47 protein-coding genes, 2 tRNA genes and 1 pseudogene are annotated in these 49,528 nt (G+C 61.7%); 22 read left to right on the top strand and 28 right to left on the bottom strand.

The window, feature by feature from the left end; genetic code table 11:
• The 6 genes and pseudogenes from ABWU19_RS04920 to ABWU19_RS04895 all read right to left on the bottom strand — a co-directional run.
• A pseudogene (locus tag ABWU19_RS04920) lies at nucleotides 1-235 on the bottom strand (IS701 family transposase); the annotation flags it as partial.
• A gap of 121 nt (nucleotides 236-356) precedes the next feature.
• Nucleotides 357-1,523: an SIS domain-containing protein gene (locus tag ABWU19_RS04915; protein WP_435900647.1), complete on the bottom strand. Its 1,167-nt coding sequence runs from the start codon at nucleotides 1,521-1,523 to the stop codon at nucleotides 357-359.
• A gap of 62 nt (nucleotides 1,524-1,585) precedes the next feature.
• Complete coding sequence (gene hypE / locus ABWU19_RS04910) at nucleotides 1,586-2,614, bottom strand: hydrogenase expression/formation protein HypE (protein ID WP_435900646.1); 1,029 nt, start codon at nucleotides 2,612-2,614, stop codon at nucleotides 1,586-1,588.
• A gap of 158 nt (nucleotides 2,615-2,772) precedes the next feature.
• Nucleotides 2,773-3,888 carry a hydrogenase formation protein HypD gene (gene hypD / locus ABWU19_RS04905; protein ID WP_435900645.1) on the bottom strand — a complete coding sequence of 372 codons (1,116 nt, stop codon included), beginning with the start codon at nucleotides 3,886-3,888 and terminating at the stop codon, nucleotides 2,773-2,775.
• On the bottom strand, nucleotides 3,885-4,127 hold the full coding sequence (locus ABWU19_RS04900) for a HypC/HybG/HupF family hydrogenase formation chaperone (RefSeq protein WP_435900644.1): 243 nt from the start codon (nucleotides 4,125-4,127) through the stop codon (nucleotides 3,885-3,887). The genes hypD and ABWU19_RS04900 overlap by 4 nt, the downstream gene beginning before the upstream one ends.
• Nucleotides 4,114-4,428: a HypC/HybG/HupF family hydrogenase formation chaperone gene (locus ABWU19_RS04895; protein ID WP_435900643.1), complete on the bottom strand. Its 315-nt coding sequence runs from the start codon at nucleotides 4,426-4,428 to the stop codon at nucleotides 4,114-4,116. The genes ABWU19_RS04900 and ABWU19_RS04895 overlap by 14 nt, the downstream gene beginning before the upstream one ends.
• A gap of 176 nt (nucleotides 4,429-4,604) precedes the next feature.
• On the opposite strand from ABWU19_RS04895, the gene ABWU19_RS04890 reads away from it, so the two are divergent.
• Nucleotides 4,605-5,135 (top strand): YdcF family protein, encoded by a 531-nt coding sequence (locus ABWU19_RS04890; RefSeq protein ID WP_435900642.1) that lies wholly within the window; start codon nucleotides 4,605-4,607, stop codon nucleotides 5,133-5,135.
• A gap of 147 nt (nucleotides 5,136-5,282) precedes the next feature.
• Here ABWU19_RS04890 and ABWU19_RS04885 read toward each other — a convergent pair whose 3' ends face one another.
• The 6 genes from ABWU19_RS04885 to ABWU19_RS04860 all read right to left on the bottom strand — a co-directional run bounded on the left by ABWU19_RS04885 (nucleotide 5,283) and on the right by ABWU19_RS04860 (nucleotide 8,960).
• Nucleotides 5,283-5,738 carry a DivIVA domain-containing protein gene (locus ABWU19_RS04885; protein WP_435900649.1) on the bottom strand — a complete coding sequence of 152 codons (456 nt, stop codon included), beginning with the start codon at nucleotides 5,736-5,738 and terminating at the stop codon, nucleotides 5,283-5,285.
• A gap of 236 nt (nucleotides 5,739-5,974) precedes the next feature.
• Nucleotides 5,975-6,613, bottom strand: coding sequence for a YggS family pyridoxal phosphate-dependent enzyme (locus ABWU19_RS04880; RefSeq protein ID WP_435900641.1), 639 nt, complete (start codon nucleotides 6,611-6,613; stop codon nucleotides 5,975-5,977).
• Between the two features lie 36 nt (nucleotides 6,614-6,649).
• Entirely contained in the window at nucleotides 6,650-7,471 is an 822-nt protein-coding gene (locus tag ABWU19_RS04875; protein WP_435900640.1) for a purine-nucleoside phosphorylase, read from the bottom strand.
• Nucleotides 7,472-7,613: 142 nt separating this feature from the next.
• Nucleotides 7,614-7,690 (bottom strand) — tRNA-Met (locus ABWU19_RS04870).
• Between the two features lies 1 nt (nucleotide 7,691).
• Nucleotides 7,692-7,768: transfer RNA gene (locus ABWU19_RS04865), tRNA-Met, on the bottom strand.
• A 103-nt stretch (nucleotides 7,769-7,871) separates the two neighbouring features.
• Nucleotides 7,872-8,960, bottom strand: coding sequence for an XdhC family protein (locus ABWU19_RS04860; RefSeq protein ID WP_435900639.1), 1,089 nt, complete (start codon nucleotides 8,958-8,960; stop codon nucleotides 7,872-7,874).
• 468 nt (nucleotides 8,961-9,428) lie between these two features.
• Here ABWU19_RS04860 and ABWU19_RS04855 point away from each other — a divergent pair, with 468 nt between their 5' ends.
• The 5 genes from ABWU19_RS04855 (at nucleotide 9,429) to ABWU19_RS04835 (ending at nucleotide 15,446) form a co-directional block, all read left to right on the top strand.
• A complete protein-coding gene (locus ABWU19_RS04855; RefSeq protein WP_435900638.1) occupies nucleotides 9,429-9,929 on the top strand; it encodes a (2Fe-2S)-binding protein in 501 nt (166 codons plus the stop codon).
• A 63-nt stretch (nucleotides 9,930-9,992) separates the two neighbouring features.
• Nucleotides 9,993-12,359, top strand: a complete 2,367-nt coding sequence (locus tag ABWU19_RS04850) for a xanthine dehydrogenase family protein molybdopterin-binding subunit (protein WP_435900637.1) — start codon at nucleotides 9,993-9,995, stop codon at nucleotides 12,357-12,359.
• A gap of 110 nt (nucleotides 12,360-12,469) precedes the next feature.
• Nucleotides 12,470-13,306, top strand: a complete 837-nt coding sequence (locus ABWU19_RS04845; protein WP_435900636.1) for an FAD binding domain-containing protein — start codon at nucleotides 12,470-12,472, stop codon at nucleotides 13,304-13,306.
• A gap of 68 nt (nucleotides 13,307-13,374) precedes the next feature.
• Nucleotides 13,375-14,268 carry an AAA family ATPase gene (locus ABWU19_RS04840; RefSeq protein WP_435900635.1) on the top strand — a complete coding sequence of 298 codons (894 nt, stop codon included), beginning with the start codon at nucleotides 13,375-13,377 and terminating at the stop codon, nucleotides 14,266-14,268.
• The gene (locus ABWU19_RS04835) at nucleotides 14,265-15,446 is read left to right on the top strand and encodes a vWA domain-containing protein (RefSeq protein ID WP_435900634.1); all 1,182 of its coding nucleotides are present in this window, start codon (nucleotides 14,265-14,267) and stop codon (nucleotides 15,444-15,446) included. The genes ABWU19_RS04840 and ABWU19_RS04835 overlap by 4 nt, the downstream gene beginning before the upstream one ends.
• 171 nt (nucleotides 15,447-15,617) lie before the next feature.
• On the opposite strand, the gene ABWU19_RS04830 is transcribed toward ABWU19_RS04835, so the two are convergent.
• On the bottom strand, nucleotides 15,618-16,829 hold the full coding sequence (locus tag ABWU19_RS04830; protein WP_435900633.1) for a S8 family peptidase: 1,212 nt from the start codon (nucleotides 16,827-16,829) through the stop codon (nucleotides 15,618-15,620).
• A gap of 116 nt (nucleotides 16,830-16,945) precedes the next feature.
• Nucleotides 16,946-18,607 (bottom strand): acyl-CoA carboxylase subunit beta, encoded by a 1,662-nt coding sequence (locus ABWU19_RS04825; RefSeq protein ID WP_435900632.1) that lies wholly within the window; start codon nucleotides 18,605-18,607, stop codon nucleotides 16,946-16,948.
• Nucleotides 18,608-18,729: 122 nt separating this feature from the next.
• Here ABWU19_RS04825 and tpiA point away from each other — a divergent pair, with 122 nt between their 5' ends.
• The 7 genes from tpiA (at nucleotide 18,730) to paaZ (ending at nucleotide 26,103) form a co-directional block, all read left to right on the top strand.
• Complete coding sequence (gene tpiA / locus ABWU19_RS04820) at nucleotides 18,730-19,476, top strand: triose-phosphate isomerase (protein ID WP_435900631.1); 747 nt, start codon at nucleotides 18,730-18,732, stop codon at nucleotides 19,474-19,476.
• A gap of 12 nt (nucleotides 19,477-19,488) precedes the next feature.
• Entirely contained in the window at nucleotides 19,489-19,824 is a 336-nt protein-coding gene (locus ABWU19_RS04815) for an MliC family protein (protein ID WP_435900630.1), read from the top strand.
• Between the two features lie 68 nt (nucleotides 19,825-19,892).
• Complete coding sequence (locus ABWU19_RS04810; protein ID WP_435900629.1) at nucleotides 19,893-21,017, top strand: pyridoxal phosphate-dependent aminotransferase; 1,125 nt, start codon at nucleotides 19,893-19,895, stop codon at nucleotides 21,015-21,017.
• A 197-nt stretch (nucleotides 21,018-21,214) separates the two neighbouring features.
• The gene (gene pdhA, locus ABWU19_RS04805) at nucleotides 21,215-22,249 is read left to right on the top strand and encodes a pyruvate dehydrogenase (acetyl-transferring) E1 component subunit alpha (RefSeq protein WP_435900628.1); all 1,035 of its coding nucleotides are present in this window, start codon (nucleotides 21,215-21,217) and stop codon (nucleotides 22,247-22,249) included.
• Nucleotides 22,246-23,244 carry an alpha-ketoacid dehydrogenase subunit beta gene (locus tag ABWU19_RS04800; protein WP_435900627.1) on the top strand — a complete coding sequence of 333 codons (999 nt, stop codon included), beginning with the start codon at nucleotides 22,246-22,248 and terminating at the stop codon, nucleotides 23,242-23,244. Before pdhA ends, ABWU19_RS04800 begins: the two co-directional genes overlap by 4 nt.
• Nucleotides 23,245-23,342: 98 nt before the next feature.
• Complete coding sequence (locus tag ABWU19_RS04795; RefSeq protein ID WP_435900626.1) at nucleotides 23,343-23,876, top strand: DMT family transporter; 534 nt, start codon at nucleotides 23,343-23,345, stop codon at nucleotides 23,874-23,876.
• Nucleotides 23,877-24,042: 166 nt separating this feature from the next.
• On the top strand, nucleotides 24,043-26,103 hold the full coding sequence (gene paaZ, locus ABWU19_RS04790; protein WP_435900625.1) for a phenylacetic acid degradation bifunctional protein PaaZ: 2,061 nt from the start codon (nucleotides 24,043-24,045) through the stop codon (nucleotides 26,101-26,103).
• Here paaZ and ABWU19_RS04785 read toward each other — a convergent pair.
• Genes ABWU19_RS04785 through trpB form a run of 4 tightly spaced genes read right to left on the bottom strand, consistent with a single transcriptional unit; the run spans nucleotide 26,079 to nucleotide 29,775 of the window.
• Nucleotides 26,079-26,927, bottom strand: a complete 849-nt coding sequence (locus tag ABWU19_RS04785; protein ID WP_435900624.1) for an MBL fold metallo-hydrolase — start codon at nucleotides 26,925-26,927, stop codon at nucleotides 26,079-26,081. The two genes, paaZ and ABWU19_RS04785, sit on opposite strands and share 25 nt — an antisense overlap.
• Nucleotides 26,896-27,756 (bottom strand): DNA-methyltransferase, encoded by an 861-nt coding sequence (locus tag ABWU19_RS04780; protein ID WP_435900623.1) that lies wholly within the window; start codon nucleotides 27,754-27,756, stop codon nucleotides 26,896-26,898. The genes ABWU19_RS04785 and ABWU19_RS04780 overlap by 32 nt, the downstream gene beginning before the upstream one ends.
• Nucleotides 27,757-27,766: 10 nt before the next feature.
• The gene (gene trpA, locus ABWU19_RS04775) at nucleotides 27,767-28,558 is read right to left on the bottom strand and encodes a tryptophan synthase subunit alpha (protein ID WP_435900622.1); all 792 of its coding nucleotides are present in this window, start codon (nucleotides 28,556-28,558) and stop codon (nucleotides 27,767-27,769) included.
• Nucleotides 28,555-29,775 carry a tryptophan synthase subunit beta gene (gene trpB / locus ABWU19_RS04770; protein ID WP_435900621.1) on the bottom strand — a complete coding sequence of 407 codons (1,221 nt, stop codon included), beginning with the start codon at nucleotides 29,773-29,775 and terminating at the stop codon, nucleotides 28,555-28,557. Before trpB ends, trpA begins: the two co-directional genes overlap by 4 nt.
• Before the next feature lie 255 nt (nucleotides 29,776-30,030).
• Between trpB and ABWU19_RS04765 the strand changes: the two genes are divergently transcribed.
• Complete coding sequence (locus tag ABWU19_RS04765; protein WP_435900620.1) at nucleotides 30,031-31,260, top strand: aminopeptidase; 1,230 nt, start codon at nucleotides 30,031-30,033, stop codon at nucleotides 31,258-31,260.
• Nucleotides 31,261-31,389: 129 nt separating this feature from the next.
• Here the strand turns inward: ABWU19_RS04765 and recX are convergent, their stop codons facing one another.
• Nucleotides 31,390-31,842 (bottom strand): recombination regulator RecX, encoded by a 453-nt coding sequence (gene recX / locus ABWU19_RS04760; RefSeq protein WP_435900619.1) that lies wholly within the window; start codon nucleotides 31,840-31,842, stop codon nucleotides 31,390-31,392.
• A 135-nt stretch (nucleotides 31,843-31,977) separates the two neighbouring features.
• Here recX and ABWU19_RS04755 point away from each other — a divergent pair, with 135 nt between their 5' ends.
• The 6 genes from ABWU19_RS04755 (at nucleotide 31,978) to ABWU19_RS04730 (ending at nucleotide 35,927) form a co-directional block, all read left to right on the top strand.
• Nucleotides 31,978-32,715, top strand: coding sequence for a metallophosphoesterase (locus tag ABWU19_RS04755; protein ID WP_435900618.1), 738 nt, complete (start codon nucleotides 31,978-31,980; stop codon nucleotides 32,713-32,715).
• Between the two features lie 134 nt (nucleotides 32,716-32,849).
• Nucleotides 32,850-33,134, top strand: coding sequence for an Lrp/AsnC ligand binding domain-containing protein (locus ABWU19_RS04750; RefSeq protein ID WP_435900617.1), 285 nt, complete (start codon nucleotides 32,850-32,852; stop codon nucleotides 33,132-33,134).
• Between the two features lie 7 nt (nucleotides 33,135-33,141).
• Complete coding sequence (locus tag ABWU19_RS04745; protein WP_435900616.1) at nucleotides 33,142-33,702, top strand: CPBP family intramembrane glutamic endopeptidase; 561 nt, start codon at nucleotides 33,142-33,144, stop codon at nucleotides 33,700-33,702.
• A 62-nt stretch (nucleotides 33,703-33,764) separates the two neighbouring features.
• Nucleotides 33,765-35,039, top strand: a complete 1,275-nt coding sequence (gene icd / locus ABWU19_RS04740) for an NADP-dependent isocitrate dehydrogenase (RefSeq protein WP_435900615.1) — start codon at nucleotides 33,765-33,767, stop codon at nucleotides 35,037-35,039.
• Nucleotides 35,040-35,178: 139 nt separating this feature from the next.
• A complete protein-coding gene (locus ABWU19_RS04735; protein WP_435900614.1) occupies nucleotides 35,179-35,469 on the top strand; it encodes a hypothetical protein in 291 nt (96 codons plus the stop codon).
• Nucleotides 35,469-35,927 (top strand): hypothetical protein, encoded by a 459-nt coding sequence (locus ABWU19_RS04730; RefSeq protein ID WP_435900613.1) that lies wholly within the window; start codon nucleotides 35,469-35,471, stop codon nucleotides 35,925-35,927. The genes ABWU19_RS04735 and ABWU19_RS04730 overlap by 1 nt, the downstream gene beginning before the upstream one ends.
• A 59-nt stretch (nucleotides 35,928-35,986) precedes the next feature.
• On the opposite strand, the gene ABWU19_RS04725 is transcribed toward ABWU19_RS04730, so the two are convergent.
• From ABWU19_RS04725 to ABWU19_RS04685, 9 genes are all read right to left on the bottom strand, one after another.
• Nucleotides 35,987-37,063 (bottom strand): hypothetical protein, encoded by a 1,077-nt coding sequence (locus ABWU19_RS04725; protein ID WP_435900612.1) that lies wholly within the window; start codon nucleotides 37,061-37,063, stop codon nucleotides 35,987-35,989.
• A 55-nt stretch (nucleotides 37,064-37,118) separates the two neighbouring features.
• Entirely contained in the window at nucleotides 37,119-37,892 is a 774-nt protein-coding gene (locus tag ABWU19_RS04720; RefSeq protein WP_435900611.1) for a 3'-5' exonuclease, read from the bottom strand.
• Between the two features lie 261 nt (nucleotides 37,893-38,153).
• Nucleotides 38,154-39,587, bottom strand: coding sequence for an Asp-tRNA(Asn)/Glu-tRNA(Gln) amidotransferase subunit GatA (gene gatA, locus ABWU19_RS04715; RefSeq protein ID WP_435900610.1), 1,434 nt, complete (start codon nucleotides 39,585-39,587; stop codon nucleotides 38,154-38,156).
• 218 nt (nucleotides 39,588-39,805) lie between these two features.
• Nucleotides 39,806-40,555: an alpha/beta hydrolase gene (locus ABWU19_RS04710; protein ID WP_435900609.1), complete on the bottom strand. Its 750-nt coding sequence runs from the start codon at nucleotides 40,553-40,555 to the stop codon at nucleotides 39,806-39,808.
• Between the two features lie 167 nt (nucleotides 40,556-40,722).
• Nucleotides 40,723-44,079: an efflux RND transporter permease subunit gene (locus ABWU19_RS04705; RefSeq protein WP_435900608.1), complete on the bottom strand. Its 3,357-nt coding sequence runs from the start codon at nucleotides 44,077-44,079 to the stop codon at nucleotides 40,723-40,725.
• Between the two features lie 37 nt (nucleotides 44,080-44,116).
• Nucleotides 44,117-45,340, bottom strand: a complete 1,224-nt coding sequence (locus tag ABWU19_RS04700; RefSeq protein WP_435900607.1) for an efflux RND transporter periplasmic adaptor subunit — start codon at nucleotides 45,338-45,340, stop codon at nucleotides 44,117-44,119.
• Nucleotides 45,340-46,341 (bottom strand): TolC family protein, encoded by a 1,002-nt coding sequence (locus ABWU19_RS04695; protein WP_435900606.1) that lies wholly within the window; start codon nucleotides 46,339-46,341, stop codon nucleotides 45,340-45,342. Before ABWU19_RS04695 ends, ABWU19_RS04700 begins: the two co-directional genes overlap by 1 nt.
• The gene (locus ABWU19_RS04690) at nucleotides 46,338-47,609 is read right to left on the bottom strand and encodes a TolC family protein (RefSeq protein ID WP_435900648.1); all 1,272 of its coding nucleotides are present in this window, start codon (nucleotides 47,607-47,609) and stop codon (nucleotides 46,338-46,340) included. Before ABWU19_RS04690 ends, ABWU19_RS04695 begins: the two co-directional genes overlap by 4 nt.
• A gap of 59 nt (nucleotides 47,610-47,668) precedes the next feature.
• Complete coding sequence (locus tag ABWU19_RS04685) at nucleotides 47,669-48,139, bottom strand: MarR family winged helix-turn-helix transcriptional regulator (RefSeq protein ID WP_435900605.1); 471 nt, start codon at nucleotides 48,137-48,139, stop codon at nucleotides 47,669-47,671.
• Between the two features lie 218 nt (nucleotides 48,140-48,357).
• Here ABWU19_RS04685 and ABWU19_RS04680 point away from each other — a divergent pair, with 218 nt between their 5' ends.
• On the top strand, nucleotides 48,358-48,723 hold the full coding sequence (locus ABWU19_RS04680) for a hypothetical protein (RefSeq protein ID WP_435900604.1): 366 nt from the start codon (nucleotides 48,358-48,360) through the stop codon (nucleotides 48,721-48,723).
• Nucleotides 48,724-48,950: 227 nt separating this feature from the next.
• Nucleotides 48,951-49,424, top strand: a complete 474-nt coding sequence (locus tag ABWU19_RS04675; protein WP_435900603.1) for a GreA/GreB family elongation factor — start codon at nucleotides 48,951-48,953, stop codon at nucleotides 49,422-49,424.
• The last annotated feature ends 104 nt before the right edge of the window (nucleotides 49,425-49,528 follow it).

Below are 49,528 nucleotides of genomic sequence, written 5' to 3'. Positions count from 1 at the left end.
AGATGTCCTGCCGAGTAACGCGGTATGAGGACGTCGTCCAGGATGAGGTAACCCCGTTGCAGTCCTCCTTTTTGTTGGCAGAGTTCCAGGGCCAGCGCGAAGTAAAAGGCCAGGGGTTGCTGCAAGGCCCGCCGGCAAAATCCTTACCCTCGGCCATAGCCAGGGCCGAGGCATTGATGGGGCTGGATGCCAAGCTTTCCAGAGCGCGGCGGACGGGGCGTGGTATCCTATTCATTGGGCTTCCTATGTGACTGGAAGCCCATTTTAATGGATATATAGAACACCGCGTAATTCCAGCTATGTGTAAGAGTCCCGCAGTTCGGCGGTGAACTGGCAATTCTTGGTACCGAAGAGTTCTAGCGCCATAGCTCCCCCAGCAACTCACGGATGATGTGATACACCGAGGCCTGCACCTCCTGGATCCGGGGAATGTGTTCGGAACGAACAACTATTGTCATGTCAGCCAGGTTTTGTCGAATCACTTCTCCGCCGTCGTAGCCCAGCAGCGCAATGGTGAGCATTCCCCGCTTGCGGGCCTCTTGCAAAGCCATGACGATATTCTTTGAACCACCGCTTGTAGAAAAAGCAAAGGCAATGTCCTCTGAGCGAGCTTGAGCAATTAGCTGGCGCAAAAAAACGACCTCGGTTCCGACATCATTGGCAATGGCGGAAATACTGGCTGGTTCGAGCGCCAGCGAAACAGCAGGAACAGCTTTCCAACCCAAGGGCGGCTCCACACAGTCCAGTGCAAAATCGTTCGCATCCGTAGCCGAGCCGCCGTTGCCGAAGAGAATCAGCTTGCCGCCTTGCTGTAGGCGCTTCGCTATGGCCTCTGCCGCCCCCGCAATCGCCGCACTCTGCCCGACTATCGCCATCCGCAACTTTGCGTCTTCGTCTACCTTGATCCGAATGGAGTCGGTAACTTCGGCGACTACAGCCTGGATGTCCTGCTTCTCACCGCTCAAAAAAGGGTACAGAAACGCGCTCTCACCGAGCTGGTAGTTGCTTTCGCGGTGCTCAAAAAATACGTGCACGGTTTCCCAGAGGAGGTGGTAAAGCATCTCGACAATCTCTTGGTGGATGAAGGGGTGAGGTGAAGGTACTTCTACAGCATAATCGCCATCGTTACCGGTAAGCGCAAAGGTGAAAGCACCTCTGGCTCGAGCCGCCCTCAACGCCGCCGAGACCGCCGCGTCTCCCCCTCGCGGCGCGAAGCCCATCACCATGTCTTCCGGTTTGACCAAGACCTCGAGCCAACTTCCAAACGCCATCGAGAGGTCGAGCGCAGGGAGTGCCCGTTTGCCCACAATTACCGGATGCACGAACTCTACCGAGACGTGCTGTGCATCGGTGGCATAGGCTTTTTGTCCCAAAGCCAGCAGCCGTCCCCCCGCCAAAAACCGCTCCGCCATCTGGCGGCAAACTTCAGCCAGACGGCTGGCTTCCTGGTCGAAAAAAGTCCTGGTCGCAGCATTGCGCTCGAGCAAAGCTGCTTCAATTTTTCGGGCACGGGAGTCGGTCATACCCTGAGAACTAGTAAGGGGGTTTGTGCGGCTTTTTTTCTAGCCCTTGCCAGCCCAGTCGGTTAGCAAATCCTTGGCAAAGGGTCACCTACCAGCATATCCACGATGCGGCTCGAGCCATAGCCGGTTTGGCTATAAACCACCCCGGCAGGGCTATCCACCACTTCCCCCACCAGCCTTGCTTCGGCACCCCCTGGTACTGCCCGCACCGCCTCCAGCGCAGTTTCGGCGTATTCGGGCGCGATAATCGCAATGAACTGACCTTCGTTGGCAATGTGCAGCGGGTCGAGACCAAGAATCTCACAAGCTCCACGCACTTCGTCACGGATTGGAATCTGATCCTCGTAAAGCTTGATAGCCAGGCTGACATCCCTAGCCAGCTCGTTCAGCGAGGTGGCCACGCCGCCCCGCGTAGGGTCGCGCATCCAGCGCAGGCCAGGGGCCGCCATCCCAATCAACGCCTCAACAAACGGCCAGACCGAGCGGGTGTCGGACTTAAGGTCGGCCACGAGGTCGAGTTCACCCCGGGCCAACAAGATGGTGATTCCATGATCGCCAATGGTTCCGGAGAGCAGCACCTGATCCCCAGGTCGCACTGATGAAGCAGCAAGGTTCACCCGCAAATCCACCAAGCCGACCCCGCTGGTGCTAATGTAGAGCCCGTCAGCCTTGCCGTGCTCCACCACCTTGGTGTCCCCACCCACCACTTGCACACCAGCTATCTGGGCAGCTTGCTGGATGGCCTCGAGTTCTTCTTGCAAGACCTGAGCCGAGAGGCCGGCCTCCAGAATCAGCGTCGAGAGCAGCGCTATCGGCTTCGCCCCCGAGACGGCCAGATCGTTAACCGTGCCATAGACCGCCAGTTCTCCAATTGAACCCCCCGGAAAACGCAACGGCTTGACCACGAAGCTATCGGCGGTAAAGGCCAGCGATGAGCCATTGAGGCTGAGCAACGCAGCATCGTCCAGGCTGGGGTTGCCCAGGATGGGCGCAATGAGTCCTTCCACCAGTCGGCGGCTGGCCTTGCCGCCCGCGCCGTGCGCGAGTTCGATTTGACTGTCTTTGAAACGGATAACCGGTAGTTTAGTCATAGCGCCTTCTCCTCCCCCTCACGGCGCAGCACGCTGGGGAGGCCGGGTGAGGATACCGTACCAAATCGGAGCAAAGGAGGTTGCTGGCAACTGAAGAACCACCCTAACCCTCTCCGACTGAGGGAGAAGAGGATTGAGATGCTGCAGCAGAACCATGCTCAATCCCCCGATACCAGCTCGGCGCGGTGGACGTAGTTGTAGTAGGCAGCGCAGGCCCCTTCCGAAGAAACCATCAAGGCTCCTACAGGCCGCTCAGGGGTGCATTCCTTGCCGAAAAGTTTGCACTGCTGCGGCTTCAGCACCCCCTTCAGTACCTCACCACACTGGGCAGCTTTGGGATCGGTAACCCGCACGCCTTCAACCGCGAAGCGGGCCTCGGTGTCCCACTGGGCGTACTCCGGGCGCAGTTTGAGCGCCGACTGCGAGATGAAGCCCAGCCCGCGCCACTCAAAGTAGGGGCGCAACTCGAAAACCTGAGCCATTGCCGCGAGTGCAGCACGGTTGCCATCCCAGGGCACCACTCGCTCGTACTGGTTCTCCACTTGAGCCCGGCCCTCGTTCATCTGGCGGAGCAGCATCACCATGCTTTGCAGTAGGTCGAGTGGCTCGAAGCCCGAGGTGACCACCGGCTTGCCGTACTCCTTTACTGCAAACTCGTAGGGCCGACAACCGATCACGGTGGAAACATGCCCTGGCCCGATAAAGCCATCCAGCCGCATGTCCGGCGAGTCCAGAATGGCCCGCATGGCCGGGACAATGGTGACATGGTTACAGAACACGGTAAAGTTCTCTATCCCCATCTTCTTCGCTCGCATCAGCGTAAGGGCCGTGGAAGGGGCCGTGGTTTCGAAGCCAATAGCAAAAAAGATTACCTGGCGTTCGGGGTTCTTTTCCGCCAGCTTGAGTGCATCCAGGGGCGAGTAGACCATGCGGATGTCAGCACCTCTGGCCTTCATCTCCAGAGGTGTCCCCATCTGGCCTGGTACCCGCATCATGTCCCCAAAGGCAGCAAGGATCACGCCTGGGTCTTGGGCCAGTTTGAGACCATCGTCTACCCGGCCCATCGGCAGCACACACACTGGGCAGCCGGGGCCGTGGATGAGTTCGATATTCTTCGGCAGCAAATCTTGCAAGCCGAAGCGGTAAATGGAGTGGGTGTGACCTCCACAGACCTCCATGATGCGGTATTGGCGGCTGGGGTCGGCCAGTCGCTTGATTTCGTCAGCAGCCCGCTCGATAAGCTTGGGGTCGCGGAACTCATCCACATATTTCATGCCGGTTCCTCCAAGCGTGAGATCGCCACGCCCATGTGAACCAAAAGCGCGTCACCAGGTTTCACTTCGGGGAAAAAGTCAATAGCCACCGTGGCACGCCGACCCACACGGTCTTCGACCAACGCGTCGCTGCCGATCAGCTCGACGACCCGCACCGGAATCGCCACGTCACCACAGGCAGTGCAGCCGTCTTGATCCAGGGTGCAACTACTGTAAAGCGACAGATCAGTTTTCGACATGAGAACTTCGCTCCTGCGGTTTGAAGGTTTCGTCGGTAAACTGGTAGCCTCCCAGTTCTTCGAGGGCTGCCTCGGCTTCGCCCAACATGGTCATGAACTTGAGCTGATCCTGGGCCTCCTGCTCGCTAATCTTGCTCATAGCAAAACCCACATGGATGAGCACCCAGTCGCCTGGCTCGAGGGGCTCCTGGGAAAGCAGATCCATATTAACCTGGCGGCGCACCCCCGAGACCTCGACCGTGGCGAAGTGGCGGAACTCATCTTGGAATTGAACGATCTTACCGGGAATGGCAAGACACACAGCAGCAACCTCCTTAGAATAGTCCTAATTCTACCATATACATGGTCAGGTTAGAGCCTAGCATTCAGGGACTTCAGGGACCGGCCACACCGCATAACTCGACACCAAAGCCCCGCTTCGAGTACCCTATAGAACTGTTGCAGGCGCTTATGCAACATTGGGGGTAGAATTCAGGTATGCGCTGGTGGTGGGCGTTGGTGCTTCTGGCTTTAGGACTGGTCTTTTTTAGCCCCAAAGCTGCCTCCAGTTCGTTACAAAAAGCCGACTGGATTGTGGTTTTGGGAGCAGCACAGTACAACGGTGAGCCCTCGGATATTTTCCGTAATAGGCTCGAGGCGGCTCTGCGTCTGTACCGTCAGGGGTACGCGCCGCGCATTGCCGTGACCGGGGGCCGTCGTCCCGGCGACCGTTTTAGCGAAGGCGAAGTGGGTTGCCAGTATCTCCAGGCCAGAAAGGTGCCCCGTTCGACCCTGTACTGTGAGCAGCAAAGCCGTCGCACCGTGGAGAACCTGACCAATATTGCGCCCATCATCGGCAAGTCCAGTGTCATTATCGTGACCGACGAGCCGCACCTGCCCAGGGCCCTCATCCTGGCTGAGCAAATAGGCATCAGAGCCAGCGGTTTTGCGGTACGGGGACAGTTTAAGGAATCGTACTGGCAGCGCGAAAGCTGGCTGGCAATTCTGGCCCGGCTGGGGGTGCGCTAAGTGTCTCCATAAGCGAAACGCAAGATGCCGTACCGAAAGTTCGCTTTAGGAATTGCGCCAGGTATGCATTGACTCATTCCGCTGGTTTTGCCAATCTGCCCTGGCACAACTTAGGCCCTGCTTACCTCTGTAAATGGGGAAGCCGTCCTATCGCTTAAGCCTGTCCAGCGAGGCCAGGTAGCCTTCAAGCAAAGCTCGAAACTGGCTTACAAACAAATCGCGTTCGTTGCGCACCTGTTCGATATCGCTCTTGATTCGCTTCATCTGCTCGATGAGTTCCTGCAGCGCAGCCTGGCGCTCGGTCTCGGTCTCCCGCTTGATGAGTTCGGCCTCGCGCTCGGCCTGGGCCTTGATCTCGCGGGCGATGCGCTCTGCCGCCACCACCGCCCGCTTCAGCTCGGCCTCACCCTCTTTGGATTTGGCCAGCTCGGCCTCGAGTTCGCGAATGTGGCTACGCAAGCGTTCATTTTCTTCAATCAGGGCGGTTTGGGCATCGGCCACCCGCCCCAGATACTCCCGTACCTCGGCCACCGAATAGCCCCGCAAACCCTGGCGAAACTCCTGATAGCGGATGTCTAAAGGGGTCAGGTCGCTGCGCTCCATCCGAAACTCACCCGTCATGCGTTCGTCCACGGCTTTAGACTACAACAGCCTTTGCCCAAATATCGACAACATTCCCCACTCTGCCAATCGAAAGCGGATAGTGGTCTACGCATCTGGAACCCATCCCCCAGGCGCTGCTTATCGAGCTCTTCACAGGTGTGGCCTTCTGGATGGGAATCCACTATGCGGTACAGATCGCAGAAATCAAGTGGGCGAGCGGTTCAATTAAGAGCGCTCTATGGCTCAAAAATGGCCCGCCCCACCCGCACCAGGGTTGCCCCCTCCTCCACCGCCACCTCGAAGTCGCCCGACATCCCCATGCTTCGCTCGGGCAGCTGGTACTGGTCGGCCAGCCGCGAGAGCCGGGCAAATAGGGGTCGTACCGCCTCGGGGTCTTCGGTATAGGGAGCCACGGTCATCAAGCCTTCTACCCAGAGCCCTTCCAGGGTTTGTATTTGGGCCATGGCCTGGGGCAGCTCTTCCTCCAAAAAACCGTGCTTCTGGGGTTCGCGGCCCAGGTTGAGCTCGAGCAGCACCCGCTGCACCTTGCCGCTCTCGAGCGCTTTGCGGGCCACCGCCTCGGCCAAACGTAGCGAGTCGATGGAGTGAATCAGGTCGAAGCGCACCGCAAACTTGGCTTTGTTGCGCTGCAAGGGCCCGATAAAGTGCCACTCGGCCTCGAGTTCTTGCATTTTGGGCAAGGCCTCCTGAATGCGCGACTCGCCCAGGGGAAAACGGCCAAAGCGCAGCACCTGCTCACGAATTTCTTCCACCGAGTGTTCCTTGGTGACCGCTACCAGCCGCACGCCACGGGGGTCGCGCCCCGCCCTGGCGCAGGCCTGCTCGATGCGTGCGAGAACGTCAGGAAGACTCATACCTGGTCACCCGCAAAATTCGCCCAGAGGAAGCCCTCACATGGCGGCCAGAATTCCCCGCACAAACTTACGGAACAAGGCCCCGCTCCTGGCGGCTGTAGCCAGCACTTCCTGCTCGGTGGCGTGGTGCTCCCGTTCGGGCACCGCCATATCGGTAATGGTGGAAAGACCCAGCACCCTGGCCCCCAGATGTCGCAGAGCGATTACCTCGGGCACGGTGGACATCCCAATTGCATCGGCGCCCAGGGTACGCAGCAGCCGCAGTTCGGCCCGGCTGGCAAACTGCGGCCCAGGCCACCAGGCGTATACCCCTTCGCGCAGATGGAAGTCCTGCGCTCTGGCTACTTTGTGGGCCAGCGCCCGCAGCTCGAGGTCGTAAGCATCGAAGGTCACAGGAAAACGCGGCCCCAGGCGCTCATCGTTGGGGCCGGTTAGGGGCGAAAGGGGGGCATAGTTGATGTAGTCGCTGTGCAGCATGAGCTCGCCGGCATTCCAGCCAGGGTTGAGTCCCCCCGCCGCCGAGGTGATCAAAAAAGTCCTGGCCCCCAGAAAGAACCCCACCCGCTGCGGAAATGCCGCCTGGGCTGGGGTGTAGCCCTCGTAACAGTGCACCCGGCCCTTGTAGGCCAGTACGTTTTTGCCCTCGAGCCGCCCCAAAATAAGCTTCCCTTCGTGCCCCGGAGCCGTGGAGTGGGGAAAGTTGGGCAGCGTGCTGTAAGAAAAGCTCGCCACCGTCTCGATCTCGTCGCCCAGGGGGCCCAGGCCCGAACCCAGCACAATGCCCACCTCGGGCACAAAGTCGGTCTGGGTGCGAATGTGGTTTACTGTCTGTTGAATCTGGTCGTAGGTCGAACTCATACGCCCAAATCTACAGCAAAACACGGCTCAGGGTGTAGAGCAGGCCAGCGCTCCTCTACGTTGGCCCTCGACCTATGCACACGATTGGGGTCAAACGCAACCCCGAGGGGCTGCGCCCTCGGGGTTTTTTTGCGTCCTGGACTGGTGGCTATGGGCGGACTTGAACCGCCGACACCACGATTATGAGTCGTGTGCTCTAACCAGCTGAGCTACATAGCCATGGTTGCAGGGACAGGATTTGAACCTGTGACCTTCGGGTTATGAGCCCGACGAGCTACCAGACTGCTCCACCCTGCGTCGGTAGGGGGGTCGCCCCCAAAGCCGCAAACTCAATCTTAGGCGGGAAACCGCGCCTCGTCAAGGCGCGCAAGCCTTTGGCCTCGCCACGGCAAAGCCGCGCTCAGGTCAAAACCTGCGCCGTGGTCGCCTCGTGAATCCCGGCCTTCTTGTCATTCAAAAAGCCCCCCTGGAAACCTCTTTGTAAGGCCACAATCTCGGCCAGGGTTGCAAGCGCAATCTCCTCCGGACTTTCGGCACCGATGTCCAGTCCGATGGGATTCCGCAGACGGGCCAGCTGCTCCTGGCTGGGCACGAAGCCTTCGTCTTTGAGGGCGTCCAGAATTTTTTCCAGGCGGTTGCGCGGGCCCAGCATGCCCACATACCGAGCGGGCGACTCCAGGGCAAAGCGCAGGGCCTGGCGGTCAATGTCGAGATGATGGTTCATCACGATGACGTGCTGGCGGGGGCTAAGGCATATCTTTTGGGCGTATTCGTCGTGGGCCGCCTGAAGGGTCTGGCAGCCTGCAAAACCCTCGAGCAGCTCAGGACGGGCGTCCACTACCGTCACCTTAAAACCCAATACCAGGGCCTGGTTGGCCATGGGCTTGGCGTCGTGGCCTGCCCCGAACAAAACCAGCTCGGGAATGGGGCTGCTCACGTCAAAAAACACCTCGGCCTCTTGCACGTAGCGGGTGGTGGGGCGGGAGGAGCCTCCTTGCATCTGCCGGGCAATTCGAACCACTTGGTCGTGCAGTTCGGGGGGTGTAATTTGGCCCTCGAGCACTCCGTCGGGCTTGAGCCAGACCCGCCCCTCGCCACCCCCCAGCACCGTAGCCAGCACCGAGGGCTCCGACTCGGTGGTCTCCTGCAGCCAGCGGTGCAAGAGACCCTGGGGTTCCACCGGCTCCACCCAGACCTCGACCGTGCCGCCGCAACCCGGCCACCAGGTTTTGTCTTCGCTGTAATCGAAGATGGTACGTTCGGCCCGACCACGGGCCAGAATCTGCATGGCAATTTCAATCATCTCCTGCTCGAGGCAGCCCCCAGAAATCATGCAGGCCGAGCCGCCGTCCTCGCGCACCAGCATCTTGGCCCCTTCGCGGCGGTAAGCCGAGCCAATTACCCGTACCACCGTCGCCAGGGCAGTCTGCTTGCCCTCGGCCCAGGCGGCCTCGAGGGCAGCCAACAGCATGGGTGTCTCGTTTGCCATAAAACTGTTCCCCTCACCCTAACCTACACCCAGAAGCCCCCCAGAACTCTGTTAGCAGAACACATTTGCCCAATTTCGTGCTATTGGCAAAACCCGGAGCTTCTTGTTACTCTCATCTTCGAAGTTATATAGTGGCGTCTAAAGATTTCAGTTGCAGGTGTGCCCGCTCGCTTTGTTTGGCTAGCCTGGGAGCGTTTCTGGTAGCTATGGCCTCGAGGTGCTGTCATGACTGGATTTTCTGTATACCCAGCAGTGTGCGTTGCAGACAGCCTCGCTAAAGCAACCACCGTGGATTTACGAACCAGGCCCGTCATGCAGGGTCCAGTTCCAACGCAGTTCCACAGCACAAGCCTTTTACCTGGCAGCAGCTTGCCTGGCTTTCGAGGAGGAGATGAGGGACCGCCACCCCTTTGACACATTTGGCTATCAATGGTCTGAACCAACCCACCACATCGGCGAGGAGGAAGCATGGCAGAGAAGGTACACATCAAGGTAGTGGTCAATGGGCTCGAGCACCATAGCGAGGTCGAGCCCCGGCTTTTGCTGGTTCATTATCTGCGGGAGACCTTGGGGCTTACCGGAACCCACGTAGGCTGTGATACCAGCCAGTGCGGTGCTTGTACGGTGCACGTAGACGGACAGGCCGTGAAGTCCTGCACCATGTTCGCGGTGCAGGCCGATGGCGCCAGTGTAACCACCATCGAAGGCATCGGAAGCGTCGGAAAGCTACACCCGGTACAGGAGGGTTTTTGGGAGATGCACGGGCTGCAGTGTGGCTTCTGCACCCCCGGCATGATCATGGCGGCAGTTGACTTGCTCAACAAGAACCCCCAGCCCAGCGAAGAGGAAATCCGCCATGCCTTAGAGGGCAACCTGTGCCGCTGCACGGGCTACCACAACATCGTGCGGGCTGTGCAGTACGCTGCCGACAGGATGGCGGGTAAGGTTGGAGTTGCTGCGGACGACTAGACCAGGAAGCAAGGCCCGCACAGAGGGCTTCATACTCTGGGTTAACACATTAGGGAGAGAACAATGGCCGACAAACTCTTTGGCAAGGCGATGAAGCGGGTCGAAGACCCCCGCTTCATTACCGGCTCCGGTAACTATACCGACGACATGGCCCTGCCCGGCATGGTGCACGCGGCAATGGTTCGTTCGCCGTATGCCCACGCCCGCATCAAGGGTATTGATACCTCCAAGGCCCGTTCGCATCCTGGGGTGCTGGCAGTCATTACCGGGCAGGAGATGAAGGACGCAGGCATCAACGGGATTCCCACCGGCTGGCTGCACCCCGGCATCAAGACCCCCCCCCATTACGCCATCACCTTCGACAAAGCCCGGCACGTGGGCGACATCGTAGCAGCCGTTATCGCCGAAACCCGGCAGATTGCCGAGGATGCCGCACAACTCGTGGAAGTGGACTACGAGCCCCTGCCCGCGGTTGCGCTGGGGAGCGACGCGCTCAAACCCGGTGCCCCCGCTGTACACGACGACGTGCCCGACAACGTCTGCTTCACCTGGAGTATTGGCGATAAAGCTGCGGTAGATGCGGCTTTTGCCAGCGCCTACAAAACCGTCAAACTCAACCTGCGCAACAACCGGCTGGTGCCCAACGCCATGGAGCCTCGGGCCTCGCTGGCGCAGTACCTCAAGGCCAGTGACGAGTACACCCTCTGGACCACCAGCCAGAACCCCCACATTCACCGCCTTTTGATTGCTGCTTTCATCATGGGCATCCCGGAGCACAAGCTGCGGGTGATCGCCCCGGATGTGGGCGGGGGTTTCGGCAGCAAGATTTACCAGTACCCTGAAGAGATTATCGTGCTCTACGCGGCCAAAAAGCTGGGCCGACCGGTCAAGTGGACGGCCCGCCGCTCGGAGAGCTTCGTCACCGACTCCCACGGGCGCGACCACGAGACCGTGGCCGAGATGGCGGTGGATCAGAACGGCAAGATTACCGCAGTGCGGGTAGATACCATTGCCAACATAGGGGCCTACCTGACCACCTTTGCCCCGGCGGTGCCCACCTACCTGTACGGCTGCTTGCTGGCCGGCACCTATACCACGCCCCACATCTACTGCCACGTGACCGCGCCCTTTACCCACACCACCCCCGTGGATGCCTACCGGGGCGCCGGGCGGCCCGAGGCCACCTACCTGCTCGAGCGCCTGGTGGACGTGATGGCCCACGAGCTGGACATGGACCCGGTGGAGTTCCGCCGCAAGAACCTGATTCCCCCCGAGGCCTTCCCCTACCAGACCCCGGTGGCCCTGCAGTACGACTCCGGCAACTACGAGGCCAACCTGAACAAGGCCCTCGAGCTGGTCAACTACAAAGCGCTGCGCCAGCAGCAAGAAGCGTGGCGCCAGCAGGGGCGCTACATGGGAATCGGGGTGGTCACCTATATCGAAGCCTGCGGGCTGGCCCCCTCGGCCCTGGTAGGCAGCCTGGGCGCACAGGCCGGGCAGTGGGAGAGCGCTTTGGTGCGGGTGATGCCCACCGGCAAGGTGGAGGTCTTTACCGGCACCCACAGCCACGGTCAGGGCCACGAGACGGCCTTTGCCCAGGTGGTGGCCGACGAGCTGCAAATCCCCGTAGAGGATGTGGTGCTGGTACACGGCGACACCGGACGCATGCCCTACGGCTGGGGGTCTTATGGCTCGCGCTCGGCCCCCACGGGCCTCTCGGCCATCGTGCTGGCCACCCGCAAGATTATTGACAAGGCCAAAAAGATTGCGGCCCACCTGCTCGAGGCCAGCCCCGACGACATCGTGCACGAGGACGGCAAGTTTATGGTCAAGGGGGTGCCCGACAAGGCCAAGACCTTCTTCGACATCGCCCTGATGGCCCACCTGGCCCACAACTACCCCGCCGACCTCGAGCCGGGCCTCGAGGCCACCCACTTCTACGACCCCAAAAACTTTGTTTTTCCCTTCGGAACCCACATCGCGGTGGTGGAGGTAGACCCCGAGACCGGCAAGGTCAAGCTGCTGCGCTACCTCTCGGTGGACGACTGCGGCCCGGTGGTCAACCCCCTGATTGCCGAGGGCCAGGTGCACGGCGGCATTGCCCAGGGCTTGGGGCAGGCCCTGCTGGAAGAGGCCGTCTACGACAAAGAGGGCCAGATTCTCTCGGGGAACTTCCTCGAGTACACCCTCCCCCGCGCCGACGACCTGGTGCAGATCGAGCACGACCACACCGTAACCCCCTGCCCGCACAACCCCCTGGGCATCAAAGGCATCGGCGAGGCCGGCACCATCGCCTCCACCGCCGCGGTGGCCAACGCCGTGATGGATGCCCTGCGGCCCTTTGGCATTGTGCATCTCGACATGCCCTACACCCCCGAAAAGGTCTGGCGGGCCATTCACGGCAGCAGGCTGGCCCAGGCCGCGGATTAAGCCGGGCCTGCGCTGCGTGGTCAAGAGATAGAGCAGCGCCGCGATAAAACCTGCAGGGGAGCCCAAAACTCCGCCTTACCCCGCTCCCCTGCCCCAAATGGAGGGTTTGAATGTACACATCCGAGTTCGCCTACAAGAAAGCCAGTAGCCTTGCGGAGGCCATCAGCCTGCTTCAGCAGCACCCGGATGCCAAGTTGCTGGCGGGCGGCCACAGCCTGATTCCCACCATGAAGCTGCGTCTGGCTTCGCCCTCGGCTCTGATTGACATCTCCAGGGTGCCGGAGCTGCGCGGGATCCGGCGCGAAGGCGAGACCCTGGTCATCGGGGCCATGACCACCTACCACGAGCTGGAAACCTCCGACCTGCTCAAACAACACTGTCCCATCATTCCCCAGACGGTACACCTGATTGGCGACCCCATGGTGCGGGCCAAGGGCACCATCGGGGGCTCGCTGGCCCACGCCGACCCCGCCGCCGATCTGCCAGCTTCCATGCTGGCCCTGGGCGCCCAGATCAAAATCCAGGGGCCCTCCGGCAGCCGGGTGGTGGAGGCCGAGCAGTTTTTCACCGGCATGTTCAGCACCGCCGTGCAGGAGGGCGAAATTCTGAGCGAGGTACACATTCCCATCCGGCCCGGGGCCCGCATGGCCTACGCCAAGTTCCCCCACCCGGCCAGCCGCTACGCGGTGGTGGGGGTGGCGGTGGTGCTGGACGGAAATACCGTGCGGGCGGCGGTCACTGGGGCGGGCGAGCACGCCATGCGGCTCACCCGGCTCGAGCAGGCCCTTTCGGGCCAGGCCCTCAGCGCCGAAAACATTGCGGCTGCCTGCCAGGGGCTGCTCCCACCCGACAACCTCAACCACGACCTGGTGGCCTCCAAGGAGTACCGCGCCCACCTGGTAAACGTAATGGCCAAACGGGCCTTGATGCAGGCTGCGGGGCTGTAGCTGCCGCAGGCCGTAATTGTGAGGGGCTGAGGTAATTCGGCCCCTCTACCTTGTGTGAAGATAAGGGTATGTTTCCTGCGTCTGTCCTGGAGACTCAAAAAGCCCTCGAGGCCCACCACTACATCGCCGACAAGGGGCTTTCGGTGGCGGTGTTTCTGGCCCTGAAGCTGGGCCGCCCTTTGCTCCTGGAGGGTGAGCCAGGGGTGGGCAAGACCGAGATCGTGAAGGTGCTGGCAGAGATGCTCTCCACCCGCCTGATTCGCCTGCAATGCTACGAAGGGCTGGACATCAGCAATGCGGTGTACGAGTGGGACTACGCCCGCCAGTTGATGCAAATTCGGCTGCTGGAGGCCAGCGGCGAGCGCGACCAGGAAAAAGTGCGCCACGAGGTGTTTAGCCAGGAGTTCTTGCTCAAGCGCCCGCTTTTGCAGGCGCTGGAAAGCCAGAACGGCAAAGCTCCGGTGCTCCTGATTGACGAGCTCGACCGGGCCGATGAGGAGTTCGAGGCGTTTTTGCTCGAGTTCCTCTCCGACTGGCAGATTACGGTTCCCGAGGTGGGCACCCTCAAGGCCGAAAAGCCGCCGGTGGTGGTGATTACCTCCAACCGCACCCGCGAGATCCACGACGCCCTGAAGCGCCGCTGCATGTACTACTGGATCGACTACCCCAGCTTCGAGAAGGAGTACCGCATCGTGCAGGAAAAAGTGCCGGGCGTACCGGAAAAACTGGCCCAGCAGGCAGTGGCCTTTGTGCAGGAGCTGCGCAAGCAGGACCTCTACAAAGCCCCCGGCGTGGCCGAGACCCTGGACTGGGCCTCCTCGCTGCTGGCCCTGGGCCAGACCGAGCTTTCCCCCGAGGTCATCGAGGAAACCCTGGGGGTGCTGCTCAAGTACCAGGACGACGTGGTCAAAGCCAAAAACCAGGCCCGCGAGCTGCTGGCCCGGGCCCAGATGTCCATATGACCCTCTCCACCACACAGTTACTGGGCCATGTGGTGGCCTTCGTGCGCAGCCTGCGAAGCGAGGGCATGGTGGTTACGCCGGGGCAGACTGCTACGTTTGCCAGGGCCTTAGGGGAGATTTCCATCTTCGACCCAGAGGCTTTTTACTATGCGGCCCAGAGCACCCTCCTGACCCGGCAGGAAGACCGGGCTAAGTTTGCCGAAGCGTTTCGCAGGTTCTGGCAACACCTTGGCCTGGAACGTTTTCCAGCAGAGCTGCTTAATCAGACCCCGCTACCTCCCAAAAAAGAGCAAAAAGCCCGGCCCGGCGAGGTGGGGCGTGAGCCGCGCTCCTCGGAGCGAAGCTCCAACCAACCCCAGCCCGTGGTGGACCGCGCCCTGACCTTCTCCGAGACCGAGGTGCTCAAGCAAAAACGCTTCGACCAGATGAGCGAGGCCGAGCTCGAGGCCGCCCGCAAGCTGCTGTACAGCCTGGTGTGGAACCCTCCCCAAAGGCGCACCCGCCGCCTAAAGGCCAGCGGCAAAGAACAGCTCGACCTGCGCAAGAGTTTCCGGCGCTCCCTCAAACACCAGGGTGAACTGGTGGTGCTCGAACAGCGTTCGCGCAAACACAAACCCCGCCCCATCGTGGCCCTGGCCGACGTTTCGGGCTCTATGGAGCGCTACGCCCGGATGCTGCTGCACTTTTTACACGCTTTTTCCCTCGAGCAAACCCGCCAGGGGGTGCGCCAGGTCGAGAGCTTCACCTTTGGCACGCGCCTAACCCGCATCACCCACACCCTCAAAAAACGCAGTGTGGACGCGGCTTTGCAGGAGGTGGGGCAGCAGGTCAAAGACTGGTCGGGTGGCACCCGCATCGGGGCCTGCCTGCACAGCTTCAACCAGAGCTGGGCCAGGCGGGTGCTGGGCCGGGGGGCCATCGTGCTGGTCATCTCCGATGGCTGGGACCAGGGCGAGCCCGAGCTGCTGGCCTTCGAGATGGAGCGCCTGCAGAAGTCCTGCCACCGCCTGATCTGGCTCAACCCGCTCCTGGGCACCCCCGGCTACCAGCCGCTCACCCGCGGCCTGGTGGCGGCTATGCCCTTCATTGACGACTTTTTGCCGGTGCACAACCTGAATAGCCTGGAGATGCTGGTAGAGGCCATAAGGGGGCTCGAGCGAGGCCCCACCAGCGCCTAATGAGCCCTTTTCATAGCCCGGTTGTCTGAACGCTCTGGCAGGCCCGGGCGAAGACCCTGATCACTACTACCTGGCTAGTTGGAGGCTGGGTGCCTGGTGTGCGATTTGCTGAAAATGCCCTCCAACACAAAAAACGCCCGCCATGGAAGACGGGCGTCTGTGTGGCTATTATCAGTAGTTGCTGTACAGAAGCAGGTTGGGCGAACGCCGTCCGGCGTTGCTCACCACGCCGGAGGTGGCATTGTCCACGATGGCGTTGCGCACGGTGGCGGGGCTGGCGCTGGGGTTGCTTTGGAGGTACAAAGCCGCTACCCCGGCCACATGGGGGGTGGCCATGGAGGTTCCGCTGATGGTGTTGGTCGAGGTGTCGCTGCTAATCCAGGCCGCAGTAATGGAAGAGCCTGGGGCGAAGAGGTCCAGGCAGCTGCCGTAATTGGAGTAGGAGGCCCTGGCGTCGGTGGAGGTGGTGGCCCCCACGGTAATGCCCGCAGTCACACGGGCTGGCGAGAACTGGCAGGCATCGCGGTTGCTGTTGCCTGCGGCCAGGGCAAAGGTAATCCCGGCGTTGATGGCGTTATTGACCGCGGTATCGAGGGCGCTCGAGGCCCCTCCACCCAGGCTCATGTTGGCCACCGCCGGCTTTTGGGCGTTCTGCCGCACCCAGTCCACCCCGGCAATCACGCCGGAGGTGGTGCCCGAACCGCTGCAATCCAAAACCCGCACAGCATACAGGCGCACACTCTTGGCTACGCCATACACCGAACCCCCCACCGTTCCGGCCACATGGGTTCCGTGGCCGTTGCAGTCGTTGCCGTTCTGTCCGTCACCGATGGCGTCGTAGCCTACCGAGGCACGGCCCCCAAACTCGCTGTGGCTCACCCGGATTCCGGTGTCGATGATGTAGACATGTACGCCGCTGCCGGTGTTGCTGTAGGTAAAGGTGCCGCTCAGGGGCAGGGCCCGCTGGTCAATGCGATCGAGGCCCCAGGTCGCACCCGTCTGGGTGGCGTCAATGCGCATTATCTGGTCGGCCTCGATGTAGGCTACCCTGGGGTTCTGGCGCAGCGCAGCGAGGTTTTCCGGGGAAAGCTGCACCGCCAAACCCTGCAAAGCAGCCGTGTAGACCTGTTGCACCCTGGCATCAGGCGCCAGCCCCAGGCTTTCCAGTTCCCGCTGCAGGGCAGCACCCCCGCGCAAACCCGCTTTCATGCCTTGCAGCGAGGCCATGACGTTGGGGTCATCCTTGTAGACCACAATGTACTGGCCCTGGATGGCATTGGGGTTGTCGAGGCCCAACACCGGAGCCAGGTTATCTGAGGTTACACGGTTTCCACAGGCCGCCAGCACCATCAGTAAAATGATCCAAGCAAATCGAAGATGCATCGCTAAGAACCTCCAGGGTTAGGAACTAACTTTGGGTCTGATACCCGCAGAAAGTATACACGTGTTGTCGCAGCTGTGGTGCTTTTGCCAAACCAAGCAACAAAACCACCGGAAAACTACACCTGAAACACGCCCAGCCGCATCTGCTCCCGCACGGGGTTAAGCGCGCAGACCTCGAGGCTCCGGATCAGGCGCTCGCGGGTCTCGTGGGGAAAGATGACCTCGTCGACCCAGAGGCGGGCCGCGGCGTAGCGCGGGTCGAGGGTCTCTTCGTAGCGGGCCTTGATGCGCTCGTAGAGTTCGACCAGGTCTTCTTCGGTGGGTTTGCGCCCCTCGCGCTCGAGCTTTGCCAGCTCAATCTCCATCAGGGTCTTGGCCGCCGCATTCCCGCTCATCACGGCATACTTGGCCGAAGGCCAGGCGTAGATGAAGCGGGGGGCATAGGCCTTGCCCGCCATGGCGTAGTTGCCCGCACCAAAGGAGCCCCCGGTAATGAGGGTAATTTTGGGCACCACCGAGTTGGAGACCGCGTTTACCAGCTTGGCCCCCCGCCGAATAATGCCCTGCTGCTCGGACTCCTTGCCCACCATAAAGCCGGTCACGTCCATCAAGAACAAGAGTGGAATGAAGCGCTGGTTGACCTCGAGGATGAACCGGGCGGCCTTGTCGGCGGCCTCGGCGTAGATCACCCCCCCCACCTCGATCTTGCCGGGCTTCTTGATGACGAGGCGCTGGTTGGCCACAATCCCCAGCGGGAACCCCCCCAGCCGGGCGTAGCCACATACCACAGTCTGGCCGTAGTCGGCCTTGTACTCGTGGAACTCGGAGCCGTCCACCAGCCGGGCAATCACCTCTTTTACGTCGTAGGGTCTGGAACCATCGGGCGATACCAGCCCATACAGGTCTTCCGGGGGGTGAAAGGGCTCCACCTCGCTTTTGCGCTCGGCTGCCCAGGGGGCCAGCGTCGGCTGGGCGTAAAGCCCGGCCAGGGCACGGATGCGGGCGATGGCTGCGTCATCGTCCTTCTCGTAGAAGTCCACCGTGCCCGAGACCTCGGCGTGCATCCGCGCCCCGCCCAGTTCGTCCGAGTCCACCTCCTGCCCGATGGCCGCCTTGACCAGGGCCGGGCCGGCCAGGTAGAGCCCCGAACCTTCGGTCATGATCAGCACATCGGTCATCAGGGGCAGGTAGGCGCCCCCGGCCACACAGTTGCCCATGATGGCCGAGATCTGCGGGATGCCCAAAGCACTCATGCGGGCATTCAGGTAAAAAATGCGGCCAAAGTCGTCCTGGTCGGGGAATACCTCGTCCTGCAGGGGCAGGAAGACCCCCGCCGAGTCCACCAGGTAGACCGTGGGCAGGTGGTTCTCGAGGGCAATGGTCTGGGCCCTAATGACCTTTTTGGCGGTGATGGGGAAAAAGGCCCCCGCCTTGACGGTGGCATCGTTGGCGATAATCATCCAGTCCCGACCGGCAATCTTGCCAATGGCGGTCACCACCCCACCCCCCGGGGCACCCCCCCAGTCGGCGTACATCTGCCAGCCGGCATAGCCCAGGATTTCCTCGAGCTCACTGCCAGGATCAATCAGGCGGGCCATGCGCTCTCGAGCCGTCAGGCGTCCCCTGGCATGCTGGCGCTCCACCGCTTTTGGCCCCCCACCCTGCCGCACCTGTTCCAGCGAGGTGCGGAAATCGGCCAGGAGCCGCACCCAGGCATCCTTGTTTTGCTTGAAGGTAGACGATTCACGCTCCTTGGGGCTGATGTGGCTTTGAATCATAACCAAAGTCTACCGTTTTTTTGCTTGCGGGCTGCAATTCCGTCAGGTTTCAAAACGTCCCCAACACAACCAAGGGCCAGCAAAAACGCATCTTGCAGGCATTGCCGTATGATTACCACAATATGCGCAAACGACTCGTCGCGGGCAACTGGAAAATGTACAAAACCCCCTCCGAAGCCAGGATGTGGTTTCGAGACCTGACCGCCCAGCTACCCCAGACCCAGGCCGAACCGGCCCTGCTGGTGCCTTTTACCCATCTGCCCTACGCGGCGGAAATCCTAAAGGGCCACGGGGTGTACTGGGGCGCGCAGGACGTCTCGGCCTACAACGAAGGTGCTTACACCGGCGAAATTTCGGCCAAAATGCTGGCCGACCTAGCCTGCAAGTACACCATTGTGGGGCACTCCGAGCGGCGCAGCCACCACGGTGAGTCGGACGCCCTGGTGGCACAGAAGGCCCGCCGCCTGCTGGAGCATGGGATTGTTCCCATCCTTTGCGTGGGCGAACCCCTGGAGGTCCGCGAGGCCGGCAATCATGTTGAATACACCCTGCGCCAGCTGGAGGGAAGCCTGGAGGGGGTAAATCCCCCCTCGGCCTCGAGCCTGGTCATCGCCTACGAGCCGGTCTGGGCCATCGGCACCGGCAAAACCGCCACCCCCGAGGATGCCGAGGCCATGCACCGCGCCATTCGGGGCTGGCTCACGGCCCGCTACAGCAGGGGCTTTGCCGAAGCCATGCGGATTCTCTACGGCGGCTCGGTCAAGCCCGACAACGCAGCGGCCCTGTTCTCACAGCCCAACATCGACGGCGGGCTGGTGGGGGGTGCTAGCCTGAAGCTCGAGGACTACATCAAACTGCTCACAGCCTGACCAGGAGAAGCTATGCGTGCTAGGACAACGATGGTTTGGACAACGATGGTGTTGCTTTTTTCGCTCGGTGCGCTGGCCCAGTCAGTGGAGGTGGTGCAACGCACCTACCGCTGTGCCGGGGGTGTGCAGGTTCGGGCCGTCTACCAAAACAACTTCGACCGAGTGGGGGTGGTCTTCAACAACCAGACCTACGGCCCCTTGTTTCAGGTAGAGGCAGCCTCGGGCAACAAATATTCCGATGGCAGGGCCACCTGGTGGGTAAAAGGCAGCGGGTCTGCCAAGGAAGCCATGCTGATCAGCGAGCGAACTGGCAAGGTACTGGCCAAAGCTTGCAAACCCGCGCGCTAAAGCCCAGCTTTTGACCTGTCCAGCGCTGTTGCCAACCGGTGCATGGTATACGGTAGACTTTTTTGCACATGGCCAACCTTCATCCCCGCACCCAGCTTTCAAAAGAGAGCGTTTTTGCCCATATGAGCCGCCTGGCCGCACAGCATGGGGCCATCAACCTGGGGCAGGGTTTTCCCTCCAATCCTCCACCCGCTTTTTTGCTCGAGGCCGCCCGGCGCGCCATCGGTGTGGTTGACCAGTACACCCCGCCCATCGGCTTACCCAGGCTGCGTGAGGCTGTTGCTGAAGACCTGGGGGTTTCACCTGAGGATGTGGTCATCACCGCAGGGGGCACCGAGGCCCTGCACGCGCTGGCCGAGTCGCTGTATGGCCCCGGTGACGAAGTGATCATGTTTGAACCCTACTTTGATGTCTATATTCCCCAGGCCCGTATTGCGGGTGCTGAGCCCAGCATGGTCCCCATGCGCCTCACGGACCGCTGGGAGGTGGACTTACCGGCGCTGGAACGGGCCATTACGGTACGCACCCAGGCCATTTTGCTCACCAATCCATACAACCCCACCGGCTCAGTCTTCTCCCGCAGTGAGGCCGAACAAATTGCGGCCCTGGCCCGAAAGCACGACCTCTGGATCATCAGCGATGAGGTCTACGACGAGCTCTACTTTGGTACACCCCCCATTCGGCTACGCGAACTCGCACCGGAGCGGGTCTTTACGGTGGGCTCGGCGGGAAAGCGCCTCGAGGCCACCGGCTGGCGCATTGGCTGGATTGTAACCCCGCCTGGCCTGGCCCCGACCATAGCCGGAATGCGCCAGTGGAGCAGCTTCTGTTCCGCAGCCCCCCTCCAGGCGGCGGTAGCCGAAGCCCTGCCGATTGCCCGCAAAACGGGTTTCTATGAGGAGCTGCGCGAGAGCTATGGTCGGCGCAAGGATCTGCTCGAGCAGGGCCTCAAGTCCTTGGGCCTCAAAACCTTCGCCCCCGCCGGAACCTATTTTCTGACCGCCCTCCTGCCCGATCTCGACGCCGAGCGGCTGGTGCAGGAGGCTGGGGTAGCCATCATTCCCGGTTCGGCTTTCTACCTGCAAAACCCGGCTCCCAGGGGTCTGTTTCGCTTGGCCTTTTGCAAGACTACCGATGAAATTGCCCAGGCCCTTGAGCGCTTGCAGCGCTATTTGAAACAAATCAACACCTGACTGGACTTCACAAAACTATAGAGATGCCTCACCAAATCGTTTGAGGAGAATTCTGGGGGCCTCGATTCCAGAAACCTGGGCCGCCCACCAGAACGCAGGATGTGTGTTTTTTCACGATACATTGCACGTGAAGGAATTCTGCTTTAAGCGCAGCCTGCACCCATGCAACAGGACCATCTTGGGCTAAACTGAACAGCGTGGACACAATTCAGTACCTCGACGAACAAGGCAAACCACTACAGGACTTACCGCTCAGTCCCGATGAGCTGCTCCTGGGCTATCGGGCTTTGCGTCGGGCACGGCACTTCGACGAGCGTGTGCTGGTCTTGCAGCGGCAGGGGCGGCTGGGAGTCTACCCGCCTTTCCGGGGCCAGGAGGCCGCCCAGGTGGGGGTGGCCCTGTGCCTCAAGGCCGACCACGACTGGCTTTTGCCAAGCTACCGCGAGAGCGCAGCCGCGCTCACCTTTGGAATGCCCATCAGCAAACTGATTCTGAACTGGCGGGCCGACCCGGCGGGCTGGGGCGCGCCCCCCAACGTCAACATGGTTCAGTTTTACATCCCCATTGCCACCCAGATACCCCAGGCTGCTGGGGTCGCTTATGCCCAGCGGCTGCTGGGAAAGGATGCCGTGGCGGCGGTCTTTATCGGCGATGGCGGCACTTCCGAGGGCGACTTTCACGAAGGGCTGAACTTTGCCTCGGTGTTCGATGCGCCCCTGCTGATTGTGGTGCAAAACAACGGCTGGGCTATTAGCGTGCCCACCCACAAGCAGATGAAGGTGCCACGCATCGCCCAGAAAGCCCTGGGATACGGGATTCCGGGTGTGGTGGTGGACGGCAACGACCTGGTAGCGGTATGGGTGACCGCCAGGGAAGCCGCAGCCAGGGCCCGCCGGGGCGAGGGGCCCACCCTGATTGAAGCGCTCACCTATCGGGTTGCTCCGCACACCTCTTCCGACGACCCCAGCCGTTACCGCAGTGAGGAGGAGACCGAACGCTGGCTCAGGCGCGACCCCATTGTGCGCATGAAAAACTGCCTTTTGCATCTGGGGTTGTGGAGTGAGGAACAGGAGTCCGCGCTTACAGCGGAGCTCGAGGCCGAGTTTGTGGCGGCTGTGGAGGAGGCCGACCAGGCCCCCGAACCCAAACCCTGGGAAATTGTGGAGCAGGTCTATGCCGAGATGCAGCCCGACCAGCGAACCGCCTGGAATTATCTGCGGGAGGAAGCATGATTGCTGAACGTGGCACTCGAGTGCTGAACAACGTGCAGGCCATCAACGAGGCCTTGGATCTGGCCCTGGCCAAAGACCCTCGGGTGGTGCTTTTTGGCGAAGACGTGGGCACCATGGGGGGGGTTTTTCGGGCCTCGGACGGCTTAATGCAAAAATATGGCGAGAAAAGGGTCTTCGACACACCCCTGGCCGAGAGTGGCATTGTGGGCTTTGGAATTGGGCTGGCCCTGGCCGGGCTGCGCCCGGTGGCCGAGATTCAGTTTGCCGGGTTTTTGTACCCGGCCCTCGACCAGATTCTTTCGCACCTGGGCCGCATGCGCCACCGCACCAGGGGGCGCTTTACCATCCCCATGGTGATCCGGGCCCCCTACGGCGGCGGGGTCAAGACCCCCGAGCAGCACGCCGACAGTCCGGAGGCCATCCTGACCCACGCACCGGGGGTCAAGGTGGTGATACCCTCATCGCCTGAACGGGCCAAAGGGCTTTTGCTCTCGGCCATCGAAGACCCCGATCCGGTGTTTTTCTTGGAGGCCATCAAGCTATACCGGGGTGTTAAGGCCCTGGTTCCAGAAGGCTACTACACGCTGCCCCTGGGAAAAGCCCGTGTGGTGCGGGAAGGCAGCGCCGCCAGCCTGTTCTGCTACGGGGGCATGGTGGAGGTCTGTCTAAAAGCTGCCGAGGTCGCCGCGCGGGAAGGGGTGGAGCTGGAGGTGGTGGACCTCGAGACCCTGGTGCCCCTCGACACCCCCACCATCCTGGCCTCGGTACAAAAAACCGGGCGGGCGGTGGTGGTTTATGAAGCCATGCGCACGGGCGGCTTTGGTGCCGAGGTGGCCGCCCGCATCGCCGAGGAAGCCCTGGACTACCTGCAAGCGCCCATCCTGCGGGTCGCTGGTTGGGACGCCCCCTACCCCCCCTTCAGCGCAGTGGAGAACTTCTATCGCCCCGACGCCAGGCGGGTTCTGGAGGCGGTTCGCCGGGTACTGACGCACTGAGCTCAGGCCTGCCAAAAAACCAGCCAACCAGAGCCCGCATTGAGCCTGGATAATGCTTGCACCGTCTGTATTACCCAACATATGATGCACTGGCCAGTATGGATTCAAAAGAGCTTCTTGCAGCAGCGGTTGCCATCACGACCGGGATACTGATTGCCAGCCTGGGGTTGATCAACAGCCTCTTGCAAAGCAAAACCGGGCTCTGGGGCCTGTCTACCGTGGTACACACCATCGGCCTTGGCTTCTCCCTAGTGGGTCTAATCTTTTTCCAGCAAGGGCATTTTTTGGGTCTAAACTCAGCGCACCCAGTCCGATACGCCCTGCTGGCAATGACCCTTCTGAGCCTTGGCGTAGGCATATTTCTGGTCTGGCTGGGCTTACAGCAGGGCCTTCCCTGGTACAGCTTTTTGGGGGGTTTAGTGGGTCTCTTGGTGGTCATGGGCACGGTATATTCCGTCAATCAACTGGGCGTCACCAACGCCATTACCCTTCTGCTGGTAAGCCAGATTCTGGCAGCGGCCATCTTCCAACACCTGGGAATTCTGGTACAGGAGGCCAGTCCGCTCTCGCTGGTCAAGCTACTCAGCCTAAGCCTCATGCTGCTGGGGGCTATAGCCGTGGTGAGAAGCTAGAGCGGTCTACAAAGAAAATGGTACAAAGCCATTCACAACAAGTGCTGTTCAAGGCTTATGTTTGCTCCTGCTCCCAGCGGCAAAAATAGCGAAGGCCACGATAATGGCACGCCCACCTTACCTTTTAGATCTCCAGACATAACAAACGCTTGTTAGAATAGCTGCTATGAAACTGAGCAGTTACGCGGTGGGTAGCTGGTATCAGGGCTCGGATGACGGCGTCCTGGTAAGCGATGCGGTCTATGGGGAGCCAGTCGCCCTGGTAAGCAGTGCCGGGCTAGATTTTGGCGCTATGGTCGAGTACGCCCGCAGGGTCGGCGGCCCCAACCTGCGGCGCTACACCTTCCACGAGCGGGCGGCCATGTTGCGGGCCCTGGCCCAGTACCTGCAGGCGCGCAAGGAGCAGTTCTACGCGCTATCCTACAAAACCGGGGCCACCCAGTACGATAGCTGGTTCGACATTGATGGGGGCATCGGGACTTTTTTTAGCTACTCGTCGCTGGCGCGGCGCGAACTACCCAACGAGCGCTTTCTGGTAGAAGACGACCCCCTGGTGCTCTCCCGGCAGGGCACCTTCCTGGGGCGGCACATCCTGGTGCCCAAAGAGGGCGTAGCGGTGCACATCAACGCCTTCAATTTCCCGGTCTGGGGCATGCTGGAAAAGCTGGCTCCGGGCCTTATTGCCGGGGTTCCGGCCATCGTCAAGCCCGCCACCCAGACCGCCTACCTGACCGAGGCCGTCTTCCGGGCCATGATTGAGTCGGGCATCCTGCCCGAAGGGGCCATTCAGCTCGTCTGCGGCGGCATCGGCAACCTGTTTGAGTACCTGAGCGAGCAGGACAGCGTCACCTTCACCGGTTCCGCCAGTACCGGGCGCAAACTAAAGACACACCCCAGCCTGATTGCCCACGCGGTGCCGTTCAATATGGAGGCCGACAGCCTGAATTGCGCCATTCTGGGCCAGACCGTGGAGCCCGGCGACCTCGAGTTCGAGCTTTTTGTGAAGGAGGTAGCACGGGAGATGACCGTTAAGGCCGGGCAGAAGTGCACCGCCATCCGCCGGATAATAATCCCAAAAAGCAAAGCCGAGGCGGTGCTGGAAGCCCTCAAGCAGGAACTGGCGCAGGTCTCGCTGGGAGACCCCAGCCGCCCGGAGGTGCGGATGGGGCCGCTGGTGGGAGCGGCGCAGCGCCAGGACGTGCAGGCTGTGCTCGAGCAGCTCAAAGCCCAGGGCTGTGCGGTGGCCTTCGAGGGTTCGCGCAGGCTGTTGGGGGGCGACTGGGAAAAGGGCGGCTTTATGGCCCCTACCCTGCTCTATAGCCCCCAGCCCTGGGAAAGCGCAGCCCACGACCTCGAGCCCTTCGGGCCCGTAGCCACCCTGATGCCCTACGAAAGCCTGGACGAAGCCATCGCCCTGGCCCGGCGGGGCAAGGGCAGCCTGGTGGGCAGCATTGTGAGCTACGACCGGCAGGAGGCCCGCACCCTGTTCTTTGGCTGCGCCACCCACCACGGGCGGATGCTCATCCTCAACCGCGAAAATGCCCAGGAGTCCACCGGCCACGGCTCTCCCCTGCCGCTGCTGCTGCATGGGGGGCCGGGCCGGGCCGGCGCGGGCGAGGAGCTGGGCGGGGTGCGCGGCATCAAGCATTACATGCAGCGCTGCGCGGTGCAGGCCGACCCCACCACCCTGATGGTCTTGAGCAACGAGTACGTGCGCGGGGCCCAGGTCAAAGAAGACCTGGTGCACCCCTTCCGCAAGTATTTCGAAGAACTGGAGATTGGCGAGAGCCTGCTGACCCACCGCCGCACCGTCACCGAGGCCGATATTGTGAATTTCGCCAACCTCACCGGCGACTACTTCTACGCCCACGTGGACGAGATTGGGGCCAAAGATTCGATCTTTGGCAAGCGGGTGGCCCACGGCTACTTCCTGATTTCGGCAGCGGCGGGGCTGTTTGTAAGCCCAGCACCGGGGCCAGTGCTGGCCAACTACGGGCTGGAAAACCTGCGCTTTATTGAGCCGGTGGGCATTGGCGATACCATCCAGGCCCGCCTCACAGTCAAGTCGAAAACAGCCAAAGACCCCAAGCCCGGCGAGCGGCCCACCGGGGTGGTGACCTGGGCGGTGGAGATTACCAACCAGGAAGGCAAAACTGTCGCCCTCTACGACATCCTAACCCTGGTGGAGCGCAAACCTCAGCCTCAAGGCCAGACAGCCTCGGCTTGATAGCCTTTTTCACCATGAACCAGCCGGCCCAGGGGGTGCCCGGACTCATGGGTAAAGCACAGCAAGTAATTGCCCTCTGTCCAGCGCTGGTACATCTTCTTGCGGGTCTCGAGGGTGGTCATGGGGTAAAGGTCGAAGGCCATGATGTAGGGCAGGGGGGTGTGGGCCATGGTGGGAATGAGGTCGGCGGTGTAGGCAAAGCGCTGGCCCTGCGAGCGAAGCTCTACCGCCTGCATCCCCAGGGTGTGACCGGGAACCGGCACCACAAACAGGCCCGGCAAAATTTCCTGCTCCCCCTCTACGGTTTCAAACTGCTCGAGGATGGGTTCGATGTTTTCCCGCAGGTAGCTGGCCCGGCTGCGCTCGTGGGGGTGCAGGGCCTCCTCGAGCTCCTGTTTTTGCACGATGTGGCGAGCCTTGGGAAAGGTCGGCTGAAGCCGCCCCTCGGCCAGGCTGGTGTTAAGTCCAGCATGGTCAAAGTGCAGGTGGGTATGAACCACCAGTGAAATATCCTGGGGCCGCACCCCCAGCAGCGCCAGCTGGTCCAGCAGGGGGCTGGTCTGGCTCAGACCGTAAATCCGGCGGAATTTTTCACCCGGTTTTCGGTCAATGCCGGTCTCGACCAGCACCAGCCGGTCTTGGGTGCGGATCAGCAAGGGATTGAGCCCCAGTCGTACACGGTTTTGTTCATCGGGTGCAGCCAGCTTCGACCAGAGGTTCTTGGGCACCACGCCAAACATCGAGCCGCCGTCCAGCCATATTTCGCCATCGCTCAAAATCCAGAGGTCGAAGTTACCGAGCTTGTGGTACAGGATGGGACGCATCGGGGATGATTATCTCAGGTTTGAAGGGCGCCAGTCTATGCTGCATCACGGCCATGGCCTCCGGGCTCTGGTCCACCAACACAAAGCCCCGCCCGTTTCGCGCAGCCGCTTCGCCCGTGGTGCCGGAGCCGGCGAAAAAGTCCAGCACCACCTCACCCGGATTGGAGTGCACCCGCACGATGCGCTCCAGGAGCCGCAGGGGTTTTTGCGTGGGGTAGCCGGTTTTTTCCTTGGAGGAGGTCGGCACGATGGTCATCCACCAGACATCGGTGGGGGTCTTGCCCCTGGCGGCCTTTTCTGGCCCGGCCATCCTGGGAGCCATATAGGGAATGCGGTCGATGGCCTCGTAGTTGAAGGTGTACTTTTTGGGGTGCCTGGCGTACCACAGGATGGTATCGTGCTTGGCAGGCCAGCGGTTTTTGGAGCGCCCCCCGTAGTCGTAGGCCCAGATAATCTCGTTGATGAAGCTTCTGCGGCCAAATATTTGATCTAAAAGCACCTTCACGTAGTGCACCTCGCGGTAGTCCAGGTGCACAAAGAGCGAGCCCTCCGGGGTAAGCAGGCGGTGGGCTTGTATTAGCCGGGGCGCCAGGAATGTTACAAAGTCGTGGTAGCGATCGGGGTAGACCGGGGCCTTTAGCGCCTCCGTGCGGTAGCGTTTACCGCCAAACCCCCGGTGTTGTCCCTGTTCGTCGGCCACAGCACGTATACGGCGCCGCTGCTGGGTTTTGCCGGTATTGAAGGGGGGGTCGAGGTAAATGAGGGGAAAAGAAGCATCGGGCAAGGTGGTGATGTAGTCGAGGCACTCTGCTTGCACAATGCGCTTCATCGGCCTGATTCTAGCCGATGAAAGGGCCTGCGACACCCTGCAAGCCTTGGCGCACCTCCTCCAGTACCTCCCCCAGCCTCCTTCCATCTTCGTGTGCTCGAATCAGGGCGCTGGCAATCACCGCACCATCGGCAGCCTGGGCGGCCTGCTGGGCGGTGGCCCGGTTGGAGATGCCAAAACCGATGGCTACCGGTGTATCGGCAACGCTTTTGATGCGCTGCACCAGTTCCTTTAGGCCCTCGGGGAGCCGGTCGCGCGCCCCGGTCACCCCAGCCACCGAAACGGTGTACACAAAGCCGGTGCAGTAGGGCGCAACGGTCTGGATGCGGGCCTCGGTGGAGGTGGGGGCCAGCAGGAAGGTGGTCTCGAGGCCCGCTTCCTGGGCCAGAGCAACCAACTGGGGGTCCTCGTCGGGGGGCAGGTCGGGCAGAATCAGCCCGTTGACCCCGGCTTCTTTGAACATGCGAAAAAACGCCGCAGGGCCTACCGCCAGCACCGGGTTGATGTAGGTCATCAGGAAAAGGGGCTTCTCGGTCAGGGCCCGGATCTCCCGCACGAAATCGGCCACCTCGGCCACCCGCAGACCCTGCCGCAGGGCCTGCTCGGAGGCCCGCTGAATCACCGGCCCGTCGCCTAAGGGATCGGAGTACGGCAGCCCGACCTCGAGCAAGTCGGCATAGGGCAGCACCTGCCGGACCAGCTCCAGGTCGTGCCCCCGGCTGGGATAACCGGCCATCACGTAGGGGATGAGTGCGGCCCGCCCTTCGGCCCTTGCTCTGGAAAAAGCTTCACGGGTGGTCATGCCGCCCCTCCCTGGGCTTCCAGGAGCCGCATCACCTCCACCACGTCCTTGTCGCCCCGGCCCGAGAGGTTGATGACCATCACCTGGTCAGGCTCCATCTCCGGGGCCAGCTTGGCTGCGTAGGCGATGGCGTGGGCCGATTCTAGGGCCGGGATAATCCCCTCCAGGCGGCACAGCAGCCGAAAGCCCTCGAGGGCCTCCTCGTCGTTGATGCCCACATACTCGGCCAGGCCCTGCTCGGCATAGTAGCTGTGTTCGGGGCCCACACCCGGATAATCCAGGCCCGCCGAGACCGAGTGGGCCGGCAAAATCTGGCCGTCGTCGTCGTAGAGCAGGTACATCTTAGAGCCATGCAGCACCCCTTTGCGGCCCGCACCAATCGACAGTGAGTGCATGCCCGAAGCTTGCCCGTGTCCGGCGGCCTCAACCCCAATCAGGCGAGGGCGATTTTCCTGGTAGGCAAACGGCGCAAAGACCCCAATGGCATTAGAGCCCCCACCCACGCAGGCCAGCACCACGTCAGGGTTCTCACGCCCTTCCTTTTCCCGTAGCTGGGCCTTGATTTCTTGGCCCACAATGCTCTGGAAGTCGCGGGCCATCATAGGGTAAGGGTGGGGCCCCACCACCGAGCCGATGATATAGAAGCTATCGCGCACGTTGGTCACCCAGTCGCGGATGGCCTCGTTGGTGGCGTCCTTGAGGGTGCGCGTACCACTCTCTACAGGCCGCACCTCGGCCCCCAGCAACTTCATACGAAAGACGTTGAGGGCCTGCCGGCGCACATCCTCGGCCCCCTGGTAGACCACGCACTGCAGGCCCATCAAAGCCGCTACCGTAGCGACAGAAACCCCGTGCTGGCCCGCGCCGGTCTCGGCAATCACCCGCTTCTTGCCCATGCGCTTGCACAACAGGGCCTGGCCCAGGGTGTTGTTGATCTTGTGAGCCCCGGTGTGGTTCAGGTCTTCGCGCTTGAGGTAGATTTTGGCCCCGCCCAGGTGCCGGGTCAGGTTTTCGGCAAAGTAGAGGGGGCTGGGTCGGCCCACATACTCGCGCAGGTAGTAGGCGTACTCGTCCAGAAAGGTGGGGTCTTGCTTGTAGTGCAGATAGGCCTCGGTGAGTTCTTCCAGGGCGGGGATCAGGGTCTCGGGCACATAACGCCCACCAAACTCGCCGTAGCGGCCGCGGGGGTCGGGTAGGGGGTAACTGGGCAGGTGCATGGGTTCCTCTCAAGTATTGAGCTAGGTCTTGGGGTCATAAAAAACGAAACCTCGAGGTCGTCGCCTCGAGAAAAGCTCAAGCGCCAATAAGAACGCGCTCGAGCCTAGCTACGCCACCAGCGCTGGTGGTGCCACTTGTAGCTGCGGGGGGTACGGGGCCGCATGTTGTCCAAAGGGTAGCAAGCCCCAGGGCTTCCGTCAAGGATATGTAGCAGTGAGGTACTTGCAGGACAGTTCGGTTAGAGTATGGGCGGTATGGAACCATTCGAACACTACCTCGATCAGATGGCAAAAGTGGCTGTGCAGGTGGGGCTAGGGCTCCAGGAAGGCCAGGAGCTGGTCATCACTGCTCCGATAGAGGCCGTGCCGCTGGTGCGGAAAATCACCGAATACGCCTACCGAGCGGGCAGCCCGCTGGTTAGTGTGCTCTACGACGACGACGCAGCCCACCTGTTGCGTTTTCAGCACGCCCCCGCGACCTCCTTCGACAAAGCGCCCAAATGGCTCTACGACGGCATGGCCGAGGCTTTCCAGACTGGGGCGGCCCGCCTGCACATCGCCGGCAACGACCCTAGCCTGCTTAAGGGTCAGAACCCGGAGTGGGTGGCCCGGGCCAACCACGCCCGCTCGCTGGCCTACCGGCGGGTATTGGAGCTCATCGCCAGCCACCACATCAACTGGAGCATTGTGGCCTACCCCCATCCGGCCTGGGCCAGGGCGGTTTTTCCAGATAGCGACGAGCAGGAAGCGGTAAAAAAGCTGTGGGAGGCCATTATCAAGGCCTCGAGGCTCGATTCACCCGACCCCGTAGCCACCTGGAAAGCCCACAACCAGCACCTCGCCGAGCGCGTGGCCTACCTGAACCACAAGCGCTACAGCGCCCTGCACTTCAAAGGCCCTGGCACCGATCTGCTGGTTGGCTTGGCCGATGACCACCTCTGGGCTGGCGGTGCGACCCGGGCCAAGAATGGCGTGGTCTGCAACCCCAACATCCCCACCGAGGAGGTCTTCACCACGCCCCACAAAAACCGCATTGAGGGCTATGTGCAGAGCACCAAGCCCCTCTCCTATTTGGGCAGCCTCCTGGAGGGGATCGAGATGCGCTTCGAAAAAGGCCGTGTGGTCGAGGCCAGGGCCAAAAGCGGGGCCGATGTGCTGAACCGGGTACTGCAAACCGACGAGGGCGCGCGTAGCCTGGGTGAGGTGGCCCTGGTGCCGCACTCCTCCCCCATCGCGCAAAGCGGCCTTCTGTTTTACAACACCCTCTTCGACGAGAACGCCGCCAGCCACATCGCACTGGGGCAGGCCTACAGCGAGTGCATTCGGGGTGGGAGCCAGCTAAGCCCCGAAGAACTCGCGGCCAAAGGCGCCAATGGCAGCCTCATTCACATCGACTGGATGATTGGTTCTGGGGAAATGGACGTGGACGGCATTACCGCCTCCGGGCAGGCCGAGCCGCTGATGCGCAGGGGCGAATGGGTTTGATATTAACCCCGCCTGAAGCACTCCGTTTATCGCACTCTTCACAGACGTGGCCTCCCATCCGGGAGGCCACTGTCCTGTGCAGGGCAAGGCAATCAAGTTGTGAGCAGCTCAATATCTGTGAGGAGCGCTCTATTGAGGCTGCTCGAGGTAGCGCTCCCAGGCCGCCAATGCCTGCGAAAAGGTATAACCACGGTTGGTTAGAAAACGTATGGCCCTGGGCTTTTCACCACGGTGCCGGCTGGGGTATCGCATCAACAGGGCCACGGCTTCTTCTACCGGGTTCTGCTCAGCAGCCTGTTGCGCCAGCACCTCGTCGACAATCTCTCGCGAAACGCCCTTTTCCAAGAGGGCCCGGCGTAGCTTGGCTGCACCCCATTTCCCCGCATAGAGCCTGGCGTAACCTTCAGCGTACTGCTGGTCATCGAGATAGCCCAGATGCTTGACCCGCTGCAACACTGCCGCCACCACGTCCGGTTGCGCCCTGCGGGCCAGTTTTTGGCGTAAGGCCGCTTCTGGGTAAGCCCTCGCACCCAGCAAGCGCACCGCATACAAAAATAGCTGGTCAGGGGTCTCGTTCTTCATTCACCCCATTATGCTTTATGCGTAATGAGAAAGTTTGATTGGGCTTCCCTCCCCAAACCGCACTTGACGCTGGGGCATGAACCCTAGACACTAGACTGAGCCATCTGAGGTGGCTGCCGAGGCCCCCTGTACCCTATGCGCGTCTTTGCCATTGCCGACATCCATCTGTCTAAAGCCTTCCCCAAGCCCATGAACATCTTCGGGCCGGAATGGGACGGGCATCCCGAGGCTGTTTTTGAAGAGTGGCGCAAGGTTGTAACCGAGGATGACCTGGTTATTGTAGCTGGAGACATCTCCTGGGCCATGAAGCTACCCGAAGCCCTGCTCGACCTGGCCGACCTGGCCCAGCTTCCCGGCACCAAGGTACTGTTGCGTGGCAATCACGACTACTGGTGGCCCTCCATCAGCCGCTTGCGCCAAGTACTGCCGCCCCGAATGCACGCCTTACAACACGACTCGCTGATTATCGGAAACCTGGCCATTGCCGGTAGCCGCGGCTGGGATACCCCTGGTAGCTACAACTTCACACCAGAGGACGAAAAAATCTACAAGCGCGAAGTGGAACGACTGGCACTCTCACTCAAAACCCTCCAGGGCCACGACTACGAACATCTGGTGCTGGCCATGCACTATCCGCCCTATGGCCCCACCGGCGGCCCCACCGGTTTCACCGAGCTAATCGAGCGGCACCGTCCCACCTGTGTGGTCTACGGGCACCTGCACGGCGCCGACCCAGACAGGCTACCCAAAGACTGGAAAGGCATACCCCTACATTTTGTTTCTGCCGATGTGGTGCATTTCAGGCCCCAGCTTATCCTCGAGACCCCCCACCAAATCCACACCTACCAGCCCTCACAGCAGACCCACATCTAAAAGCCGTAGTTCATAGCGGCTTCAGAGATACAGCAATCGCTTCAATGAGGTACGTCCCTGTAAAGCCCGGTACACACCCCTCACGCCGTTCGGCGACTTGCTGAACCTCCTTTCATCTGGGGTATCATCCAGGCATGATTACTGCGTTTGTCCTGATCCAGACCAGCCGCGAGTCCACCGCCGAAACCGCCGAGGCCGTAGCCGAAATTCCTGGTGTGGCCGAGGTGTACTCGGTTACTGGCGAGTGGGATCTGGTGGCCATTTTGCGTTTCAAGGATTTTGAGCAGCTCGACGACATCGTAACCCTTGGGCTGCGCAAGCTAAAGGGCATCGAGCGCACCCAAACCCTGCTGGCCTTCAGGGCCTATTCGCGCAGGCTGCTCGAGCAAGGCTTTAACATCGGCGGCGAAGGTCTGTAGCCTCCCCATGTTTCGCTTTTTCATGCTAATCCAGCTTGGCCTCATGCTGCTCGGCCTGGTCTGGATGGAGCTGGCAGGCTACGCGGCCATAAAAAACCCCGATCCCCTGCGCGATAGCCTGTTCTTCTTGTTGTTGTTTTTTGGGCTGGTGGGGCTCGAGCGCCTGTTCTCCCTGCTATTCCCACAAAGCTTTCAGGCCGCCGAGGCCCTGCACGGCCAGCTCGGGGCGGTCATGCGCGCCCAGGGCATCACCCACCATCAGGCACTGCTGCTGGCCCTGGCCTCCGGGGTAGGCGAAGAGGTGTTTTTCCGTGGGGCTTTACAAAATGCCCTGTTTGGCGGCTGGCTGGGGGTGCTGCTTCAGGCCCTGGTGTTTACCTTGCTCCACCCCGTACCCGACCGCCGGGCCTGGAGCTATCCGCTGTTCATCTTTTTGGGCGGGATAATGTTTGGGGCTGCCTATTTGCTTACTGGAAGCCTGGTTCCAGGCATTCTGGCGCATTACCTCCACAACGCCAGGGGCTTTTATCAGCTGCTGGACCAGGGCGAAACAGGAAAAGGAATTTAGCCAGGTTAGGGCCAGACCTACGAAGCACGCCAGAGCCCCCATTCTGATATGCTTTTAGAGCTATGGCTTACAAGAAAATCACGGTTCCGGCTGGCGAGAAGATTTCCATTCAAGATGGCAAGCTGCAAGTTCCCGACCACCCTATTGTGGGCTTTATCGAGGGCGACGGCACCGGCCCCGACATCTGGAGAGCCGCCCAGCCCGTCCTGGATGCGGCAGTAGCCAGGGCCTACGGCGGCAGACGCAAGATTGCCTGGGCGGAAATTTACGCCGGCGAAAAAGCCAACCAGGTCTATGGCGAGGCCATCTGGCTGCCCGACGAAACCCTCGAGTTCATCCGTGAGTACCTGGTAGCCATCAAAGGGCCGCTCACCACTCCGGTGGGGGGCGGGATCCGCTCGATTAACGTGGCCCTACGTCAGGAGCTCGACCTTTACGCCTGCGTGCGCCCGGTGCAGTGGTTCGAGGGGGTGCCCAGCCCAGTGCGCCACCCCGAGCTGGTCAACATGGTCATTTTCCGCGAGAACACCGAAGACATCTATGCTGGCATCGAGTTTCCCAAGGACAGCCCAGAGGTCAAGAAGTTCCTCGAGTGGTTCAAGACCGAATTCCCCAAGCCCTACAGCAAAATTCGTTTCCCCGAGACATCCGGCATCGGCATTAAGCCGGTCTCGGAAGAGGGTACCCACCGCCTGGTAGAGGCCGCACTCAACTACGCCATCGACAACGACCTGCCTTCGGTCACGCTGGTGCACAAGGGCAACATTATGAAGTTCACCGAGGGGGCCTTCCGCGACTGGGGGTATGCCCTGGCCAAGAGCAAGTACGGTGCTGTAGACCTGGACGGCGGCCCCTGGCAGACCTTCACCAACCCCAAAACCGGCAAGCAGATCGTGGTGAAGGACATGATCGCCGACAACTTCCTGCAGCAGATCCTGCTGCGCCCTTCCGAGTACAGCGTAATAGCCACCCTGAACCTGAACGGCGACTACATCTCCGACGCCCTGGCTGCCCAGGTTGGGGGTATCGGGATTGCCCCTGGTTCCAACGTCAATTACTACACTGGGCACGCTGTTTTCGAGGCCACCCACGGCACCGCGCCCAAATACGCAGGCAAGGACCAGGTCAACCCCAGCTCGGTAATTCTCTCGGGCGAGATGATGCTGCGCTATATGGGCTGGACAGAGGCCGCCGATTTGATTATCCATGCCATGACCAAAACCATCGCCCAGGGGCGGGTAACCTACGACTTCCATCGCCTGATGGTAGCCGAAGGCCGCAGCGCAACCCTGCTCAAGTGCAGCGAGTTTGGCCAGGCGCTTATCGAGAACATGTAGGCCTGCGTCAAAAGGTTACCGCTGCAGCGAAGGGCCGCCCGTTCCGAAGGGGAACGGCCCTTCGCTCGGGGTGAGCAGTCACCCAAACTCGGTATAATGGACATCGCCAGGAGCGGTACTTTTCAAAAAGGAGGGCTTCATGGTACAGGTTCTTTTGGTGCTGGGTTTTCTTCTGATGCTCTACAACACCTACACCGGCTTTCAGATGAAGGGCAAAGCGCCCGGTGGGGTGATTGGAGAACGGCTCACCCAGCTCAATCTGTTTATTTTGCTTTTCGCGCTGGGGTATCTGGCTGTGGGGGTTCTTACCTGGAGTCGCCCAGTTGACACCCTTCTGCTGATTGTGGGTCTGATTTTATTGTTTGGAGCAATATTTGTATTGCTGGTTCTACGGCTAGTACAGGCCGTATTGGCAGCACTCGAGGGTTGATGCAAATCTACCGCCAAACCTCTAAAGCGCTGGATATTTTCCTCAACCGGGATGAGCGCCTGGTGTATGCCCTTTGTCGTGAGGAGATAAGCGACATCGTGCTGGCCCAACGTACCCAGCTTCCGCTGGACGTTTTGAACAACACGTTATCTGGGCTGCTCGAGCATGGCCTGATCGAAATAGTGGCGTCATCTCAAAGTGCACCAAGCCAGCCAGCAGATCCACAGCCTGCCACGCCCACGCCGGATAAGCTGGTTGCTATAAAAGCCCAGCTGGCCGCCATTCTCAAAGCCGAACTGGGAGAGCGCGCAGCAAATTTTCTACCAGAAATTGAGCGCAAACAAAGCCTGGGCGAACTCGAGGAGTGGAGCCGCAAGCTGGTAATAAAGCTCAGGCTAACCCTGAGCCAAAAAGCTGCGAATGCCCTCGAGGCCCGCCTGCAATCTCTTTTTGCCTAGAGAACAGTTCCCCCCAAAACCACCGGCAAAGCGCGCCTGCAGTGGGTAAAGTGCCCGGTTTATCCCTCCAGCTCCTGCAGTACCCCATGCAGGCGACGGGTCATGACCTGGGCGTACTCCACCCATTCGGCCAGAGCCTGCTCTACCGACTGGCGCATCAAAAACTCGCCTGGCGAAAGGCGTTTCAAAAGCAGGAATGGAGGGCTGCTGAGGCTCTCGAGCACCTTTTGTAAGCGGTCGGCCTCGAGGTCCATCTCCCGCGCCATTGGCATCAGGTCGGCCAGCAAAAAGACCTGTTGGGGCGGCTGGTCGGCCAGCAGGGTCAGCACCGCCGAGAAGTGGCTGCGCTCACGCAGAACACCCGAAATTTCGTTCTCGAGGGCCTGAATGGACTCGAGGTCTATGCGACCCTCCCGCAGCAGGCGCTCGATATCGAGCGGCCCCACCGGAAAAACCCCACGCAGTTTGACCAGCCGCTGCAAGGCTTCAGGAGAGACATAACCCAGACCCATCTGGGCCAGACCTGAGGGCCGCACAGCAGCAATCTCAGCCAGGGCTTCGGATCTGGAGGACTCCCCGGCCACAATTGCGGCGTACTGCACACGGCCTTGCTGACGATATGCCAGCAACTCCTTGGCTTCCATCTCGCCAAATTTAGACAGGGCCAGGTGAAAGGTTCGCCGCCCCAAAGCAGCCCTGAAGACCCAGGGCGCACTCCCCGACTCCCGGGAAAACCCCAGGGCCTCGAGCTCAGCCGAGAAAGCCGGTACCTCGCTCGAAACCGGCTTGTGCGGAAAAATCACTTCTTTCGGGTACGGTGTTACCTTGACCCGCTTCTCAGGCTTCTCTGGCAAAGGTTCGCTGGGCTTTTGCTTGGGGCGCTCCGGCTCAAATTGACGCGGCCGGGCTGGCCTGGCTACGGGCGTTAGGGCTTCCAGAGCAATCTCGCTGCCCTCGAGGTGCAGCACAATTTTGTCGTTGACGCCCAGTCGCCGCTTGGCATAGTAAGGGGCCAGGCCCTCGAGGCGATTTTGCGCCCAGTTGATGCTGACGTCGTAGGTCTCGCCCTCTTCATCCCGTAGGGCGATATGGTCTTTGCCCTGCAAAAAAACCCGCAGCGGCTGGGTTAAGCTCATGGTTCCTGTGTTGAGGCAAATGCTGGTGAGGACGTAGCGCGCAATCATAGGTTTCCTAACGGGCCTTGGCGGCCAACTGGCTGGTTGGGGTAGGCTTACCTGCGGTCAGCATGTAGTACATTTCGCGTGCAACCTGCAAGGTGGTTTCCACATCTCCTAGGGCACGGTGGCGACCAGCAACAGGCCCCAGGTCGAAGGCCCAGGCCAGGGCATCCAGCCCGCGTTTGGTCAGTCCGGGCAGGGCCTTGCGGGCCCAGTCTATCGTGTCTACCACAGGGTTATCCAGTCGGTAACCCAGGCGCTGCAAGCGAGGCTGCAAAAAGCCCAGGTCAAAGCCAGCGTTCTGGATAATCAGCGTGGCGCTGTCCAGCAGTGGCAGGGCTTCACCCAGTACCGTGTAAATATCGGCAGCATCGCGCACATCCTGGTTTCGGATTCCAGTCAGTCGGCTGATGAAAGGCGGAATCGGCATGCCCGGATTGACCAGCCGCTCAAACACCGTGAGCTGGCCATTTTCCAGGCGAATCAGGGCCAGCTCGATAATTTCGTTGTTTTCTGGGGAAAGCCCAGTGGTTTCTACATCGAGCACCACAACTGCTTCGCCCGGTGCTGGAAAACTATATTTCCATTCCCACAAACCCACCTCGGCTGCGACGCGCTCAAAACGCCCATCCAACAGGCTTTTTAGCAAGTCGCTGGCCCAGGAACCTTTGGGCAAGCCCTGTGCGGCCAAGACCTGCTCGGCCAGGGAGCGCTCGGGAAGGTGGCGGCCAACGCTGCGTAGATGGCGGGCGAGTCGGGTAGATAGTCGGTAGTGGGTAGGACTCATGGATTGGGGTTTGGGTATCGGCGATGCGTGCGGCATAAGCACGAAACCTCGAGGTAAGACTTGAGACCCGATAAAAAGCCAAAAAATACCTGCGAGTTCACAGATGAATTCGAGGTCTCGCAGGGAGTATACCGCAGCTTACACAGATATGACAGGGCTTGATAACCGTTAACGGAGCAGCGTTAAGTTGGCGTTTCTTTCTGGGTTTGCCTGCCGGAACCTGAAGCCGGGCCCAGGTCTTCCACCCAGACCACCCCCGACCTACAAGCTAGCCACTCGAGCAAAGGCCCGTTCGGTAGCCTGCTCAAAAGCGTAGGCCGCAACAAATATCTGCTCGTCGTGCAGTGGTTTGCCTATAAGCTGAACCCCCACCGGCAGGTGCCCCTCAAACCCCGCCGGAATGCTCATGGCAGGCACACCAGCCAGGTTAACGGCTACGGTGTCGATATCGGCCAGGTACATCGAAAGGGGATCGGCGGTTTTCTCGCCAAAACGGAAGGCCGGGGAAGGGCTGGTTGGGGTAAGCAGCAGGTCGGCCCTGGCAAACGCCGCGTCCAGGTCGGCTTTAATTTTGGCTCGAGCCCGTAAGGCTTTGCCGTAATAGGCCTGGTAGTAGCCGGAGGAGAGCACAAAAGTGCCCATCAGTATGCGCCGCTGCACCTCGGGGCCAAACCCCTGCTCGCGGCTTTGCCTCATGGTAGCGATGCTATCTTCGGCAGGCACCCGCAGGCCATACAGGGTTCCGTCATAACGGGCCAGGTTGGAGCTGATTTCGGCGGTATTAACAATGTAATAAGCGGCCAGGGCGTAGTCGAGGGTGGGAAGGCTGACCTCCACAAAGCGCACCCCCTGGGCTTCCATCACGGTTCGGAAGCGCTCGAGGGCCTCCAGCACCCCCGGCGAATTGCCCATAGCCAGGGCTTCCTTGACAATGCCGATGGTGAGGCCTTTGGCCGAGGCCTGCAAGGCCGCCACAAACCGAGGCTCGGCTTCCAGGCTGGTGCTGTCCCGGGGGTCGTAGCCGCTCACCACGTCGCTCAGCAGGGCCAGATCCTCAAGCGAACGGGCCATAGTACCCACCTGATCTAAGCTGCTGGCCGTAGCCACCACCCCATAGCGTGAGATGCGGCCATAGGTAGGCTTGAAGCCGTAAATCCCACATAGCGCAGCGGGCTGGCGCACGCTCCCACCGGTGTCGGTACCGAGCGCCAGCGGCACCATGCCGGCCGCGACCGCCGCCGCCGAGCCCCCTGAGGTGCCACCCGGCACCCGCTCGAGGTCCCAGGGGTTACGGGTAGGGCCAAAAGCTGAGTACTCGGTGGAAGAGCCCATGGCGAACTCATCCATGTTGGCCTTGGCCACCAGCACAGCTCCGGCCTGGCGCAGCTTTTCCACCACAGTCGCGTTGTATGGCGGCACAAAGGAGGCCAGCATTTTAGAACCACAGGTGGTCTGTAGACCCTGGGTGCAAATATTATCCTTGATCACAATAGGAACACCGGCCAACGGAAGGTTCTCGCCCTTGGCGAGCCGCTGTTCAACTGCTTTAGCCTCGTGCAGGGCCTGGGGGTTCAGGCGAATCAGGGCATGGATCTGGGACTCGAGCTGCTCGATTCGCTTTAGAGAAGCCTCCACCACCTCGCGCGGCGAGCCCTGACCCGACTGGATGCTCTTCACAATTTCTTGCGCCAACATACCGCCCCATGATAAGGCGCATCAGCTCGAAGTGGCATACTCAGGTCAGGGGTCATGCGTAATAAAACAGGCTCACTTTAGGCTCCCTACATCATGGAATCAATCCAGCGAGATTCCCTATTGAGGGTGTTTTGAGCCGACCAACTGGACAAAGTCGCTGCTTGCGGAGGTGGTCAGGGCGCGTAGCCCAGAACCTCGAGAACTGGCAAGGTGTGCGGCTACCGCGGTGCACTACCCAGGTGCTGGTCGAGAAATGCAGTGGTTAGTTGTGCAATCTGGCTCCAGCCCTCTTCGGCGCTTATGGTGGCTGGGTTGTCGCCCCGCTGGGGGCCGTAGGCGCCAAAGCCGGCATGGTTCAGGCCAGGGATAACCTGTTTGAGCGTATTTTGGGGAAACTTGGACTGGCTGGCCTCGAGCTGCTCCTGGCGAATAACCCCGTCGCGCTCACCAAACAGGGCCAGGGTTGGGAGGTTTTTTCCAGACAGGTCGTTTTGCGGGTAAGCGGCCCACATCACCAGCGCCCTGGCATCGGGGTTGCTCTGGGCAAAGTTGGAGGCCACCACCCCTCCCAGGCTGTGTCCACCCACCGCCCAGGACAATTGGGGTGCTTCGGCAATGGCTGTTCTAGCCTTGCCCTGCTCGGTAACGGCCAGATTAAAGCGCACCCGCAGCAGGGCCACCCGGTAGCCGCGAGCAGCGATTTGCCGCAATACCGGCGCGTAGGCTTGGGGTTCAACCAACCCACCGGGATAAAACGCCAATCCCCCTTTGACTGCTTCTTTGGGGACAAAAACCCAGCCATATGCGGTAGCCCGAACCTCGAGGTCGGCGCTTGATTCCAACGCCCGAAGCGCTGCTTCGCCGGGTGGGTAGGGGGTGAGTGCTCGCTGGGTATACCAGACCATCGCCCCGGCAAAAAGCAGCAAGCCACCGAAGAAAACCAGCCAGAAGACTTTGTACTTATTCATAGGTTCATAGGAGCGTCTAAGCAGCTAGAACTGCGCCAGAAAAGCTTGCCAAACCCACCCTCCCCTTGCATCCTACAAGGCGCAGTCCCAGGTGTGTGCCCGGTGGGTTACAGAAGGGAACACACAGCGGAGCCTGACGGGGTCTTCTCTCGGCCTGGCAAACAGCTTCAATCGCCGACCGCCGGGGCTGCGCTTAGCTGACCTGTTCGCTGCTGGCGCATTTTCTCATAGCGCCGGCGTTCAAACAGATAGAAGGCTGCGGGCACCACGAACAAGGTCAGCAGCATCGAGACCGAGACCCCACCCAGGATGATGATACCTAGCGGACGGCGAAACTCCGAGCCCTCACCGCTGGCGGCAATGAGGGGAATGGAGATCATCAGCACCGTGAGGGTGGTCATCAGGATGGGGCGTAAGCGCAGGCGTCCGGCCTCGACCAGGGCCTCATACAAAGGCTTTTCGCGGGCCTGGCGCACGGCAAAGTCCAGCAGCAGGATGGCGTTTTTGGTCACCAACCCGATAAGGATGACCACCCCCAGCACCGAAATTACGTCCAGGCCACTGCGGAAGAAAAAGAGGAACCAGAACGCCCCCACCAGCGCCAAAGGTACCGGAAGCAGCAAGTAGAGGGGGTAGCGGAAGGTGTTGAACTGGCTCGAGATCACCAGGAAGTTCAAGAGCAAAGCCAGCCCAAAAGCAATCGGGGCACTGCGGGCCAGGTCGCCCACAAAAGCGGTGGAGCCCTGGGTTTCCAGCTGCACCCCATCGGCAAAGACCCCCGCTTTTTCCAGTTCTTCACGCACCAGGTTTGAAAGCTGGAAGGTTCCAATCTCGGAGTTGGGGGCCCGGTTGGCGGTTATGCCGGTAGAGAAGGCCTGGTTGGTGCGCGAGAGCTGGGCCGGGGTCTGGCGGCTTTCAAACTGCCCCAGGTTGCCAATCGGTAGGGTGCTCCGCAGCGCAGGGGCAGCAACCGGAAGCGAAAGCAGGCTGGGCTGATCGGGCACCAAGCGCGGGTCGGCCCGAACCACGATGGGGATATCGTCGCCACCCGAGCGGAGGTTGCCGGCCTCGGTGCCGGCATTGTAGATGCGCAGGGTCTGGGCCAGGTCGTTTGGGGTCAGGCCCGTGCCAATGAGCCTGCTGGGGTTGGGCACCAGCACCCGCTCGGTGGCAGTTTCCTCGAGGCTGCTGCGAACGTCAATTAGGTAGGGCAGGCTTCGCATGACCTCGAGGGCCTGCCGGTTTTTCTCGGCCAGCAGGGCGGGGCTGGGGGCGGTCAGGGTGAATTGCAGGTCGGCGGCCCCACCCGGCCCCCCTTCCGGAACCGTTACCCGCAGGTCGGCCTCGGGTCGGTCTTTTATCAGGTTCTGCAGGGCCTCGCGGTAGGTAGGCAGCAGGTCGTAGACATTTTCCCGCTCATCCTTGCGCACCAGCTCGACCACAATGCGGGCCCGCTCGGGGTTGCCCGCACCCAGGACGTTTTGCGAGCTACCCACGGTGCCCAGCACCGAGCGCACCTCGGGGCGGGCTGCTAGCCAGGCCTCCAGGCGGCGCGAGAGGGCATCGGTCTCGGATAAGGCGGTGCCCTTGGGCAGCACCAGATCCACGTTCATCTGCCCGTTGTCGTTTTTGGCGGTGAAGTTGAAGGGGATCTTCGGAGCCACGTAACCGATGCTCAGGAAAAAGGCCAGGCCCAAAAGCAGCACCCAGGGGCTTTGCTTCAAAGCCGCGGCCAGACTGCGGGCGTAGAATTCCCGCAAGGCCAGGAACACCCTTTCGGACATCCCGTGCAGGCTTCCGGTGATGGCTCCAGCCAGGCCAAACACCAGCGAGAACAGCCAGCGCAGGGGGGCCAGCAGCAGGGTGAGGGGGGTAATCAGAAGGTTGAGCAAGCGGCGCGAGGGGCTCAGGCCCGGCTGCTGGTAGACGTGCAGGCGCAGTCCCCAGCGCAGGTCCTGGCCCAGGCCCAGCACCCGCTGGCCCAGCTGGCGCCAGGTGGGGGGTTCGGGGTCGGGGAAGTAGGCCAGGCGCACGGTGAGGAAAAACAGGGCCTCGAGCCAGCTCACCGCAATGGCCGCGGCCAGCACGATGCCAAACTGGCGGAAGAACTCCCCGATAATGCCTGGCAGAAAGCTGATGGGCAGGAAGACCGCCAGCAGCGAAAGGGTGGCCGCCGAGACCGCCGAGAGCACCTCGGTGGAGCCCTTGAGCACCGCCTGCAGGTTGTCGTAGCCCATCTGGCGGTAGCGCTCGATGTTCTCCGAGATCACGATGGAGTCGTCGACCACAATACCCACTGCCACAATGATGGCCAGCAGGCTAATCACGTTGAAGGTAAAGCCCAGCAGGCCAAACACAATCAAGGCCCCCGACATGGTGATGGGAATCGCCACCACCACGCTCAAGACCGAGTTGAGCTTGCCCAAAAAGATCAGGGTGATAAACGAGACAATAGCGGCAACCAGCAGCACCTCGCGGAAGGTGTCGTTGACGGTGTTTTCGATGAAGGTGGTGCTATCGCCCACGATGCGGGCCTGGTAGCCCTGTGGCAGCCGGGCTTCCTGCAGAACCCGCTTGATGCCCTGGGCCACCGCCACCGCGTTGGAGTCGGGGGTTTTGCGCACCGCCAGCGGTATCACCGGCTGGCCGTTGAGCCGGGTCAGGCGGGTGGGGTCGGCCTGGGCGTCGCGCACCACGCCCAGATCCCGCACCCGCAGGCCGCGGGCCGGGTCCACCAGAATGTTCCCGACCTCCTCGGGGGTGGTGGGGGTGTTGCGTAAGGTAAAAAGCAAGCGCTGCCCCTGGTCGCTCTGGGTTCCGGCAGGCACGGCCAGCGCCGAAGCCTGGATGGCGCCCACCACCTGGCTTGGGGACAGGTTATAGGCGCCCACCTTGTAGGGGTCGAGCAGGACCTGCACCTGCCGCTCGGGCGCCCCCTGTACCTGCACATCGGCCACCCCCGAGATGAGCTGCAGGCGCGGCTTGAGCGCATCGTTGGCGTACTTGGCCACCTCGCGCAGGTCGCGGCCATCGGCGGAGAGGGCAATAAAGAGAATCGGTGAGGCCGCAGGATCGAAGCGCTGCACCACCGGGGCCTGGGCCTCACGGGGGAGCTGCCCCCGTACTGCCGCCACCCGCTGGGAAACGTCGGTAGCGACCCGGTTGATGTCCTGACCAAACTCGAAGGAAACGATCACCTGGGAGAAGCCCTCGCCCGAGAGCGAGGCGATCTGGTCGAGGCCCGACAGGGTAGAGACCGCATCCTCGATGGGGCGGCTCACCTGCTGCTCGACTTCTTCCGGCCCGGCCCCCGGGTAGGCCGTGGTCACGGCCACCACCGGAATCTCGAAGCGGGGCAGCAGGTCTACCCCCACCCGGCTGCCGGTGATAAGGCCGAACAGCACCATGGCCAGGAAGACTGCCGTAGAAAACACCGAGCGCTTTACGAAAAAGGCAATGACCGGATTGACCGGCTTGCCGTCTGAGGATTCGGGCGCCACAACAGGGCGCTCTAGCTGGCTCATGCCCACCTCTGGTTCATGCAGACGCTAAACAAGGCGCTCACTGCACCACCTCCACCGCGTCCCCATTGCTGAGGCTCGAGGGCACCGGAAAGACCACCGGCCCGCTGCCCACACCCTCCACGGCCACCCGCGCACCCGTGTCGCCCAGCACCTGCACCGGGGTGCGTACCGCCCTGCCCTCCTGCACCACAAACACGTAGGTGCTGCGGCCCTCGGTGCGTAAAGCGCCAGCGGGAAGCAGGCTGCCCTGGGCCAGGGTGAGGGTGTAGCGCACCTGACCGCTGGCACCGGGCGGCAGGTCGCCTTCGACTTGAGCGGTCAGCTCGACCAGGCGGTCGGTGCCGGGAACTTGGTTGCTCTTGCGCAGGATGGCGGGGTAACTCTTGCCCCCGTAGAGCACCTCGACCTTGCTGCCCAGGGGCAACGCGGCGGCTTCTTCGGGGGGCAGGCGGAAGATGGCCTCGAGCCTCGAGGTATCGGCCAGCCGGAAAGCCCGCTGCCCCGCGCTCACAAACTCGCCGGGGTTGGCGAAAATCTCCGCCACCACGCCCGCAAAAGGGGCCCGCACCTGGGTATCGGCCACCGCCCGCCGGGCCTGGGCCAGCTGGTTCTGGGCCTGCTGCACCTGCAGGCGCAAAAGGGCCAGGTCTTCGCTGGAAGCCCGCTGGGCCCGGGCCAGGTTTTCACGGGCGTTGTCGAAAGCGGCTTTGGCCTGGTTGTAGGCGGCCTCAAGGCCGGTCAGCTCAACCTGCGAAATGGCCCCCGCCTTGAAAAGCTGCTGCCCTTCCGCGTAGCGCCGCTCGGCCACCTGAAGGTTGGCCTGGGCCGATTCCAGGCTGGACTGCAGGGGGGCCAGGGAACCCGAGGTAGAGCGCTGGGCCCGCTCGAGGTTCACCCGGGCCTGCTCTAAGGCCAGCTCGGCGTTGCGAAGGGCGGTTTGGGCGTTGGCGGGGTCGAGCCGCAAGACCACCTGGCCCTGGACGACCCGGCTGCCCTCGGCCACCCGCACCTCCAGCACCTTGCCCGAGGCCGTGGCCCCCACCTGGCTTTCCCGCACCGGCAACAAGGTGGCCCCAGCGCTACGCACGGTGGTCAAAGCACCGCGCTCGGGCTGCACCACCCGCACCTTGATGCTGCGGGAGATAACGGTCTCTGCCGGAACAGGGCCTTCGCTGGGGGCCGTGCGGCGCGGCCCACACCCGGCCAGCAACAGCGCCGCCAGCCCCAGCCAAAGCCAGGTTCCGTATGCGGCCTGGTTCATCAGCGACCCCCCGCCAGCAGGCTGTAGTAAGCCCGGAAGTAGTTCCCCAGGGCTTGCTGGGCGGCCAGCTCGGCCTGGATATAGGAGAGCTCGGTCTGGAGGTAGGCCACCTGGCTAATCAGACCCGCCTCCAGGCGCTTTTTATCGTTGGCGAGGGTTTCGCGGGCGTTGGCCAGGGCGGCCTGCTGTACAGCCAAAGACTTGGCAGCAGCCTGGAGGTTCTGGTACAGGGAGTCGTACTGCAGGGTCAGGCCACGCTCAATTTCCTTGGCACCCGCAACGGCCTGTTCGGCCCTCGATCTGGCCGCGTCGATATCAACCCTGGCCGCGTAGCTAGGGTCTAGCAGCTCGACCTGTAGCTGGGCCAGCTCGGCCCGCTGGCGGGCCTGCAAAACGTCGGGGTTCTTGGCCAGCAATCCTTGCAAAACACTGGCCTCCGGCAAGGCTGGTGGGGTGGGTAGGGGGGTTATGGCATTGAATGTGCCCACCAGGCTGCGCAGTGAGCTGTGGGCCAGGGCCAGCCCATTTTCGGCCCGGCTGGCGTTGTTGCGGGCCTCGTCCAGGCGGTTCTGGGCGTTGCGGACGTCCAGGGCCGTGCCGGAGCCGTTGCGCTGGCGAATCTGGGCAATTTCCAGCCCACGGGCGGCAACCTCGAGGGCCTTCTGGGCCAAGCGCACCTGAACCTGGGCCTCGAGCACCTGGGCATAGGCCGCCACAATGCTGCTCTGGGCCTGGGCCAGGGAGCGCTCATAGCTGGCCTGGGCCAGCGCCGCGCGCTGCTCGGCCTGCACCTGGGTGGGGCGGGTTAGCAGGGGGTCGGACAAAACCCGCCCCAGGTTGGCTTTTGCGTCGTCCAGTTCGGCTTTAGCCGCCACCACCGGGGCCTGTTCTACCGCTTTGGCTAAAGCGGACTCGAGGGTCAGGCCTGGGCCTTGGGCCAGGGTAAAGGAGGTCAGGAGCAGGGCCAGTGGTGCAAGAAGGGTGGCAACAGCCATTTTCATCGGTTCACCTCGCTGAGGGGTAGGGCAAAGTAACGGTACAGATCCAAAATTCGCTGGGTGCGGTTGAGTTCAGCCTGTTCAAGGCTGAGCCGGGCCTGGGCCAGGGCCAGTTCCGCCTGGAGGGAAGACAGCGGGCTCACCAGACCCAGCCGCTCGCGCTCGCGGGCTTCAGTCAGGCTGCGTTCGGCGTCGGCACGGGCCTGAAGGGCGTTGGCCAGGCTCTGCTCGGCAGTTTGCAATGAGGAGCGCAGCAAATCCTCCTGGAGCTTGCTGTTGCGGCGGGCAGCCTCGAGGGCCTGTCGGGCGGCGTCTACCTGCTTCTGGGCCGCCTCGATGGCATCGGCCACACCAAGTGTGATGTTGGCCGAGAGCCCAATTTGCAGGGTGCCCACAATGCGATTCTGCGGTGCAGTGCGGCCCTGCGACTGGTTGGTGTAGCTGAGGCTGGGCTGCAGGGTGCGGGAGTTTATCGAAAAGGTCAGCGAATCGTGGTCGGAGGTGTTGCGGGTGTAGCTGCCCTGCACCACCGGCAAGATGCCCCGCAGCGCCCGCCCGAAGGCAATCTGGGCGTTGGCAAGCTGTAGCTCGGCCTGTCGAACCAAGGGCGGAACGCCTTCGGTGGGCACGGCCAGGCGGGGCGGGGTGGCACTGCCCTGACCAATCAGGTCGGCGAGGCTTTGCCGGGCCAGGGCCAGGTTGCGCTCGGCATCGGCTAGCTGGAGGGCCGCTTGCCGCAGGCTGGCCTCGGCCTGGCGCACCTCGCTGGGGCTGGCGGCCCCGCGGCTTTCGCGCAGTTTGCTGGCCTCGAGGTTGGCCTGGGCCAGCCGCTGTCCCAGACGGGCGACTTCCAAACCGGTCTCGGCCAGTCGCACCCGCAACGCCGCCTCTACCGCCTGAGCCTCGAGCTGGGTACGGGCCTGCCGCAAGCTCAGGGCCGCCTGCTCGACCCCCAAAGCGGCCTGGTTGGCTGCGTCCGACACATCGCCAAAAGGAAAGGGGGTAAAGGTCAGGCCCAGGGTTATCTGCCGCCCGTCGGTGGGCAGGGTGGCGCATTGCGGGTTGAGCGGGTTGGGGCAGGTGGGCGCGCCGGGAGGCGGCGAAACCTCGAAAAACGAGAACCCCCCCTGGGCCTGAAAGCTCAGCGGGCTCAAGGTGGCGCGCAGCTGGGCCTGGGCCGCCTCGAGCCCCAGGCGGGCCTGTAACAGCGAGGGGTGGCCTTCCAGCGGGGCAAAGAACCCCTGGGCCAGCCCGTTCACAGCCAACACCATCCAGATGAGGGCTGCCGACCTGGCTGTCGCTTTGCCGAATTGGGTGCTGTGGGCTGTGCTCATGGCTCCACCACCTGTTCGTAGGAAGTCATGCCCTTGCCGGGGCTGGCGTCTATGAGTTTGCGGTAGCTTCCGATCAACATGCTGAGCTCCTCCTGGCTCAGGCGCGCAAAGCGCTCGCGCGAAACCGCCCGCCAGTGCTCACGCATCTGCCCCAAAAAATCTTTCCCGGGCTCGGTTAGCAAAATGCGCACCTTACGTTTGTCGCTGGCGTCCAGTTCCCGCCGCACCAGGCCGCGCTCCTCAAGACCGGTTAGAAGCTGCGATACCCCGGGCGGCGAGGCATCCATCACAAAGGCCAGGCTCGAGGGCTGGTCGATTCCCTCCGAGATGCACATCAGCGCAAAGGCCTGCATCGGCGAGATTCCGAGTCCCGCAAAGGCTTTTTGCTGATCGAGCCGCATCTGCCACACCAGGTGGGTAGACAACCGCCACAGCTCGTCCAGCGTTTCATCCAGGGTAAAGTTCATACGCATGAAATATTAGGCTTACTAATGGGTAAGGAAAGCAGGCTTCGCTACAGTTTTCACAAAAGGTGCGGAGGCCAACACCGCCCAGACCCGCAAAAGCGCCGTAGGTTGGGCTATACCAGCCCCCGTTTTGGTCGGGCCTCTCCCCTACCCGGTTGGCCTGGCGGGGGTTAGGCAGGCTCAAATTATGTGTCAGCGCATGGTAAGCTACTAGCAACATGGGGGAAAAGATCTTTGAGGAGCGGGAGCTAATTTTAGAGCTGTTCCCTGGAACTTCCCCGGAGCTGTTGCCTCCGGGGGAGGTGCTTTATTACCGCGATAAAGATGGGCAGGTGCACATCGAGGAAAGCCCGCTTCATCTGCTGCTGGAGCCCCTCGAGTCCGCCAGCAGCACCACACCCATCATCTGTGAGGCCTGCCAGCGGCACGTTTCCCGCACAGCCGCTCAGTTTTTTCGCTTTGGGGTGGGGCAGGATGGCCGCCGCTTTCGCTATGTGGCCCTGTGCCGCGACACCGAAAGCTGCTCGGGGGCGGCCCCGCCTGGGCGTTTGAGAGAAATCCTGTTGCGGGGTATACTACCCTGAGCAGGTGGACGATCCCCTTTGGGACAGACCGCTGGCGCGGCTGTTCACCGGTGGATGGCCTTCTTTGGAACAAACCGCTAAAGCGGCTATTCTCCAGAGGACGGCAGACAGTTGGGCTCGGCTTCGGTTACGCCGGGCCTCTTCCATGACCAAAGCAGGCAATCTCGTTTAAACGCATCGGGAGCAAAGCATACGCACAGCGCCACAACATCACCTCAGGAGGCTGGATGGCACGCGAAGTCAAGTTAACAAAATCGGGATACGAACGACTGGTGGCCGAACTCGAGCAAGAACGGGCCCGGCTCCAGGATGCCACGCGCATTTTGCAAGAACTCATGGAATCTTCCGACGACTACGACGACTCGGGCCTGGAAGATGCCAAACGCGAGAAAGCCCGCATCGAAGCCCGCATCGACTCGCTAACCGACACCCTCTCGCGCGCGCAAATCATGGAGGAAGAGGGCACCAAAGTTAGCGTGGTAACGCTGGGGGCCGTTGTCAACCTGAAGTCGAAGCAGGGCGACCACATGGAGGTACAGGTCGTAGCCCCCGCCGAAGCCAGTGTGCTCGAGCGCCCCATGAAAATCTCTGACGAAAGCCCCCTAGGTAAAGCCCTGCTGGGCCAGAAGGTGGGGGCCAGGGTAATGCTCGAGACCCCCAAAGGCAAAAAAGAGTTCAAGATAGAATCCATTCGGCACTAGTTGCCCTACAGGCCAAACGCCAGCAGTGCAGGCTGGTGGCGTTTTTTTGCTATACAGGCTCTTATCATATACAGCATGAACCCGAACAAACCCATACCCAGCCC

The organism is Meiothermus cerbereus, from assembly GCF_051297115.1.
Lineage (GTDB): Bacteria > Deinococcota > Deinococci > Deinococcales > Thermaceae > Meiothermus > Meiothermus cerbereus_A.
The sequence above is the reverse complement of the archived record's forward strand: the minus strand, read 5'-3'. Positions and strand labels throughout refer to the sequence as shown.

What these genes read in the sequence shown, in the direction of transcription:
- recX (WP_435900619.1), bottom strand. Translation starts at nt 31,842, where the DNA reads ATGAAGAACGAGACCCCTGACCAGCTATTTTTGTATGCGGTGCGCTTG.
- ABWU19_RS04885 (WP_435900649.1), bottom strand. Translation starts at nt 5,738, where the DNA reads ATGGAGCGCAGCGACCTGACCCCTTTAGACATCCGCTATCAGGAGTTT.
- ABWU19_RS04695 (WP_435900606.1), bottom strand. Translation starts at nt 46,341, where the DNA reads ATGAAAATGGCTGTTGCCACCCTTCTTGCACCACTGGCCCTGCTCCTG.
- icd (WP_435900615.1), top strand. Translation starts at nt 33,765, where the DNA reads ATGGCTTACAAGAAAATCACGGTTCCGGCTGGCGAGAAGATTTCCATT.
- ABWU19_RS04755 (WP_435900618.1), top strand. Translation starts at nt 31,978, where the DNA reads ATGCGCGTCTTTGCCATTGCCGACATCCATCTGTCTAAAGCCTTCCCC.
- ABWU19_RS04735 (WP_435900614.1), top strand. Translation starts at nt 35,179, where the DNA reads ATGGTACAGGTTCTTTTGGTGCTGGGTTTTCTTCTGATGCTCTACAAC.
- ABWU19_RS04900 (WP_435900644.1), bottom strand. Translation starts at nt 4,127, where the DNA reads ATGTCGAAAACTGATCTGTCGCTTTACAGTAGTTGCACCCTGGATCAA.
- ABWU19_RS04875 (WP_435900640.1), bottom strand. Translation starts at nt 7,471, where the DNA reads ATGAGTTCGACCTACGACCAGATTCAACAGACAGTAAACCACATTCGC.
- ABWU19_RS04850 (WP_435900637.1), top strand. Translation starts at nt 9,993, where the DNA reads ATGGCCGACAAACTCTTTGGCAAGGCGATGAAGCGGGTCGAAGACCCC.
- ABWU19_RS04765 (WP_435900620.1), top strand. Translation starts at nt 30,031, where the DNA reads ATGGAACCATTCGAACACTACCTCGATCAGATGGCAAAAGTGGCTGTG.
- trpA (WP_435900622.1), bottom strand. Translation starts at nt 28,558, where the DNA reads ATGACCACCCGTGAAGCTTTTTCCAGAGCAAGGGCCGAAGGGCGGGCC.
- ABWU19_RS04830 (WP_435900633.1), bottom strand. Translation starts at nt 16,829, where the DNA reads ATGCATCTTCGATTTGCTTGGATCATTTTACTGATGGTGCTGGCGGCC.
- paaZ (WP_435900625.1), top strand. Translation starts at nt 24,043, where the DNA reads ATGAAACTGAGCAGTTACGCGGTGGGTAGCTGGTATCAGGGCTCGGAT.
- tpiA (WP_435900631.1), top strand. Translation starts at nt 18,730, where the DNA reads ATGCGCAAACGACTCGTCGCGGGCAACTGGAAAATGTACAAAACCCCC.
- trpB (WP_435900621.1), bottom strand. Translation starts at nt 29,775, where the DNA reads ATGCACCTGCCCAGTTACCCCCTACCCGACCCCCGCGGCCGCTACGGC.
- ABWU19_RS04795 (WP_435900626.1), top strand. Translation starts at nt 23,343, where the DNA reads ATGGATTCAAAAGAGCTTCTTGCAGCAGCGGTTGCCATCACGACCGGG.
- ABWU19_RS04675 (WP_435900603.1), top strand. Translation starts at nt 48,951, where the DNA reads ATGGCACGCGAAGTCAAGTTAACAAAATCGGGATACGAACGACTGGTG.
- ABWU19_RS04705 (WP_435900608.1), bottom strand. Translation starts at nt 44,079, where the DNA reads ATGAGCCAGCTAGAGCGCCCTGTTGTGGCGCCCGAATCCTCAGACGGC.
- ABWU19_RS04890 (WP_435900642.1), top strand. Translation starts at nt 4,605, where the DNA reads ATGCGCTGGTGGTGGGCGTTGGTGCTTCTGGCTTTAGGACTGGTCTTT.
- gatA (WP_435900610.1), bottom strand. Translation starts at nt 39,587, where the DNA reads ATGTTGGCGCAAGAAATTGTGAAGAGCATCCAGTCGGGTCAGGGCTCG.
- hypE (WP_435900646.1), bottom strand. Translation starts at nt 2,614, where the DNA reads ATGACTAAACTACCGGTTATCCGTTTCAAAGACAGTCAAATCGAACTC.
- ABWU19_RS04815 (WP_435900630.1), top strand. Translation starts at nt 19,489, where the DNA reads ATGCGTGCTAGGACAACGATGGTTTGGACAACGATGGTGTTGCTTTTT.
- ABWU19_RS04840 (WP_435900635.1), top strand. Translation starts at nt 13,375, where the DNA reads ATGTTTCCTGCGTCTGTCCTGGAGACTCAAAAAGCCCTCGAGGCCCAC.
- ABWU19_RS04710 (WP_435900609.1), bottom strand. Translation starts at nt 40,555, where the DNA reads ATGAATAAGTACAAAGTCTTCTGGCTGGTTTTCTTCGGTGGCTTGCTG.
- ABWU19_RS04700 (WP_435900607.1), bottom strand. Translation starts at nt 45,340, where the DNA reads ATGAACCAGGCCGCATACGGAACCTGGCTTTGGCTGGGGCTGGCGGCG.
- ABWU19_RS04725 (WP_435900612.1), bottom strand. Translation starts at nt 37,063, where the DNA reads ATGAGCTTAACCCAGCCGCTGCGGGTTTTTTTGCAGGGCAAAGACCAT.
- ABWU19_RS04825 (WP_435900632.1), bottom strand. Translation starts at nt 18,607, where the DNA reads ATGATTCAAAGCCACATCAGCCCCAAGGAGCGTGAATCGTCTACCTTC.
- hypD (WP_435900645.1), bottom strand. Translation starts at nt 3,888, where the DNA reads ATGAAATATGTGGATGAGTTCCGCGACCCCAAGCTTATCGAGCGGGCT.
- ABWU19_RS04860 (WP_435900639.1), bottom strand. Translation starts at nt 8,960, where the DNA reads ATGGCAAACGAGACACCCATGCTGTTGGCTGCCCTCGAGGCCGCCTGG.
- ABWU19_RS04780 (WP_435900623.1), bottom strand. Translation starts at nt 27,756, where the DNA reads ATGAAGCGCATTGTGCAAGCAGAGTGCCTCGACTACATCACCACCTTG.
- ABWU19_RS04750 (WP_435900617.1), top strand. Translation starts at nt 32,850, where the DNA reads ATGATTACTGCGTTTGTCCTGATCCAGACCAGCCGCGAGTCCACCGCC.
- ABWU19_RS04915 (WP_435900647.1), bottom strand. Translation starts at nt 1,523, where the DNA reads ATGACCGACTCCCGTGCCCGAAAAATTGAAGCAGCTTTGCTCGAGCGC.
- ABWU19_RS04835 (WP_435900634.1), top strand. Translation starts at nt 14,265, where the DNA reads ATGACCCTCTCCACCACACAGTTACTGGGCCATGTGGTGGCCTTCGTG.
- ABWU19_RS04855 (WP_435900638.1), top strand. Translation starts at nt 9,429, where the DNA reads ATGGCAGAGAAGGTACACATCAAGGTAGTGGTCAATGGGCTCGAGCAC.
- ABWU19_RS04810 (WP_435900629.1), top strand. Translation starts at nt 19,893, where the DNA reads ATGGCCAACCTTCATCCCCGCACCCAGCTTTCAAAAGAGAGCGTTTTT.
- ABWU19_RS04685 (WP_435900605.1), bottom strand. Translation starts at nt 48,139, where the DNA reads ATGAACTTTACCCTGGATGAAACGCTGGACGAGCTGTGGCGGTTGTCT.
- ABWU19_RS04690 (WP_435900648.1), bottom strand. Translation starts at nt 47,609, where the DNA reads ATGGTGTTGGCTGTGAACGGGCTGGCCCAGGGGTTCTTTGCCCCGCTG.
- ABWU19_RS04785 (WP_435900624.1), bottom strand. Translation starts at nt 26,927, where the DNA reads ATGCGTCCCATCCTGTACCACAAGCTCGGTAACTTCGACCTCTGGATT.
- ABWU19_RS04720 (WP_435900611.1), bottom strand. Translation starts at nt 37,892, where the DNA reads ATGAGTCCTACCCACTACCGACTATCTACCCGACTCGCCCGCCATCTA.
- ABWU19_RS04880 (WP_435900641.1), bottom strand. Translation starts at nt 6,613, where the DNA reads ATGAGTCTTCCTGACGTTCTCGCACGCATCGAGCAGGCCTGCGCCAGG.
- ABWU19_RS04745 (WP_435900616.1), top strand. Translation starts at nt 33,142, where the DNA reads ATGTTTCGCTTTTTCATGCTAATCCAGCTTGGCCTCATGCTGCTCGGC.
- ABWU19_RS04845 (WP_435900636.1), top strand. Translation starts at nt 12,470, where the DNA reads ATGTACACATCCGAGTTCGCCTACAAGAAAGCCAGTAGCCTTGCGGAG.
- ABWU19_RS04730 (WP_435900613.1), top strand. Translation starts at nt 35,469, where the DNA reads ATGCAAATCTACCGCCAAACCTCTAAAGCGCTGGATATTTTCCTCAAC.
- ABWU19_RS04680 (WP_435900604.1), top strand. Translation starts at nt 48,358, where the DNA reads ATGGGGGAAAAGATCTTTGAGGAGCGGGAGCTAATTTTAGAGCTGTTC.
- ABWU19_RS04800 (WP_435900627.1), top strand. Translation starts at nt 22,246, where the DNA reads ATGATTGCTGAACGTGGCACTCGAGTGCTGAACAACGTGCAGGCCATC.